Consider the following 55,704-nt stretch of genomic DNA (forward strand, 5'->3'; position numbering starts at 1 on the left):
TTCGTTTCTATCACCCGGTACCGGGACTAATCCCCGAAAGGGGAGGTTATGAGGATGGATAAATACAGCTCCCAGATTGTGAAGTTGCAGCCGAGAAAAACCGGCACCAATCCGAAGCCCTGGTACTCGCTGGGGCTTTTCACTTTCTAGTGGGTTAGATTTTGACCACCGGAGACAATCAACGAGACTCATCCCTGAGGGCTCGCTCTCAAATAAAGGGCGAAAAAAAACCTCTTTTGGGAAGAGGTTAAAGGCTTCTCTTGGATGATGCATTGGACATTGCCTGTCACTTTTTGAATATAAGCAGCTCATTGCTTTATCAGCATACTGTATTTATTGGATTTTAGAAATAAACAAAAAAATTTCCTGGCTATTCTGCTGATTGGTGCTATGGCTTGTTGCAAGAGAAAAAATCGCCCCGAGCCAGCAAGGGTACTCAGGGCGAAAGGTTAGGCTTCTTCCTAGTCTTCTGGATTTCTACCCAGTAAGTTAAGCCTAATTTATGTATGGTTATTTTGCTTTGTTATTTGTGCTAATGATAAATCACTTCAATTACAGGGCTGCGCTATCGCGTGGCCTTTCTCATATTTAGCGCCCAATGCCTCACTCAATGACATCTGTCGCCTCGCATTCGCGGCGCTAATCTTTTTCTTTCACCCGGTACCGGGAATAAACCCCGGAAGGGGGAGGTATGAAGATGGATAAATACAGCTCCCAGATTTCGTACTGGGTCGCTTCGCTGTTGGCCACCGCCGGCGCCATGACCCTGCAAGATTGGGCGGTGCTGGTGGGGATTTTAGTCGCCGTGTTTACTGCGGGAGTGAACTGGTATTACAAACGCAAACTGGTCAATAAGCTGACAGCCATCGGCTATGACAAAGAACGAGCTGAGGCCGCATACAGAGCCACGAGTGAGTGAAACCATGAACCCACAACTCAGAAATAAAATCATCGCAGCTATAACTGGCGGTGGTGGGGCGATTGCTATCGTCACTGCAATGTTAGGCGGACACGACGGGCTAGAAGGACGCCGCTATGTAGCGTACCGCGATGTTGTCGGCGTTCTGACCGTGTGCGATGGACACACCGGCGCCGACATCATTCAGGGCAAACGATACAGCGACGCAGAATGTGATGCGCTGTTGAAATCAGACCTGCAGAAAGTCGCCCGGGTTGTCGATCCCGCTATCAAGGTGAAAACCACTGAAACCCAGCGCGCCGCGATTTACTCGTTTTCATACAACGTCGGGCCATATGCGTTTATTGGCTCCACGATGCTAAAAAAATTGAATGCCGGCGACCCGGCCGGCGCTTGCAACGAGCTGAAGCGCTGGAAGTATGCCGGCGGAAAAGAGTGGAAAGGTCTTGTCACCCGTCGTGAGGTCGAAAACACCGTGTGTACTTGGGGGCAATCATGGCCGGGTGGCTGAGCAAATTAGCCGGCGGCGGCCTGGTGCTTCTGTTGCTGGTGGCTATCTGCCTTGGCGGTTACAGCTCGTTGCTATCGCATCGATTGGATCTGGCACGGAGGCAGTCGGCGGAGCAGCAGAAGACGCTGGCGCAGCAAGCTGGATGGATAGCCACCATGCAGGAACGTGACGCCCGTAACCGCAAGCTGATGGCAGGACAACAGAAGAAAAATCAGCAACTGCGCCAGCAGGGTGAAATCTATCAAAGGAAATATCGAGATGCAATCAAAGGCAATACCTGTGCTGCTGAGCGGATGCCTGATGCTGTTATTGAGCTCCTGCAGCAGAATGCCGCCCCCGACGCCAGAGCAGGTGATAAGCCTGCCTCCTGAAACAGTATTTACGCCCTGCGAGCAGCCAATGCTACAGGGTGACACCTGGGGCGATGCGGTCAGCTACACACTGTCACTTCAAACCTCACTGCAAATCTGCGCCGGTCAGATAACCACGCTCAACACCTGGCGAGAGACCATCAGGAGAGAATAATGACATGCAATCTGGTATGTGAAGCCAGGCCAGCGCTGCTGGGCAACTCCTGTGCTGGTTATCTCTTATTTAACAAAATGGGATTGGCTGATGATGAAGTGCATCAGCATGAAGGTAAAAACTGTTCCTGTAGAGGAATAGCATTACCGGTGGCCCTTGCGAGGGCCATCGATAATGCACGATAACAAAAACTATCGCCTCAGAACTAAGGCCTCAGGTATTGAGTGTAAGCCGTGCTCTTTACGAAGCAGTTCCCAATAGGTAAGGCAGAACTTAGTGATTTTGGCGGCTTTCATTGTCTTCGCTTTATCACCATTAATCGAATAAAGGGCATCGAGTAGAGGTGAAAGCACTGCTCCTGGTTCAATCGTATGATTCGTTTGTGCTCTGGCAATAACTGTTAACCCGCCAGAGTTCAATACGAGGGCATATGCGTAATCAGGGTTTTTTATTTTAATGCTATCAATTACATGCCATTGCATAAGCCACCTCAGTAAAAATCCTAAGTTGAGGGTAGTGCAATTTAGAGGATGTTCCATTAATACTTTGAAATATCTTGTCAATGGCATTCACTGAGTGCCACCCACGTTCTTGTGAGAGGGCTATCGCCTACTGTGCCTGCTGAGGTGTCGTAGTCTTCTTTGCCTTAAGTACATGGCAAAAGAAAACATCACCACGGCTGTCAATACGACGATGATCAAAAGAGCAAAAATCTCCATTGGGTCACCAAAGTAGCTGTGCGGAATTACCAATCTCTTATAAATTACCAAGTGAAGTCAATGAATTAAAAGTAAATCAGATTATTCTCATTTGTCTTATTGCCCATCACAGAGCATCTATCCAGGTGCTGCGTAATGCGCAAGCAAAGCCACAGGCGACACCCTCCGACCACTCTGGTCATGGTTGCCCGTGGCTTTTTTTATTCACGGAGAACGTTATGGCAAAACAGGACTGGGGAGCCATTCAAAAGCTGTTCCTCTCCGAATACGCCAAAACCAAAATTTCCCCGAAAGCGTGGTGCGAGGCGAACGGATATAACTACGCCACCGCGCGCCGGCACATAAAAATCCCTGCGCAAGGGAAAGAACCGAGTGCGCAGAAAAAAATGCGCAATGCGCAAAATAAAAAAACTGATAGGCCCCACCGGCTAAGGGAGGGCGGTGAGAATTGCGCAGAAAAGAAATGCGCAAATGTGCCAGATACGAAACGCGTTCACTACAACGCGCGCCCTGGAAACCAAAATGCATTGAAGCATGGAGGTTACGGCCGCCGGCTGCTTTACAGCGATGAGATTTCCGAGGATGCCCGATATCTGGCATTGGATGATGAGCTATTTCGCTTGCGTGCCGCGAATCTAACCGCTGCCGAAAACATTGGTCGTTTGATAACTCGCCTCGAGGACGCAACTGACGAGCAGAGGAAGGTGATCAAGGATGAGATCGCCGCCGCTGACAAAGCGATGATGCGCAATACGGTCCGCATTGAGTCGCTGGAATACACCAAGGCATCCATCCGAAAGCTTAATGCTGACACCGAATTTCGCATCGTGGCCACAGAGAAAGGTCATATCGAGGTGAAGCGGATGGGGGATCCGAAAGAGGATGGCAAGGACGGACAGATAATTATCAACCTAGTGAACTCTCCTGATGGCGACTGAACACACGATCACGTTCCTGCCGTTCCACGACGGGCAGAAGAAAATTTATCGCTCGCCGGCCAAAAGGAAAGTGATCCGCGCCGGGCGTCGCTTTGGTAAAACCACCATGCTGGAACAGGCCGGAGGCAACTGGGCGGCAAAACAGATGCGCGTGGGCTGGTTTGCGCCGTCCTATAAAATCCTGCTGCCCTCGTTTAAGGCTATTCGGGATTTGCTCAAGCCGATCACTACCAGTTCCAGCAAGACGGATTCGATAATTGAAGCGATCGGCGGTGGTCAGGTTGAATTCTGGACGCTGGATAACCCGGATGCTGGCCGCTCCCGTAAATATCACAAAGTCATCATTGACGAAGGCAGCCTGGTCAAAAAGGGTATGCGTGATATTTGGGAACAGGCGATAGAGCCGACGCTGCTCGACTTTGATGGTGACGCCATCATGGCCGGTACGCCGAAGGGCGTGGACGACGAGAACTTTTTCTATCAAGCCTGCAACGATAAGTCGATGGGGTGGGAAGAGCACCACGCGCCTACGTCGGCGAACCCAACTATTAACCCCGAGGCGCTGGCGCGAATAATCGCCGGCCGTCCGCCGATGGTGGTCCAGCAGGAATACAACGCGGAGTTCGTAGACTGGCGCGGCCAGAACTTTTTCAAGCTGGATTGGCTGCTGGAAAACAACGCTCCGGTCGATTACCCGTTTGCTTGCGATACGGTTTATGGCGTGGTCGACTGCGCGCAGAAAGGTCAGCTTCATAACGATGGTTCGGCGTGTATCTGGTTCGCCCTGAATACGCTGCCGACTCCGCACCTGGTGATTCTGGACTGGGACATTATCCAGATCGACGGTTATTTCCTGAAAGACGTGGTCCCGCAGTGGATCGGCAAAGCTAAATCGTTGAGCGAAATCTGCAATGCCCGCATGGGTACCACCGGCCTATTCATTGAGGACAAGGCCACCGGTATCACGCTATTGCAGCAAGGGGCTAACGAGGGCTGGAACGTTCACCCAATCGACAGCGATCTCACATCGCTACCGAAAGAGTCCCGCGCCATCAATATTTCCGGGTATGTGGCGTCGGGGAAAGTACGCATTTCGAAATATGCCTATGACAAGCTGGTGGAATACAAGCAGTCGAAGAAAAACCACCTTCTGACGCAAGTGCTCCAGTTCATCATCGGCGAAGAAAACCAGGACGACGATCTGTTTGATTGCTTCAACTACGGCGTCGCACTGGGCCTTGGTAATGGAGAGGGTTTCTGATGCAGGACACCGATGATATTTGCATGGGCAGCACTACTGGCGCCCTCAGTCAGATCCTTGAGGGCGACGGTATTGAGCCAGGTTCACAAGCCGGCTATGAGCTGTGCAAGCTGATTTATCTTTTCCACCCGCTGGGCGGAAAAATGGTGGACCGTCCGATAAAACTGGCCATGTCCGAATCGCGCGCCGTTCACGTCACGAGAGGGCCAGAAAAGCGGCTGCGCGAAGCGTTTGAGCGTGAATGGAGGGCAATCAACGCCGATCGTATTATTGCCAACGTGGCACGCCAATCACGCATTTATGGCGTTGGCGCCGTGGTGATGCTGATCGACGGCGAGCCTACCAACGAGGCGGCGAAATTCGACGAGCTTTATAAAAAGTCAGTCACGTTTAACGTTCTGGACCCGATGAATACCGCAGGCTCGGTGGTGCTTAATCAGGATCCCAACAGCGAGGATTTCCAGAAAGTTGGCGGCGTCACTGTTGCTGGCAAGCCCTACCACCAAAGCCGCTGCTGCGTGATGATGAATGAGGAGCCTATTTACCTGTCCTACACGCCGTCGTCGTTCGGTTTTGTTGGGCGCAGCGTCTACCAGCGCGCGCTCTATCCGCTGAAATCCTTTATCCAGTCTATGCGTGCGGATGACATGGTAACGATCAAAGCAGGGCTACTTGTGGCGTTTATTCAGCAAGCCAGTTCGATCGTCAACAACATGATGCAGAAAATGTCCGGCATTAAGCGCTGGATGTTGAAGCGCGGTGGCAATGGCGATGTGCTGCAGGTGGGACAGAACGACAAGATCGAATCGCTCGACATGCAGAACTTGGAAAAGCCGCTGGATACTGCGCGAAACCACATCCTGGCCAATATTGCCACCGCGGCGGATATGCCGGCCATCCTGCTGAACAGCGAGACGTTTACGCGTGGGTTTGGTGAGGGGACAGAGGATGCGAAAGCCGTTGCGCAGTACATCGATGACGTGCGCAAGGATCTGCAGCCGCTTTACGATTTCTTTGTGCGCATCGTTCAGTACCGCGCCTGGTCGCCGGAATTTTTCGACGCGCTGAAAAACGATGTCCCGGAATACAAAAATGTTACCTGGCAATCGGCATTCAGCTCGTGGGTGGGAAATTTCGATTATGTCTGGCCGTCCTCCCTGAAAGAGCCAGAAAGCGAAAAGGTCAAAGTCGATGAAATTCGATTCAAGGCGATCACTGAAATGCTGAACGTGCTTTTGCCGCAGCTTTCCAGCGATCCAGAAAACCGGGCAACGCTTATCAAGTGGGGATGTGAAAACGCCAACATGAATGAGCATTTATTTGCTGACCGCCTGGAGCTGGATTACGAACTGCTTGAACAGAATCCACCTAAGGTGATAACGCCACCAGACGGAGAAAATCCCGATGAGCCCATTTCTCAGAGCGCTGCGTGACGCCATCAAGGACTTTTTAGAACACGGCTACAGCAGCGAAGAACGCCTGCTGATGTGGACCGAGCGCCTGAGAAACGCCGCGGAGGAAAAAATAGGTGGGGAGGATTTTTACCGCTATGCAGCCCGCCGGCTAACGGCGGCTTACGATCTGGAAGTCGGCCGGGAAAGGGCGCTTAAACGGCATCCTGGCGTTGCCCGGTTCACGCTGAATTATGTCGAACCTAAGCTGCGAGCTGAGCTTGATAGGCGAATCGTGGCGTCTGCCGACCTGATAAAGCTGAACCGGGCGCAGGCGGTGAATCGTACTATTCAGCGATTTAGCGGCTGGGCAACCAGTATTCCACCTATTAACGCCATCAGTCCTGGGCTTTCGGCGTCAACACGTAGCGGTGTGATCGACACCAGCCAGCACATCGCTAAGTCAGCCAGGCAGATTGATTTTGAACAACGACGCGTGATGGTGGATCAGACGCACAAGCTGATCGCCAATATCGACAACATCATTGCCACCGAGGGCGGCGCGATTGCTGCCGTTTGGCACAGCCACTGGCGCCAGCCTAATTACGATTACCGGGAACCGCACAAAGACCGTGATCTGAAGGTGTACGCCATTCGTGGCAACTGGGCGCTGAAAAAAGGATTTATGCGTGCCGGCGCGGCGGGGTATCTCGATGAAGTCACCCAGCCCGGCGAAGAAGTTTTTTGCCGGTGCTATCTCACCTACATCTACAACGTGCGCAGCTTGCCTGACGAGATGAAAACCGATAAGTGGAAGAAATTTTCCTCAGGTGATCTCTCTGTTGGCCGGCGTGCGGCGAATTTTGAGGGCATACGCACAGGAGGGTAAGTGGAAACCTACGCGGCCGGGATTTTATTCAAATCCGCCGGAAAGGTATTTCTGGTTAAGCGTGGGGATGACGGTTCGTGGGCGGTACCGGGTGGGAAACTCGACGAGGGGGAACCCCCCGAGGCTGCCGCTAGACGTGAGGTGCTGGAGGAATGCGGCGTTGACTATGCTGCGCCTCTGACGCCGCACGCTCTGATTGATGGCTATGTCACTTATATTGCCGAAGGAGGAGAACAATTCGAGGCGGTTCTGAACGAGGAGAATCAGGCGTATGGCTGGTTTTCGCTGGATGAACTCCCTGAGCCGTTACATCCCGGCATGGTGGCGATGCTTGAGGCCGAGCCGCTTAACGAAATGGACGTCGCCGGGCTTATCTCCGGCGGTCAACTCACATCCCCGCAGTTTTTCAGAAATATGTATCTGTGGGCGCTGCGTATCACCGGCACGGGTGTTACGTGGCGCTCAAAATTCAGGCAGTACGCATATCGCTCCCCTGAAAATTATCTCACGGACGAATTTCTCGCCCGGTGCGCAGGCTTGCCGGTTATCTGGCGGCACCCTGAAAAAAACGTACTGAATAGCGAGGAATTTGCCGCGAGGACTATCGGGGCGATCGCCTTTGCCTGGATCCAGGGTGACGAGGTGTGGGGTATGGCCCGCATCTATGACACTGACGCCGCCGCCAACCTTTCCTCGCGGCAACTAAGCACATCCCCAACGGTGACGGGCGGTGACGACGTTTTGATCAACGTCGACGGCGAACCGCTACTGCTGGAAGGAAACCCGGTTTTACTGGACCACCTGGCTATTTGTGAGCAGGGCGTTTGGGACAAGCTGGGCGATCCTGCAGGGGTTAAATCCGACACATTGAACGAGGTCCAGAAAATGGATGAAGAAAAGGTATTAGCTCTCATTAATCAGGCGCTGGATGCTCGCGATGCCCGCGCCAAAGCAGATGCTGAGGAGAAAGCCAAGGCAGACGCTGAGGCAGAAGAAAAAGCCAAAGCAGATGCAGAGGAGGTCGAAGAGAAAGCGAAAGCCGATGCCGCCGAAACGGAAGAAAAAGCGAAGGCTGATGCGGCAGAAGCAGAAGAAAAGGCCAAGGCCGATTCGGAACTGGCCAAGATCCGCGCCGATATGGAAGAGCTGAAAAATCGTGTTCCCCAGGAGATCAGCGACGAGGAACGCAACGAAATCGCCGACACACAGTGCAAGGCCGACAGCGTGTTTGCGTCATTTGGCGAACGCGCGCCGCAGCCAATGGCCGGCGAACGTGCCATGCCATACCGCCGTCGCATCATGACGCGTCTGCAGAAATACTCCACCGATTATAAAGAGGTGGATCTGCATGCGATTGCTGACAGCCACCTGCTGACCCTCGCTGAGAAAAAAATCTATGCGGATGCGCAAGCATCGGCGGCATCCAGCCTGGAGCCCGGCGCCGGATTGCGCGAAGTGGTGCGTACCGATGCCACCGGCCGCCGTATCAGCAATTTTATCGGCGATCCATCCTCGTGCTGGGCGCCATTCCAGGCGGTTAGCCGCAAACTCGCTGGTATCAACCAGTAATCACTCGGAGAACATAAAACATGTCGAGCGTTTTGACAGTTAATCCCATGCAGACCACCAACGCCCGCGGAACGTTTTATACGAAGTCCGATGGTCTGATTCAGGGGGTGGCGCTGGATGATCCGGCGGCACGTTATGCGCTGGCCTCCGGTACGTTGGCAAATAGCGAAACCCGCCCACTGTGGGGCGGTGTGGCTGTTAATGAGTTGGTTCCCGGCGTCTCCTCGGCGCCACGCGGCACAACCATTAAGCGGGCGACATCGATCGCCGAACTGGTGGGGATCTCGGTGTTCAATCAGGCGCACAACGGCCTGACGACACCACAATCCCCGGTGCCGCTGTTCCTCAGCAACATGAGCGTGTCGTTCTATCGTTTCGGATCCGGCATGCGTGTTCCGGTGAAGGTATCCGATGCCGTTATTGCCCTGGGCAGTAACGCCGCGGGCATGTCGGTTAATCATCCACTGGTGTGGAATTTCGCGACTGACAGCCTCGATGTGTTCAGCACCGTCGGGGCGGATGTTGAAACCACGGAAATCACTTGGACGGCACCAACGGGAAATGCCGTCGGGTTTGCCACGGCGAAGGCGGGGAGCGCGCACAACCTGGCCGTTGGGGCTTACGTCACCATTACCGGGGCAGTCCCGGCAGCCTATAACGGCACGGTTCAGGTGCTTAGTGTGCCGAACGCAACCTCTTTCACTTATATCCCGGTATCGGTGCCGGCTGGCAACGCGACCACCCAGGGTATCGTCGGCGCCGCAAATCAATCCGCTGTCGCATTGCCGGTAAAAATCATTGAAATGCAGATGGGTAACAGCAAAACCGTGTCTTACGATCCTGATACGGGCTTTGCTACCTGGAACGACAGCGGAAACGCTGCAGTAATTCTGCTGTAACAGGAGAGGCCAAGAGATGCCAGCCATTACACCCGCGTACCAAATTGTAAACCCGTCCTACATCATGCCGGAAATGGTCCTGAGCTATCAGCAGGCATCCGGCGCCTTTTCGGTCATGGCCAGCGGTAACCCGCTAGTTCGCCTGTCGGAAGGTGATCAGTACGTATACATGAAGCGCCTGGATATTCGTACCCAGGTGACCAGTAGCCAATCCGGTAACGCCAACCAGCTCCCTTCGGTGGCGCTGGATACTCGGATGATTAGCACCCCGACGTATATGTTCCGCGCACGCGCTATTTACGATCATCACGACATGGCTGCCGCCGGCAACTGGGGGATTGCCCTGCCAGCAGCGCAGCGCCTCGGTACCCGTCAGGCGATTTTCCAGCAGCTGCGTAATGCCTTGCTCTATGGCATGAATCCAGCGGGTGGAGAGGGCGTGCTGAACACCAACGGCGCGACCACGATCAGCCTGCCGGCCGACAGCGGCGGCAACACTACCGTACTGACCTATGACCACGGGCAGATGGCGGTATTCCTGCTGGCGCAGATCCAGGCGATTCGCACACGCACCATGCAGATGGGGCGCCCATCGCGCATGGTTATTCTGGGGCCGCAGCGCACCCTTGGCACGATGGAGATGCAACAAATCGTGCAGTTGACCAGCTATCAGCGCCCTGGCGGTGGTACTTCAACGGTCAAGGGCACAGTGGCGAAAGTGGGTGATGAAGCCGATTGCGGTATTGACTGGGTATATGACGACACGCTGATCGGTGCCGGCGCCAACGGTACCGATGCGGTGATCATTGCGATGCCGGAAGTTGAACGGCCCGAGGTGAATGCGACGATCAACACCAACGAATTCGCCAAACTGAGCCCGTCACTGGAGGCCACGTCGCTGATGCTGTGCGACATGGCCGCGCCGCGTGAAATTCCGACCCCGATCGCCGGTGGCGCTATCGACGTGCTGTCGGAAATGCGCTCGACGCCGGGCTGGGTGCTCCGCCCTGAGGCGCTGACCATTATCTCAATGAAGTACAGCGACTAATTCCGCCGCGTCACTTTTCCTGCGCACCTTTTGGTGCGTAGGTTTTTTTATCCGGGAGTGAAGATGAAACTTTATATCGCCAATACCACCAAGCAACGCCATGACTTCGCCTATCGCCAGCCGGAAACGGGGCGGCTGATCTACAACCCGATCAATGCCGGCGCACAATCTGTCGTGATGGACGGTACCCGCGCGGAAATCGATCAGGTGATCCAACAGCATGCAGTTTATGGCCTGATCGACGCCACGAAAATTGACCAGAACCGCGTTTATATCGGCCTGTGCTACAGCGTCGACAAACCGGTGCAGTCGCGCATCATCGAAAAAGCGATGCGCGATAATGACGATCATTTGACCCGCGCCGCACATGAACGTCGTCAGGCGTCCGTGATCGCCACCAACAACGCGCTGAGCGAACAGGAAAGCGGTTACCGCGGCGAGCTGGAAATGAGCGCAGAGCAGCGGATGAACGCCAACGAGGACAGGGACGAAACCCAATTCGTTGACGAAACACTGGCCGTTAGCACGGGCAAAGGAAAGAAAAAATAAGCGGGGTGCGTCATGCCTGAACTGGCCGGTTTTATCCTGTTTATCCGAAACACTATGGGGGTGAACGCGGAAGAATTGCCCGATGACGCCCCGAGCATTACCACCGTTTATGCGTTGTCGATTGACTGGGTTAACCGGCAGATCGCCTGCATCAGCCCCGTTCTTTACGCGCAGGCGGTGTATAACCTTGCGGCGTCTTTTCTCATCAACTTCGGGCCAACAGATGTTTTCGGTGAGCTGCGCAATACCCTGGGTATCAATAACTTTAGCGCGGGGGTGATCAGTGCCTCGGCCGATGAGTCGACCAGTCAAACGCGGGTTGTCAGTGACGCTCTGAAAAATCTTTCTCTTGCCGACCTGCAGCAGCTTAAAGATCCGTATGGTCGCTGGTATCTGGCTATTGCGCAGCAGTACGGGGATTTGTGGGGGCTATCATGAAACTCCATCTTGGCGTCCTTGATCTTCCCTACGAGACAGAGGCCACGACCACCGGCGAGGTGGCCGACATTCTCGAAGGGAAATATCACATCATGCAGACGTTCTTCGATCGTTATGGCGAGGACATTGCGCGGATGATGAGTAATGACCTGGCCGCCGGGCTGGAAAATCTGCTGGCGGGCGTGCCGTTGTCTTCGGATCCGTTCGCGGAATCCATGTCGCAGGTGCATCACCTCTTTGTGGCGTTTCTGGACAATGCCGAAATGAACGGCACAGAAGGCGTACCCACGAAGCGCGCGCTGGACGGTATCAGCAAGCGTTTTAAAGGGAAAAAGGGGGAGGTGCGGCCTTCATTTATCGATACCGGTATGTTTCAGGCCTCGATGCGTGCCTGGATAAGCGGGGTGCTGAATGCCTTCCCTCAATGAATTATCCCAGGCGAAAACGGAGCTTAACGCGTCGTTGGTGCAGGGACTGGAGGATATCAGCCGATCGGCATCGGTGACGTTCACCAAATACGTCCGCAAGGTGCTTCCGCTGGATGGTTTCGTGTTTTGGGTAAAGGCGTCGATTATTGCCGATGATCCGGGCAGTGAACCGGATACCAGGGACGTAAAAGGCTACCTGCACCTGACGACGGAAAGCATTCAGGATGAGGAGCAACTCTACGACAAAAACGTGGTGACGTTTACCGCGCAGGCCGATATCGATCCCTTCAATGATATTGGCTCCGAGGTGCTCTACATCGGCGAATTCTACGGCATCCGGTTTGCGTTTTCTCGCCGTTCAGGGTTGAACGAACCCGCCAACATTTACCATTACACTGGGCACGCCATATACCCGCACATGATGTCGCAGATCATCAACTCGCCGGACGATATCGATCTGGCGGATGTGGTTGTCTCCAGTTCGCTGCCGATCTGGCTGTCATTGAATCAGTACATGCCGATGTTTCCGGCCATGCTGTCAATGCAGAACCTGGCGCCGCCGTATGCCACGGTGAAATGCAGCGGCCCGGTACCGGTCGCCGGCGCTTTTTATCTGGATGAAAAATCCAACCAGTACCAGTTGGTTTCCGAGGATGTGACGATCTCGGTAACCGGTCTGCGCAATGCATCCGTAGAGGACTTTCTCCGCTACGTCCAGCAATACACACTCAGTGATGATGCCGAGATGGGCGTGATGAATATTCCCGTGGTGCAGGATGAGCGCGTGACGCAAAACGAGCTCAACATCATCGCCATGCGGAAGAAGATCAAATTTCGCGTCAATTACTATCAGCAGCGGATGAGGAATGTCGCCCGCCAACTGATCACGTCCGCCATCCCGTCCATTTATGTGGAGAAATAATTAAATGGCCATTGTGAATATTAATGTATCGGTCACCAACCCACCGAAGCCGAGCCAGTTGCTGAAATCCGGCGCGCTGGTCTCTGTCGGGGGGACAACGTTGGCACCGGGCAGTTATGAGCTGCTGACGTCGAAAGACGACCTGAAAACGATTGTCGCGCCGGCGAAAACGATCACGGCGATCGCCTGGGCGAGGAATACCGTCACGGTGACGCTATCCGAAGCGCATGGCTGGGCCAACGGAGACAAAGTGCCGGTGGTGATTTCCGGTGTAGAGCCCGTGGGGTACAACGGCGCGCATACGGCAACGGTGACTGGCGACAAGGTGTTGACCTATACGTTAAGCAGCAATCCGGGTAACGCAACAAAGATGGGGACCGTGCTTTCCGTAGTAGCCGGTGAAATCCAGCAGATGAATACCACTTACTGGGCGCAGGGAACCAGCCGCGCGGTTTATGTGCTGGAGTTGGGTGAGTTAAGTGCAGCGGCAGCGATCACGGCGTTGAGCAAATTTATCGACGAAGATATTTCGCTGGGTAACACCTATCAAAAATTCTTCTCCTACCTGGTTCCCCGCGAGTGGGATGAAGAGGCATCGTTCAAGACGCTGGCGAACAACTACACCTCACCGGGATCGCTGGTTAAGTTTTTTGTCACCACCACCATTGCCACCTATGAAGCGTGGGCGTCGGGCAAATACCCGAATGTTTTCGCCGGCGTTGAGGCTCCGGGAATTGGCGCCACCGAATTTTCTATGGCGGCACCGTTCCAGTCGTCGCTGGCAAACGAGCCGAGCTCGTCAAACATGGTGCCGCCGATGGCGTACCGTTTCATGTATGGCGTGACGGATTATCCGCCTGCCGGGAACGGCAAACTGCTCAAAGCCTTACAGGACAGCAACATCAACTACATTGGCACGGCGGCAGAGGGGGGGTTAAGCAACAAGATGCTGGTCGCCGGCCATATGCTGGACGGTATGCCGTTCAACTACTGGTACGCAGTGGCCTGGTGCGCCATCAATCTGGAGATGGATCTGGCGAATGAGGTGATTAACGGCTCCAACACCACCGTTAACCCGCTCTACTACGAGCAGAACGGCATCGACCGCTTACAGCGCCGCGGATTAAAAACGCTGCGTTCTGGCATCAGCTATGGGCTGATCCTCGGCCAGGTGATCGACACGAAACTCAGCCAGGACGTCTTCAACGAAGAGTACGAGAAAGGCACCTATGCTGGCAGCGCGGTGATCAACGCCGTGCCGTTTGCCAACTACACCAGCCTGAATCCGTCCGATTACGCCGATGGGAAATATAGCGGCCTGAGTGCGGTTGTCACACCGAAGCGTGGTTTCGAGTCCATCACCTTCAACCTCAACGTAACCAATTTTGTGGGGGCGTAATAAATGCCAAATCCATTAGTTCCGCAGGGATTCCTTAACCGCGTCCGGGGGGCGGTGAGCATTACCGACAATCCGGTGTTAAACGTCACGGCGTCATTCCTGGGCAAAGAGGGGATCAGCATGCGGCCGGATACCGCCGCCACTGACATTATACCCACGATGACCGGCACCGTAGGCAGCCAGGCACCTTACCAGCAAGTGACCTTGACGGTGCATTTGCTGAAAACGCAGGGGCTGGCCGCCAGCTATCAACGGCAGTTTGCTGCTGATACCGCATTGGGGGAGGTGGTGGTTACGCCGGATGCGAGCACCTTCGGCAACTACACCATTCTGAACTGCTACCTGGTGAATTTTAACGAAATCACCCTCAACGGTACGGATGCCGGCTTTGTTGCGACAATCTCCGGCTACCTGACCACCAACGACAAAATGTGGGATTGATGGGTATGAAAATTGACAGAAAGCTGAATTTTGTCAGCACGATCACGCGAGAAGACGGCTCGCTGGTGTACCTGCACGTTGTGCCGTTCCCGTATGAAGTGGTGCAGGAGAACTGCGTGCTGTTGGGGAACATGTTCCACAACTTCTTCACATCGGTGGGGGCGACCGCCGCGCCGCGTGTGGCCGCGATGATGCTGAGAAATATTCTGAAAGCGCGGCAGGATATCGGGGATATTCCTGCGGGTACGCCGACGCTTGTTGATGATATTCAGCGCCTGACCACGGTGATCTTCAACGATAACGGCGTATGGCGGCCCGTACCGCTGGAGGTCGCATTCAAGCAGGAGATCATCGTGCCGGACGAATACCGCGAGGTCGAGGGCGAAGTGGTGTTTTTTATGGTCTCCTCTGCTATTCAGAAAGCCAGCCTGATTGCCCCGACGGTGGGAAAAACGCTCGAAATGTACAGTGGGCAACTCGTCTCATTGAACGCTACGGCGTTTCGCGATTCTTTACCGACGTCGAAGACGGCTACCGATACCCCGACCCCGCCAGCCCCGCAGGAACTGTCGTACATTCCCTCCTGACCTGGGCCTCCTGTGAGGGATTCAGGGAACTCTGCCGGGAACTGGATTGCGGCGACTACAAAAGCCCGCTCCATTTCCGGCAGCGGTTCATTCTGGAAGAAATAAGACAGAAGGGCTATTTCAATGGCAGCTAAATCCGTTGTTGAAATTGATGTTCAGGACGAGAAATTTCAGGCGTTCCTCGAAAAATTCAATGAATACCAGAAGGCGCTCGAAGAACTGCCGGAGCAGTGGCGAGGGGCGGCGCAGGGGATCGGTGATTCGGCCAAGCAGACGGAAAAGGTGCTGGGCAGCACGGAGGCGATAGCCCAGGCCTTCAACGAAGGGATCGCCGCAGTCGCGTCGATTAACGAGGGGCTCGACCGTCTGAATGGCAATCTCGAAAAGGCCAATAAAACGCAGTCCGAGTTCAACAAGAAAAGCAGCGGTGCGCGCAAATTCCTGAGTAAGGCCAGCAAGGACGCGAAGAGTCTGGCCGGCCACATGAAGGACGCCACGACGAGCCTGCTTTCATGGGGGGCCGTGCTGGGGCTGTTTTCTGGTCTGGCCGGTGCGGGTGGGCTGTGGGGTATCAACCGCCTGGCGGGTTCTGCTGCTGCGCAGCGGTTTACAGCGATGGGGCTGGGGACAACCGCCGGCGGCCTTAATGCCAGCGCGGTGAACTATCAGAAGGTGCTCGGTAACCCCGTCGGCACGTTGGGTGCCATTCGGGACAGCCAACTGGACCTGAGCAAGCGCTGGCAGTTTAAGGCGATGAGGATTGATAACCCCAATCAGGATCCGGCAACCCTGTTGCCGCAGATGATAAAAAGTGCGCGCGATATCTTCGTGCGTAACGGCAGCACACAGCAAGGCGCGGAAGCCTACGGCCTGACCAACTACTTTACCCTCGACGATCTCAATCGCTTCAAAAAAATGAGCGACGCTGAGATCGATGCGATGACCAAGCAGGCGCAGAAGGATACGCAGCGCCTGCAACTGACGGACCAGCAGTTGAAGCAGTGGCAGGATTTCAACATTCAGCTGGATCGAAGCAAGGTCGGCATCGAGAACACCTTCATCCGCGGATTGGCGCCACTGACGCCTGAGCTAGGGAAACTCTCCGATGCTTTCTCCGGCGCGGTGGATACCGTTCTTAAATCCCCTGAGTTGGGTAAATGGCTGGATGGTCTGGCAGACGGCATCCGGCGGTTCGGTAATTACCTGGCATCACCCGAGTTTAAAAGCGACGTTGAATCGTTCATGACCGGTGTTGAGCGGTTAGGGCGGCTGATCGGCAAGGTGATTGACTGGGTAACAGGAAAAACCGATATCACGCTGGACGATGTGAAGTCTCATTCTTCCATGCTCAGTGACGAGAAGCGGACGGATCCGCAGAGCGGTCAGACATACACGCCGGGTACTGACGACGATCCGCATGTCTGGGGATGGCTGAAAGGCGTTAAACACTTTTTCTCCAGTGGCAAAGTTGAGCCTGTCGATGCGCGTCCGGCGGACGTGAGCGCCAGGGGCAGAACCATTGCCGACCGCTTCAACAACCCAGCCAATCTGCGCGCGGCGGCCGGGTATCAAACGGCGAACACCAAGAGCGGAAAATTTGCGGTATTCCCCACGCTGGATGAGGGTGTGCTGGCGGCGGCCAAACAGCTCCAAATTTATGGCACCAGAGGCGTCGACAACATCCACGATATTGTCAGCAAATGGGCACCACCGAAGGAGAACAACACGCGGGCGTACATTGAGCATGTCACCAAGGCAACCGGCCGCACCGAGTTTGAAAAGCTGAACCTCAACGATCCAAAAGTGTTGGCCCAGTTGATTTCTTCAATGTCGGTCAAAGAGGGGATGGGGAATCGTCTCAGTGAGGAAAAAGTCACCCGGATAATCAATAACGCCGGTGGCGCGGTCGGCAGCGTGAAAGAGCAGTATGCGGCCGCTTATGGGGCGGAACGCCCCGGAACACGTCAAAACCTCCCCGCGCCAGCCCCTCAACAGGCATCGGGTAAAACCGATCAGATATTGCAACAGATCCTGGATAACCAGAGGCGAAACAGCAGCGGCGGCGTGGTGGTGTACAACAACACCGGCGGCAGCGCGATTGTCTCGAGCACGCAACTCGGAGGATTCGGTTAATGACATTTACGCGCGAGCTCTACAAATTGGGGTTTGAAATCTCTCCGGTGATCCTTTGCGACGGCGTGGCACAGAGCATCCCTGGGGGGATGTTGCCGATCGTGGCGCTGACGCAGAGCGCCAGTTATGTCAGCAACCTGCTGGGCGGTGCGGCGAATCTGACAGACCTGGATAAATATTTCTGCCACTGGCGCGCCGCGCAGGGGGCCAGCATGGTGGATTACGATATCGGTCGCTATCCCTTCGCTAATCAGGCGGTCGCCGCGAATGCGCTGCTGGCGCAGCCGCTGCGTATTCCCATGCTGATGGACGCGCCAGTGAATGATAACACCGGCGCACTGACAAAACTGGTCACGCTCAGCGCGTTGCAGGCCGTCCTGCAGGCGCACGCCAACCTTGGCGGCACGTTTGTTGTGGCCACTCCGTCGCTGATTTATAGCGGCTGCATCCTGCGCACCGTTCGGGACGTTACAGGCTCGAATGATCCGCTGCCGCAGCGTCAATGGTTGTGGGACTTTGAACAGCCGCTGATCACTGAAACCGGTGCTGAACAGGCAATCAACAGTTATTTGAGCAAGATTGATAACGGCGATAAAACCACGGAAAGCGCCTGGACCAATACGGTTTCCGCGCTCGGGAATACCTCTCTGGGCAGCAGTGTTTCGGATGCGGTGACCGGGCTTATCGGTAAATTAAGCGGAGCGTTTAATCTATGAGCACAACATTTTATCCGTTTTCCGGGAATGAGCAGAAAAGCATGATTTTTACGCCGATGCTCGATGGCGAGGTGTATAGCTGCCAGACAAAATGGAATATTGCTGCGCAGCGATGGTATCTCAATATTACTGACAACTCAGGAAATCGCCTGTTAACTACCCCCATAATCGACTCCCCGGCGGGTTACGACATTAATTTGCTTATCGGGGCATTCACGAATACGAAAATGGTGTGGCGATGTTCATCGGGGCAAATAGAGGTAATCAACTGATGAGGTATTACGATATTCAGATTTTTACCCCACCCGATAAGAACGGCAATCCCGGAAAACTCTTCAAGCAATATTCCAGCCTTAAAAATGGGGTTTTCAATCCCGGCAATTTAATGATTGAGTTTGATATTCAGCGATTTGGCGAATCTACACCCAAAGGGCAAAGCTGCATCACTATTTGGGGGATCGGCCCGAAAGATATGCAACAGGCCAGACAAAACATGTTTGGCATGACGATAAAAATGTGGGCGGGTATGTCGAAGGGGTTACCGTTGGCAAAACCTGCACAGCAAGGGCTGGTATTGGAGGGAACGGTGTGGCAGGTGCTGGGAAACTGGCAGGGCACCGAGCTACGGACTGATCTGATTGTAACGGCGGGGGCTGTCTCTGCGGTAAATCCCGCGCCGTTGGCACCGATCAATTTAACGCTGCCGTGGAATAAGGGAATAAAACTGTCTGTCGCGTTGACGCAATGTTTCCAGAACATGGGCGGTGATTATCGTTACTCGATAAGCATCAGCGATCGCCTGGTGAATAACTACGACAGCAACATGTTTTGCGGTAGCCTTTCCGAGCTGGCGGCGAAATTAAAAGCGCTGAGCAGAAATATTATCAAGGATGATAAATATTCTGGCGTAGAAATAACGGTAGTGAATGGTAAGGAGATCCGCGTCTTCGATAATGACTTTGACAACCATATCGACAAGGATTCGAAAAAAAGCGCCAGTTACCGCAACCAAAATCCAATCCAGATAGCGTTTACCGATTTGGTCGGTCAACCGACGTGGGTGCAATTTGGCACGGTCAGTATTCCCTGCGTCATGCGCAGCGACATTCAGGTGGGGGATTATATTCGGATGCCTGAAAAACTACGGCCGATGATACAAGCCTCATCCTATTCCCAATTCCGTGATGATGCCGCCTTTACCGGTGACTTTCTGGTTTCTTTTGTGCGGCTCCTTGGCAACAGTCGGCAGCCGGACGCTAACAGTTGGGTGACGGTGCTTGAGGCCCATCCGACAGGGGGAATGGCTGCAACATGAGTATTGAAAAAAAGCAGAGTTTCGCCGGAAACATGCATCGGTTCGCCGAACAAAAAATCGCGGACGCCATGCAGATGGCCGGCAAGGTGCTGCCGGCATCGGTGGTGAGCCGAGCGGGGAATATGGTCACGGTGTCCTTCCTGCTGCGCGATATTCCTTTCATGTTGCCACAGGTCACCGTCCCATTGTTTGGGCCGCAGTATATCCGCTATCCCATGCAGCCGGGGGATCGGGGGATCGTCATCCCGGCGAATACGTATCTGGGCGGTGCCAGCGGACAGGGCGGCGGTACTGCCGACCTCACGCCGCCGGCCAATCTCAGCGCGCTGGTGTTTTTACCGATCAGTTACACGGAATGGGAGAGCGTCGACGGCCAAGTTCTCACGTTGTATGGCCCGGAAGGCGTCACGATACGCGATGCCGGCAGCAAGACGACGTTTCTGCTGACACCGGAGAGCATCACGATTGCCACGCCTGAGCAGTTCAAGGTCACGGTGGGCAGTACCGTGTTGACGCTGACAAATGGCTCATGGTCGTTGACCGGCCAGAGCGGAACCCTGGCGGATGGGCAGGCCAGCACCAGCCCGGCCATTATGCATGAGGGCTGGCAGCAGTTGCTCGCATGGTTGAATTCCCATCAGCACAGTAACGGCAACGGTGGGCAAAACACCGGCGGGCCGATAACGAGTTTCGACGGGAGCATCACCGAATGAGAACGTACGGGCAAGACGAATCCGGCAAGTGGGTCACGATCGCCACTGACGCGAACGGCTTCAACGATGCCGTCTATCTCACCACGCTGGTGCAAAATCTCAAGCTGGCGCCGCAGGAGTCCCCTTTTTTCGCGAATCACGGCATTCCCGCCAACGGCTCGGTGATCCAGCAGATTATCCCCACCTTTTACGTGAACCGGCTGCAACAGCAATTCAGCGGCCATTTCTCTTCACTTCAGATTGCACTGACCGAAGTTGATCCGCCGGTGTACGACATCTCGGTGATCACCAACTCGGGTTCGAAAATAGTGAAGAAGGTGTATGTATGAGCGATTTACCCGTTATTTATGATATTACCGGCCCCGTCGCCAAAACGGCGGAAGAGTTGCGGCAGCAGGTTATAGAAACGGCGACGCGGCTTTCACCTGGGATCACGACCGATTTACCGGGTTCATTGATTGAGGACATGACCAGCACCAGCGTCGGCGCGTTGCTGGTTTGTGACCAGGCGCGCGTTGATCTGATCAATTCTTGCAGTCCTTACGGCGCGAACATTCACCTGCTGAAACAGCTGGGGGCCATCTACGGCGTGCAGCAAGGGGAAGGGACGAACACCTCGGTGTATGTCGTATTTTCGGGGCCGCCCGGCTTTGGTATTCCAAAGGGGTTTACCGTTGGGGACGGCACCTATTTGTATACCGTCAGACGGGACACGGTGATCCCGTCCAGCGGACAAACCGAGCCGGTGTATTGTCTGGCCACCACAACGGGAATATGGGCGGTGCCGGCAGGCACGGTTAACCAGGTGAAAACCTCCGTGCCGGAGTCGTACCAGGTGACCTGTACCAACCTGACGGCGGGTTTACCGGGGACGGACGAACAAAGCCCTGCGTCGTATCGTGCGCAGGTGATGCAGGCCGGGATGTTCGGCGTGCAAGGTACGCCGGATTGCTACCGCTCAGCGCTGAAAAAAGTGACCGGCGTACAGGAAAACCTGATTTCATTCCGCCAGGCGACGCTCGGAAAATGGGTGGCTGTCGTTGGTGGCGGTGATCCTTATGAGGTCGCCTATGCGATTTATAAAGCCGTGCCGGATATTTCCATTTTGACCAACGATGTATCGAATCCATCGGGGGCGGAGGTGGAAAAGAAAACCATACCGATCACGGTCTACCCCGACGTCTACCAGGTGCCTTTCGTGGTGCCCTCGTCGCAAAACGTGGTGGTGCTGATCACCTGGAACTCAGCGTCGACGACCTACATCGATCCGGCCGGCGTTGCAAAAGCGGTGCAGCAGAATATCGCCGATTACGTTAATGCTATCGCCGTTGGCCAGCCGATAAACATTTTCCAGATACAGGATATTTTCCTGAAATCGGTTGAGGGGCTCGTTGCCGCGTCGCTGCTGTCCATGATCCAGGTGCAAATCGGGATCAACGGCGCAATTAAACCACCGGCACCGGAGTCGAGTCTGGTTTATGGCGACACCTATGCCTATTTCTCCACCTCGGCGGCACAAATACAGGTGAAGCAATATGCAAGCTCTAATTGAGAAAATCATTCCTGCTTACCCGTATACGCAATATAACGCCGATCCCAACATCGTCGCGTTCTTCACTGCGTATAACGCATTGGCGCAGGGGTATCTTGACTATCTCAATGCGCTTAATTTGCCGTGCTGGACCTCTCCCTCCATCACGGGGGAACTGCTGGACTGGATAGCGCTCGGCATTTACGGGGAAAGGCGGCCATTACTGCAAATATCTGAGGATGCGATCGCCCGCGGTGCCTACAACACTATCGAGTACAACGCCATTCCTTATGCCGGACTGAAAAATTACGTACCGGGTTCGGTCTCATACGTGCCCGATGATTATTTTAAACGGATCCTGACCTGGAATTTTTATAAAGGTGACGGATCGCACTTTTGTATCGACTGGCTCAAGCGCCGCCTGGCGCGATTTATTCATGGTGCCAACGGAATCGATCCGCCGTTACAAAGCACCTTCGATATCAGCGTGACGGTCAATAACGGCGTGTTCACCATCACGATCCCCGATTATGGCGATGGCGTCGGCTATTTCCTGAAAGATGCGATCAGCCAGTCTCTGATCAAGCTCCCCTTTGTTTATACCTACTCTGTAACGGTGGTAGCGCAATGATTATTGGATTTGGAAACAACGTCGTGTCGTCGTTGGCAGCGGATATTACGGCGACCCAGACCACAATACAGGTTATGCCAGGCGCGGGCGCGCTGTTTGCAGGTCTGCTCACTTATGACTACGTCAACGACTCAAACCCCCTCAAGACCTACGCGAAAATTACGCTCACGGATGCGAAAGAAACCGTGTTCGAAGTTTGCCACCTTACCGCAGTCAACAACGATAGGCTGACGGTCGTGCGTGGTCAGGAGGGCACCGCAGCTAAAGGCTGGTCCCTGAACGATGTGATCGCCAACTTTGCGACGCGGGGGTCAGAAAATCAGTTCGTGCAGATCGAGCAATTGCAAAGCGGTCATTACACGTCGGCGGTGGCCGGCGGTACGGCGAACGGGTTAACGCTAGCGCTGCCGGCAACCTATTTCCTGAACGGTTCCACGGAATGGGCATTAAAAACGCCGATCCTTATTTACCCCACTCAGAGCAATACCGGCGCCAGTACGCTGCAGTTGACGATGGGGGGCCGTGTTATGGGAACTTACCCGCTGGTGAAGGGCAGCAACACCGAATTACGCGCGGGAGATATCGTTGCAAAAAATCCTTTTCTGGCGGTGTTCAATGCGGGACAGGGGCGATTCATCGTTCTGAACCCGACCACGGATGTTGGCTCCGTTCGGTCGGTTAACGCCATAGGGCCGGATGCCGGAGGTAACGTCGGATTACCGATGTACGGCCTAGGTATGGGGCCTCAGCACAAGGATGATGCGTTCAGCGATGTGGCGCAGATATACCGCATCAATAGTTCCAGCGCCAGCACTCCCGGCGGCAGTGTCTACGGAGTGATCTGTCTCCCGTGTGATGGTGCGCCTTCTGCGGTATATTTGGGCGCAGGCAGCAATGGTGAATTGCATGTTGGGCGCTCAACAACTGCATCTAAAGGCGTTTTATGGAACCGAGTATATACCACAGCCTATAGGCCAACAGCCGCTGATGTAAATGCCGCTGATGTGCGTAACAACTTCGCTGCCCGGATGGGAGTTGCCAGAGTGTTATCTGGGAGCAACCCGCCGACCAGCCCGGGAGTTTGGAGCGTTGAAAATTGCAGTTGGACGCCGGAGAAATGGGGTACGCTACTTTGCACGACGAATAAGGCGGTTCTCAGCACTGCGCGGGGCGAAGGCCAATTCCTGCACTATCTGTTCATCAGCCATAGTAGCAAGGTTTATGTCGCTACCAACGTTAATGGTAACGGCACCGGCTGGCAGCAACTGATAGGGCCGGCGGGTGGAAATCTTAGCGGCCCGGTGTCATCGAGTAGCTGGATATCCGCGGCGTCAATGACGGCTCAGTATCATACCGTACCCACGGGTATGCCTGAGGGGGCGGGAGCTTTTTCAGGCCAGCTGAACAGCAAGGCCCCGTTATACCAGTCAAATTGGCAATGGCCAGTTACTGCCGACGGTCTTTATGTGCCGATAGTTAAAGGTGTCTCTACCCGGCAAGGTCAAGGATACCCAACGGCAGTGAGCTTTGGCTATTTGATGGATGGAAGCGGCAGTTTTGCGCGCCCGTGCATTCATGCGCGAGGCGACAATAATGAGGATGCGGTCTGGCAGTTTAACCCCAATGACCTCATGCTTTATGCTCCGGGCGGTATTAAAGCTGGTGGCGCCACGCTGGCAACGGATGGCAATATCATGGGCAGCCGCTGGGGCAATAAGTGGCTATGGGATGCAATCATTGAGCAAGTAAATGGCCGCGTAGACTGGGGCGCGTACAATCGTGATGTGGGTGCTCGTGCTACTTACGATTATGTTAACCAAAACTTTATTCAAAACGTCAGATATACCGCGGAGACGCAACACGGTGCGATTGGCGTGTACACCTATCATGATAATACCGTGTTGACGGGGTTTAACAACAGAGATGGAGATTACTCAGCTGAGTCTTTATTCTGGAGTTATATCCAGATTTATAAGAACGGTCAATGGCTGACAATAGGGCGATAACAATGCAAATCTTTAAAAATTTCAAACTGGGTGAGCCGAAGACCCAAGAACACCTTAAATTGCGTAACCGTCATAATGTTATGTTCCTCTATGATGAGGATGGTAATGAATGGTATGGCTGTCAGAAAGCATTTTCTGACGACACAATTAAGATTGCTTTCGATAATAAAGGGATTATCCGAAGCATTGCAGCGAATAAGGATGTTTCAACGCTATGGCCGGTTGGCCTCAGTGTCGCAGAGGTTCGAGACACAACTGCGAATCGCCGAGCAGATATTTCTGGTAACTGGGTTTTTAACGGTGAAGGTATCGTCAAACGAGTCTACACCCCAGATGAGCACCAAGCGCAGGCCGAAGCAAAAAAAACAGCATTGATTGATTATGCCAATAAAAAAACGCAAGCCTGGCAAACGCAATTGATGCTGAATTTGATTAGTGAAGATGATAAGAATTCGTTGATTGAGTGGATGGTGTATGTTAAAAAAATACAGACCATTGATATAAGTTTAGCACCTAATATCACATGGCCTGAGTCGCCGTTGAGTGCTTAACCCCTTGTTTAAAACACTGGGATTAAGTACTTGCTGGGTCTGATGGTAGGTTAGAAAAATCTGTCGGACGTAAATTACCGTCTAATACGACAGCCTTACTTAAACATTTGACATTCTCAAAGTAATCGCAGTCGTATTTAATACGTTTATCCTTAATGCCAATCCACTGAGAAAATATTTTCATAAAGTCAAGACCACTACGGACCTCGTCTATTTCCTTGACGGAATCAGAATCATGATTAATCATTACAAAGGGAGGGGAGTAGTTTTCTTTATACTTGTCAGAGTGAGATAAATCACTTCTGTTATTGATATGCGAAAGCCCATGGTCAGCAAAATAAACAAGCGACCATGGGCCACCATGTTTGATTGCGATGTCTGCAACCTGCTTTAGTAATGCATCTGTATTTTTAATTGATTGCACATAGCAGGATATTTCTTCACTTTTTAACCTGACGTCATGCTTACCATTTGTCCGAGAACAAGTGTCGGGATGAGAGCCGATTAGATGCAATACAATTAACTTGTCACCAGGCTCCTTTATTGCACGCGAGTATTCTGGAATTAATGCTTCATCTGGATTGTAAGCACCATCATTTGAATCACCGTTTTTAATAAAGTAACTATAGTCGGCATCTTTACCTATCATTGCTACTGGGCTGTCATGGATCCCGAAAACCCCTTGGTTAGACAACCAATAAGTATGGAGGCCTGACAATTTTGCTAATCGCAAAATATTGTTATTGAATTGCAATGAACCGTCCTTGTTCAAAATGAAAGAGTGGGTAAGGGATGGCACCGTTGCAAAGCTTGATGAGACATAGTTATTGAAAAAAGTACCCTTAACTGTACTCAAAAAAGGGGTATTGTTGACAGGGTAGCCATAGAGCCCCATGTAGTCGCGACGGACACTTTCGCCCACAACCAAAATATAAGTTTTAAACTTTCTTTTAATGATGATTGGGGAAAAGTCGCTTGCAATTAAGCGATGCGAGTTAAATGACTCTTCATTTGATGAAATGATATCAAGCGATTTCTGAACATCAAAGATAGCTCTTATAGGGGGGTATTCTAACTCATCCAGGTAATCATTGGATTCACTGGCAAACAAAGGTTTATAAGTTATGATTAAGAGTGATATTGTGATTGCTGTAATTGCATATTGTTTTTGGGGGTTGATTTTCCTTATGTTCTTGAATGCTAAAATGCCAGTAGCAGTAATCAGAATTACTGATAAGATATCATGAAAGGATATGCTTTTTAAAAATTCTATAATCTCCATTGTGTTGGTGTATTTTATTGCAGCCATCATGTTGATGTTCGGACTTCCATATCTTGAAGTGGCAGGGGTTAGTAATACAGCAGAAAAGGTAAGCAATATAATGAAGCCTTTGGAAACAAATTTGGATATATGAATCAAACCATATAAAATAAGTAGCGTTGTGAAACAGTAAACAAACTTGTACCCATAACCAAAAGAATAAATGGTGAAGTAGGACCACAGTATAAACACTGATGCTATGGCAATAGTTTTTATTTTGTTATTCATAAAGGTAATCATCCGATGATAAAAAACCGTAATTACATGCTGCAAGTCTATTTTACGAAAGAGTGACGTAAGAATAAAATTTATTATCTCGCCAGGACACTAAACAAATATTCAACAAAAAATGAGTAATACAATTTTAAAGGGGCATTCAGCCCTTGGCTTTACGCTTTCGATCTGCCATTGACTGCTCCCCGGCCTGAAGGGCGGGGTTTTACGGCACGCCTGATAATCCTGAGATCTTGGCCGGGAGAAATTCCGGTCTTTTTGTGGTGATCGTTCATCAGAATGTGTTTGGGAATCCCCGTCCTCCAGGGCGGGGAGCAGTCAATGTATTTGGGCAGGGCTGACGCATGAAGGTTCGAAATTTATTCGAATTGCTCCGAGATTTTTGATAACTATTTGAATGCAAAGGACATTTAACGAAGGTGCCTTTGATGGTTTTATAATCAAAAATCGACCTATCTATTTGAAAATGTTAACTTTATTTGTTCTCATTCGATAAAAGGAATCGTATTCGGTCTTTTTTTGTGTGTTTGATTTATAAGGTAAAATTTTACCTACCCACGAAAATACACGAAATTTCCACGAAAACCTATATCCGGTCTTTTTAGACAAGTAGGTATTCCTTGCCTCTGGGATCGAGATATTTCTTCGTCATGATTGCTGATTTATGGCCCAGTAGGCGCTGTGCGAATTCTTCTCCTTTTTCCATGCTGTATAGCCGTGACGCGAGACTGCGAATCTCGTGAAATGTTGGTGGATTGTCACCAAGATCCAGCGTAGAGGCATTCCTGGCTTTCACAAATGCTTTGGTTAAAGCGTCAGGGTGTAACGATGTATCGCCTTTCTTAGAACGCCGTGTGGTGTTGATGATGTAGTTTGAAGAGTGCGAGGCTCGGCAGCGCTCTATTACATCCCCTAAGCGAAGATTTGCCGCTTCAAGATGTAGGCTTAAAGGGATGGCGATACGCATACCTGTTTTACCCTGTTCGACATGCAGTCGATCGTCGATGATGTCTGTAAAACGCATGAGAACAACATCCTCTCGCCTTTGGCCGGTGATAAGGGCCAGATCCATAGCAAATCCCACCCATTGAGGGTGCTCACTCGCTGCTAAGTATATTTTTGTGTACTCATCATAATTTAGACGTTCACGTTTAACTTTAATACGAGGGGCTCTGGTTGCTTCTACTGGGTTTGTTTTTATTCTACCTTCCACGATTGCCTCCCTGAATATATCCGACAAAACTGAACGCATTGCGGTTGACATCGAATTTTTCCCCTGAGTCATTAAATGACTCCAAATATTCAGCTATCTGGCGAGTGTCTATTTCTGGCAGCAAACAGTTTCCCATTAGTGACCTAATCATTTTTAACTGGTTAGTTCGAATTTTTATAGTGTTTGGTTTTAACTCTCTCCGGGTAAGTATTACCTCGTACCTATCTAGCCACGCATTAAGTGTTAAAACATCTTTATGGATTTTAAGGCGATCTATGAGAGCATTAGGCAGATAGTTTTGCTCAAGGTAGTTGTTCGCTTCGATTGCCTGTGCAATGGCATCCTTTCTTGCGATCTGCCCCAAGGGAAGCTCTCGCTGAGTGATAGGGTGGCGCCAGTAGAACGATTTATACTTCTTACGATAAGTGAGATTCTTAGGTAAGTTAGCGTCGTACTTTTCTGGTCTTTTCGCCATTGATTATTCTCTCTATCAGCGGTGGAACTTCTATTGCTCCGGTTTTCTGCAATGCCCTGGCAAGATTAAATGACTTGGGTTGTATATAAATCGCGTTCGGTTTCACTCTGTATTCGCGCCCATGCTTTTCCGGCACTGGGTAAATGTTCCCACTACGAGCCCAGCGGCGTAATGTTTTTATTGATGGTTGTTTACTCTCATAGGTTTTTTCACTCCATTCTTCTAGGGTGAGTAACTTTGTCATTATATTCTCCTCAAAAGAGAAGGGCGTAACACTGTTACGCCCTTATTATGGTTTATCTAATGTGATTAGGTAGGGGCTATGATCGTGCGTGGGCTATACTTTTCCTACTAAAACTGTGAGGTATTCATATGTGCGGTCGATTTGCTCAGGTACAGACACGGGCCGACTATCTCGATTATTTTGCATCAGAACTTGAGTACGCTGATGCTCTGAATACCGTGCCTATCGGACGGTATAACGTTGCGCCTGATTTCAGAATGCAAGGTCATGGCAGAGCCATGATTGAGGCTTTAAAGCAGATTTGCAAAGAGAGAAATGCTACAATTATAGACATATCCGTGAGGAGTACAGAGCAGGCGAGAAGCTTTTGGGAAGCATGCGGTGCATATTGCGAGGATCCAAACTCACAGCTTTGGTGCATCGAGATATGACTCAATTTAATTATTAGTCTTCCGCCATCATTATAAAAATTTCTGATGGCGACTAGATTGCTATTAAATTAAAGTCAAGAAATATCAAGTTTGTTTAATGAGTCGAGTTTGTTAATTATAAAAAATGCTCCTTTGTTTGATAAAGCGTATGCAATTGCGGTAAGTTTTATTACTCGGTGTTTTTTAGGATCAATGTTCACAGGCAGGTTGTGTAACAAAGCAACACTATCAACTCCCACATCAAATAATGTGTTAATTTTCTCATTGAAGTAATTATTAAAGTTGGCATCATCTTTTGAAATAGCGTTAACTTTATCTTTTAATTCGTCTATATCTACATCGGTCATTTGATACTCCAACCGGTGAGCGAATTTATTCCTTATGTTATTAAATGTCTTAAATGCATCAGCAATTGACACCGGCAATCCTAATGCTACACAGGTCTCTAATTTTGGTGCAAAGTATCTAGAGTCTTTTATATATTCTTCCGTTCCTATTTCGCGAACGTTTATAATATATGTTGATAGATAGTTTTCAAGAATTAATCCGAGTTTTAGAACGGCAAAAGATTCGTCGTTTTGATTTGCTATTGGCAAATACTTTTCCGGATTTAAGAAGTAACCAAAATCATGATTTATCTTTGTGTGCTTTTCCAATTTTTATCTCCTGAAAATGTTTTTAGGATTTATTTAGTGTATTTGACATCATAAGTGATGATATTAATGTTGTCTTTAGTGGTTTCAATTTTCGCATGTGAATTTTATATTGCAACTAATCTTTGCACATTTAATAAAACAGTTGTTTTTTGATTATATCTTAACAAAAATGATCCAGTGGGTTTTATCGTTCTTACCGGTGCGTTGCCAGATTGCTGGTTTCACGTCTGTTAGGACGATGATCTGACTAACTGGTATCTGTGTTTCGTTCCACTTGAAGATCAGCACGCCGTGTGGTCGTAGTACGCGGAAAGCTTCGGCGAAACCAGCACGCAGCTCATCGCGCCACGTATCGCGGTCGAGCTTTCCGTACTTCTTACCCTGCCAGCCATTTGGCCCGACGCGTTCCAAGTGTGGCGGATCAAAGACGACAACAGGGAAGGTGCAATCGGCAAACGGTAGAGCGGTGAAATCGGCGATCAGGTCTGGGGAGATCACCAGCTTTCGCCCATCACACAGAACGTGGTTTTCACTGCGCTTGTCGCTGAATAATGCTCGTTCGTCCTGTTTGTCGAACCAGAACATTCTTGAACCGCAGCACATGTCGAGAATGCTTTTTCCGTTGAGGCTGAGTTCATTTGCTGGCATCACTACCTCCACCGCACGCATCGTTGATCATCGCCATAATTTCTTCTGGTGTTTCTATTACTTGAATCTTTTCCCCGGATGTCATTTTTAAGTAGGTTAGGCCGCTCCATGAAAACGACTCGATATGATCAACAGCGATATAGATTGGCTCGTAAACCGTTCCAGGCTCCCATCCATATTTACCCTGGCACTCAACCGAACACTGCTGATTGAGCTTGACGATTGCGGCAACAGGTGCGCGACCATGCGCGGCATCTCGCCGCCCATAGTTGTGATGTCAATATCAGGCATATGGGGTCACAGATTGAGGGAATAAAAAAACCGACCTTGCTGTTAAGCATAGGTCGGCATCTTTGGGGAATTTAGCGCGTATCCGGCGATAACACAACCAGACAAGCATGCTAGCTTCTATAACTTGGACTTTTTGATAACTAGCTCTATATTTTTTCCTGATAGCTCGAATCCGAAAGATTGATAAAAACTTCGTAACCTATCGACATCGCCAACCATAACGCCATATATTCTTTCAATATTTAGCATTTTCACTTGTTCTATACCTGCATGCAGAAGTCTGGTGCCGACACCTAAGTTCCTATAGCCATCAAAGATAAATATATCGGCAAGGTATATACTTTCACCATCATTTCTCGTGAAATTCAAATACCCTAACTCCTGCCCATTCCTCATAACCTTCATACGCAAAAGCCGGTCATACATATTTACTGAGAATGACAAATCACCAATGCATTTTTTAGCATTATGTTTTTGGGGGTTAAAAAACCTCATCTTAAAAACAGATATATGTCGTAATATTTTTCTGAAGAACATGCGCACTCCATGCTTCGCTCAGGATCAGAGTTCTCGTCAAGATATAACCTGTCCATTTAATAGGCAAGCTTCTTAATATGAATGGAATCTGTTCAGAAGACAAAGGAGAGGAAAGCAACTTTATGTAGGGGTCAGTCGGGTTTTCATCGCATTCAGCCTTTCATAAATCATCGCCTTATCAGCGTCAGAAAGGATTTTTGGTATAAGCAACAACACCGCAATATCCCCCTGCCAGCCATGCGACAACGGATTGCCCGCTCCGCCCACAACCAGCCTCCGTGATTCAGGCGTCAGGAATGGCTTCGCAGCCTGGTTTGATAACTGCTGCAATGCACCATCATGCTCCCACCGATGATAAGTAGAGGATGCTTGAATGACAGCAGTGTGCCAAAGGTTATCTCGAAAGCCGGCAATCGCGGTATTAATTGGGTAGTTAGACGGATCGCTAACAGCAGTTCCGCCATGGTTGAGCCAAACAGCATCACTGAGATAGCTATCACTACCCAGGCGTGTAAGTATCCCAGCTTTAGTTCCACGCACTTTTTGAGATTTCCGGTTTCTCAGCCATCAGCCGGTACTCTTCCGGTGTCAGGTTATCCAGGGATTCATGGGGTCGCTCACTGTTGTATTCATTCAGCCAGCGTTCCGTAATTTCCCGTGCTTCTTTCAGCGTTCTGAACAGGTAAAAATCCAGTATTTCTGTCCGGTAAGTTCGGTTAAACCGTTCGATAAATGCGTTCTGCGTTGGCTTACCCGGCTTAATAAATTCCAGCATCACACCATGGTCTTCAGCCCATTGCGCCAAAGCCAGTGATATCAGTTCCGGCCCATTATCCATCCGCATTTTCAGCGGATATCCACGGTTTGCCACAATCCTGTCCAGCACCCGGACGACCCGCTGTGCAGGGATACTCAGGTCAATTTCGATGGCCAAAGCCTCGCGGTTAAAATCATCCACGACGTTGAAGGTTCGAAAACGTCGACCGCACACCAGCGCGTCGTGCATAAAATCGATAGACCAACTCTGATTGAGCGCTTCCGGCGTTGCCAGCGGAGCCGGATTACGCACCGGCAGACGTTGTTTACCCTTACGCCGAAAATTCAGTTTCAGCAGACAGTAAATCCGGTGCACCCGCTTGTGGTTCCAGACGTGACCCTGCCTGCGAAGCACCTGAAAAAGCTTCTTAAAGCCGTAGCGGGGATAGCGCTCGGCCACCTCGGCCAGCACCTGGATCACCGGTTCATCACGTCGCGTATCGGGTTGATAACGAAACACCGTCCTGCTCAGCGATAACGTCCTGCATGCCTGGCGTATGCTCATCGTAAACTGCGCGGTCAAATAGTTGACAAGCTCACGCTTTATCGCTGGTTTTAAAGCTTTTTTTCGATGACGTCTTTCAGTGCCCGACATTCCAGACTCAGATCGGCAAACATCTGTTTCAGGCGACGATTCTCGTCTTCAAGATCTTTGATCTTTTTGACATCAGCGGCTTCCATACCGCCATATTTCGCCTTCCAGTTGTAATAGCTGGCTTCGGAAATAGCGGCCTCACGGCACACATCTTTAACGGTGCGTCCGGCTTCGACAGACTTCAGAACGGCGATGATCTGGTGCTCGGTGAATCGGATTTTACGCATAGCGATCTCCTCGGGGACATAATCAGTATGTCGGAAGATCTCTAAAAGTGAACGGGACGTTTTGCAGGGATACTTACAACCAAACGGGTCGTGCGAATTTGCGGACGTGTCGGTGATTTGATGACAGGTCGTTAATGTATTTTTATGCCGAGTTTTTTTCGAATCGTTCCGAGAATACTGCTAACCAACTTTACCCCGCAATGGATCGCGGGGTTTAAAGATGGAGTAGCGGAATCTAATGACTATGGCTTATACTTCACTGATGACTTCGATATTTAGTAAAGATAATAATTCAGCTATAAATTTTTGCGGTGCCTCTAGCATTGGGCTATGTCCGCAATTTTTTATTACAGTCATACTAACGTTTTTTAATTTTTGCGATAGCGTAATCCATGGCTCTATAGGGGTTATCATATCATGTTCCCCCCAAATAAAGTGGGTGGGAGTGGCCATTTTATTAAGAGTGCCTGGGACATCATACTTTCTACTGAATGATAACCATCTTACGATGTTTTTATGAATCTGATCATCACTGAAAAGATGAGAAATTTCATCTATTCCACGTTGTGGCACTTTGCTTTTGTCAAAATAAACATTACTCATCAAAGAACGAGCATATTGAGTATCGCCCGTACGCAGTTCACTTAATGATACGCCGGCATCCGCTTCAATCTGGCCTGGCGCTCCACTCATAAAAAGGCCTTTAACCTGAGAGGGCGCTGCTGAGGTGTAGTGTAAAGCAATTAATGCACCCAGTGAGTTACCCACTAAATAAGGTGCTTCATTACAAGAGGCGATCACCTGATCCAGCGAGTCTTTCGCCTTTTTATAGCCACTACCAAAAGTTACAGGTATTGATTCATTGAATACTATAGGACTATATCCATGTTCAACCATGCCCTCAATAACTGAGTTCCATATCCAACCCCCGGCAAATAACCCAGGCAGAAAAATAATCGGATGACCAGAACCAGTCTTGGTATATAACATAATAATTGTTTCCTTTTGCGATTTTTTTAAGGTTTTTTTCCTAAGCGTGAAGGTGCCTACTACCGTTTAATAAAAGGTGACAATTATGATGATCTTGGCTTTCTATTTGATTCACTGATCTGTTTTTGATGATACATCGATATTAATAATCATACAATATTACTTTGCGAAAAACATTACTCTTCAATAGATATGATTATTACGATAACTGTATTTTTGATTTAATGTTTTTTTTGGTGATTTTTTCCGCTTGTGATTAATAGCCTGGTTTGTTTATTATTCATTTGGGCATTTTTATTTAGGCCTTTTGAAACTATCAATATTCATGTTCTTTTGAATTAAGATGTGTCACCAAGGGCACACTGCCAGTCATGCGATATTCCGCAAATAAGTTGATAAAGTCCGCTCGCTGTATATGGATACAGTGACAATGACAAAGGAACTAAAATGACAAATCTGATTATTGATGCGAATAACTGTGTGACGCTAACCCCGGAGCAGGCAAAAGCATTAACCAAAGTAGCGGTAGGGGGTGGGTTCGAAGGTGCCGTCCTTTTAAACAAGTACTTAGGCCGTTTACCGCTGCCGATTGATCCGGCGATTGTGTACGACGAAGTGCTGCATTCAGCCGCAGCCTACTACTTGGCTATCTCCCTGGAGGGGCGTTGCTTCTCTGGCGTGGGTGTGCCGGTTGTTGCTCAAGATGGCGTTAGTTGGGCATTTAAATACTCGTTTGATATGGAGGAAAGTTATGGCGAAGAAATAACGACCCAACACTTTACGGTATCCTCTCCAAGCTAAGCACTCAAAAAAGCCCTGGCAAATTTGCCAGGGCTTTCTCGTTGTAATGGGTAATATCCCCCCTCTATAAACCTCATTGACTCCTCTGCCGAACTTAAGCATTATCGAGTGATGAAATATACTTTGCTCACCTTCACCACAACCACGACAACCGCCTCTTTCTGGCGGGCCGTAAGGGTGTGCGTGAGCTAAAAACGCAGTTCCCCAAAGCCCCGCCAGCAATGGCCGGGGCGTCTTTATGCTCCGTCCTGGCTGGTAACGACGGAGATTCACATGCAACAACATCATCACCGTACCGCACTTTTGATCATTGATATGCAACTCGGCATGTACGAGGGCCCGGAGCCGCCTTATGAAGGCGAACGGGTTCTGGCTAATATCAACGCGCTGATTGGTAGGGCGCGCGATGCGGGCTGCCCCATATTCTTTGTGCGCCATGCCGGGCCAGAAGGGTCACCGATCGCAGCAGGCAGTCATTTTTGGCAACTGCATCCGCGTCTGGAAATCGATGCGGCAGTGGACAGGGTTATAGATAAAAACCGGCCCAGTTGTTTCTATCAAACGGGGCTGGCCGGGCAGTTGAAAGAAGGTGGCATCACCCGGTTGGCGATAATGGGAATGAAGACGCAATATTGCGTGGATACCGCCTGTCGGCAGGCGGGCGAGCAGGGGTTTCAGGTGCTACTGGTTACCGATGCGCACACCTGCAGCGATACGCCGGAGCTGAGCGCCGAGGCGATAATCAGGCATCATAATCTGACTCTCTCAGGTCCTTTTGCCCAGTTGATACAAACTGCGGACGTACAGTTCTGAAAAAACGGCGGGCCGAGGATTTCGGTTCGCCGATCAATTCGGAACACGCCGCTGGCCCCGGTAGCCGTAGCTTTGGTACTATCCCTCCCACCCAAACAGTCAATGGTGCATTACATTGAAAATCCAAGCGTTATTATTTGTTGCTGTCGCCGGTTTGGCAGGCTGCAGCCAAGAGGGAACCTCAGTGAATCAACCCAAGAAAAACAAGGGTGACCATACGGAAGTGTTACTGGTTAACAGTGCGCTGGTGGATTGCATGGGCGTCTCCCCAATGAAATGCATGCAGGTGCGCCATTCAATACAAGGGCAGTGGGAAATGTTTTATAGCCAGATTGAAGGCTTCAACTTTGAACCGGGCTACCGCTATCGTCTGAAGGTTAAGGTGACCCAGGCTGAAAACGTACCGGCCGATGCGTCCTCATTGCGCTATACGCTGGTTGAGCAGCTGGAAAAGAAAAAGGTCTGATAACGCCCCGGCAGGTCAGGGCCGAAAATCCTGACCTGGGGACTGCGCGATACCGAGCCCCCGTCCAGTGTGAGTTGCCCAAGCTGCCGCAAGGTTTTTTTTGACCTCATCCCCCAAGCCATCACGCTTTATGATCTCCCTTTGTGGCCGGAGTTTACCGGGCGAGACTGGTCTGCTCACTGGGCTTGTTGCGATTCTGCAATGCGCCTGTCTTAAGTATATTGCGAAAATCAGGTATATTGTCCTTCGGTTTTTAGCTACCAAGACAAAATTACTATGATTATCAAACCTAAAATTCGTGGTTTTATCTGCACCACCGCTCATCCGGCAGGCTGTGAAGCCAACGTCCGCGAGCAAATTGCTTACGTTAAATCCCGTGGCGAACTGAAAAGCGGGCCTAAAAAGGTGCTGGTGATTGGTGCCTCTACCGGTTACGGCCTGGCGTCACGTATCAATGCTGCGTTCGGCAGCGGTGCGGCCACCATCGGCGTATTTTTTGAAAAGCCGGGCAGTGAAGGCAAAACCGGTTCTGCCGGTTGGTACAACTCTGCCGGTTTTGATAAGGCAGCTAAAGAAGAAGGCCTGTACGCGAAAAGCATTAACGGCGACGCCTTCTCCAACGAATGCCGTCAAACCGTTATTGACCTGATCAAACAGGACCTGGGTCAGATCGACATGGTGGTTTACTCGCTGGCTTCTCCGGTGCGTAAAATGCCGGAAACCGGTGAAGTGGTGCGTTCGGCGTTGAAACCTATCGGCGAACCGTACAAATCCGTGGCGCTCGACACCAACAAAGACGTGCTGGTAGAAGCCGTGGTTGAACCTGCCAACGAGCAAGAAATTGCCGATACCGTCAAAGTGATGGGAGGCCAGGACTGGCAGCTGTGGATGGACGCGCTGGACGAAGCCGGCGTGCTGGCAGACAACGTACAGGCTGTAGCTTATTCCTACATCGGTACCGATCTGACCTGGCCAATCTACTGGCACGGTACGCTGGGCAAGGCAAAAGAAGATCTGGATCGCGCGGCTCAGGCCATCGATCAGAAGCTGAAGGCCAAAGGCGGCGCGGCTTACGTTGCGGTGCTGAAGTCGGTAGTGACTCAAGCTTCCTCTGCCATTCCGGTAATGCCGTTGTACATCTCCATCGTCTTCAAAATCATGAAGGCTCAGGGGATCCACGAAGGTTGCATCGAGCAAATCCAACGTCTGTTCGCCACCAAACTGTACAGCGGTACCGCACCGGACACCGACGAGAAGCATCGTCTGCGTCTGGACGACTGGGAACTGCGTGACGACGTGCAGAACACCTGCCGTGAAATCTGGTCGCAGATCAACGACAGCAACATCAATGAACTGACCGATTATCTGGGCTACAAGGCCGAGTTCCTGCGTCTGTTCGGCTTTGGTCTGCAGGGCGTTGATTACGATGCGGATCTCAGCGGTGAAGTGAAGTTCGACGTGGTCGAACTGGTCTAAACCTATCGAGCATTGAAAAAACCGGGTTATCCCGGTTTTTTTACGCCCATAGCTGCCTTAGTGGGTACACATTCATCGGTTCACTTGATCATTGACAGCAATAAGTTATCGTTTTACGATAACTTATTGCTGTTTTCCAAGGATGAACTTGTTATGGCTGCCGTGCCACGGATCCACCTTCCACTTTACGTACGTTGCTTGTGTTTGTTGATCATGGCGATGCTGATTATCAGCACCGGCGTGGAGATGTTTATGATTATCCAGGGCTGGGTGCAGGGTGAAGCGTTCAACAGCATCGTGGCCGCCTATCGCGACTACTACCCGGAGCTGAATACCTACGCCATCCCGCAGCAGCGCTGGGCGATTTTCGCCACCCTGTTGCTGGATATGTTCGCCTACGTGCCTTATTACAGCGCGCTGCTGTGCGGTGCCGGGCTGTTTTATCAGTTTTATCGCGGCAATGTCTGGCACCGCAACAATATGCTGTTGCTGCAGATCATCGGTATTTTACTGATTGTCGATGTACTGTTCCCTTCATTGGCCGGTATGTTGCAGGTGATGATACTGACCGCCAGTGAAAAAATGCTGTTAATAATTTATTATGGCGTCAACAGCGAGTCGGTACGCTCGTTGATCGTAGGCTGCGCAGTCCTGGTGTTTAGCCGGGTATTCCTGGAAGCGTTGCGGCTGAATGAAGAACAGCTTTCTTTCGTGTGAGAATAGAGTGGCGATAATAGTAAGTCTTGATGTCATGTTAGCCAAAAGGAAGATGCGATCGAAGGAGCTTGCGGAGCAGGTGGGGATCACGGAGCAAAATTTATCGTTGCTGAAGAACGGTAAGGTCAAAGGCGTCAGGTTGGAGACGTTAGACAAAATCTGCCGTATTCTCGATTGCCAACCGGGCGATCTGCTGGCCTGGAAGCCTGATAGCGAAGGTTGAAACGGCGGCGCATTTTGTGCGCCGCACTCTCTTTGCTAAATGTCATTGCCGCTGCGGTTGGCCGGTTTATTTGTTTGTTTTAAGTTAAATCACTCGCCACATTATTTAACAGTAATGCGTTTTGCCTTGATGTGGCCGCTGGGCACATTCTAATTAATAAACTAAAAAAAGTGATTTTTTTATTTACCGTTGCCGACGGTTAAGTCTATTTTAAGGAGAATATATGGCATTGCGTCATGGAATCCCTGCGCTGATAATATTGCTGAGTGGCTGTAGCGCTATTCATGCAGATTCATCTTATTCGGCCTGGGAGCCGTCAGTGCGGGCCACGAAGGAACAGAAACAACGCATCGGCAGCGGTGAATCGGCCTATTCCGTATTGAACGAAGGCTCTCCCAGTATCGGCGGAACCCTGGACTGGTCCCGTTTATGGGATCGTTAGTCAGCATAAATATATTATGCCTGCGAATTATAAGTCTCAATACTGACCATTTAATTAAGGTTTATTATTGTTCGGTTAATGTGTTTACTCTCGGTCAACGTTTATTTTAATGGCAAATAATGCCTCTCTTGATTTTATGGAAATGAGTGCCTGCATGGGGCTTATTACAGGAGTTTATTGTGGAAAAGGGCATTCCCGTTATTTTCATATTCTTATTGTTTCCCTGGAGCTACCCGGCCACCGCCGCCCGTTATGATCGGGAGCATGAAGGGGTCTCGCCTGTGTTGTTTCGCAAGAAACTGAAAGACGTGGCCCACGGTCTGTGGGACGAAATGGGCAATGAAAAACAGCGGTCGCTGGTGGCGACGCCAAGCGAAGACAATATGCTGGCCCGGCGTAAAGACTGCAAGACCCAGGGAAAAACTGCTTCTGCCACGGGCGAACCACATCCGTCGGCCTTGCCACGTGAAGAACAGCCGTTGCTTATCGACGGCTGCTAGCCCCAACGGCATTAATGGAGTTTATGCTTTTGAAATTGACCTCTGTGATTGCGGCAGCGTTCACCTTGCTGGCGTCTTGCTGTTGCTATTCATTTGTCGACCGGCACGCTCAGCACGCTGCTTCTGATGCGAAAGACGATGCCGTTGACTATCGGCAGCGGTTTAACGGGCTGTTGCAGCATCTCTGGTACGTAGAGCAAATCCGCTCGGAACAGGCTCAGCTTGCCGATTTGCGGGTACAGCGCAAAGCGCTGGAGGCCGCCATCCATCGATTGGAATCCGAGTTACCCACAGCGGAGCACCGCCAGTGCAAAGAACTGCTGTGCGGCTCGGCCTCTGTGGCGAACCCTTGCCTGCTGGTCAGGCGGTTGCCAATTCCAGTCATGGGGGCGCATCGCTTGTATGTTGGCATTTTTTGTCGCGCAGGGTTCAACTAAAGGCAGGTGCTGAGCCCTGTGCGGAGTAGGATAAATTTAATGTTGGGAGTGCATCGATGAAACGGATTTTTTTGGCCTGCGTGGCGCAGTGTTGTTCCTTCTCTTCACAAGCGCTGGTTGATTTGCAATACCATGCCGCACAACCGCTGGATAACAAAATTTCTGAGGATTACCAGCAAAAGCGCAGCGGGTTACAGCATAAAATATGGAGCGCCGAAGGCGTGGCGTTGGCCAATGAAAAGGCGCTTGAACGGGAACGGCAGCGGGGGGTGACCGAACAGGCTAACCGGCGGCGCAACAGCACGATGTTCGGTGAGCGTCGTTGCGGCAATAAATCCCAGCAGGACGGAACGTGTCGGCTACCGGGCCGCGATAGGGCTTTCCCGAATCTCAAGCGCCGTCACTGATCCCCAGCAACATCGCCGGCATCCGCTCCAATAAGGTGTCGATAGCTGTGCGGGTTTTGGCCGGAAGATAGCGAGTCTGTGGCCACACGGCATGAATATCGCTGGGCAGCAGTTGAATATCGCCGAGCACTGGCACCAGTTCGCCGCAGCGGAGGTAGCGCGCCAGCAGCCAGTTTGGCAGCCATACCAGCCCGGCACCGGCAATGGCGGCATCGGCCAGCGAATGCAGATCGTCGAGCCGCAGACGGATATCGATGTTCAGTTTACTCGCAGCGGCATCGGCCTGCAGTTGGCGCCACCCAACATCCTCGCCAAACCGATGATAGGCGATGCCGCTGTGGCCATCGAGCGCGGCAACGCTTTGCGGGTTACCATGCGCAGCCAGATAAGCAGGCGCTGCACACAGCGCAAGGTGTTGGCTGCCCAGCCGACGGGCGATGATGTTCGCGCTGTCATTCAGCGGGCCGATACGTATTGCCAGATCAAAACCTTCCTCAGCCAAATCCGCCACCCGATCATTGAAGGCGATATCGACCCGCAGATTAGGGTAGCGACCGACCAACGCCATCAGCACCGGGGTGATGCAGTGGCGGCCCAGCAGTTTCGGCGCGCTGACCCGCAAAGTGCCTTGTGGTTCTCGCCGCCCGCTGTCCAGTTCGGCGTCGGCGGCATCCAGTTCGCTTAACGCGCGCAGACAGCGGTCGTAATAGGCCTGGCCCTCGTGGGTCAGGCTCAGACCGCGGGCGTTGCGATGGAACAGCAAAACCCCTAGGCGCTGCTCAAGCCGGGCGATGCTTTTACCCACGGCAGAGCGGGTCAGGTGCAGGCGTTCGGCGGCCAGGGCAAAATTGCCGGCCTCGACCACCCGTACGAAGGTCGTAATGCCGGTGAGGCGATCGTTCATGGTCAAGATGGGGTTCCTGTCAGGCTACACAGCCGGTCATTTAAGGCGCTCGTCAGCCTTCTTTAATCCTATAGCATAGTGGATATCGGGTGCCGGGATCCTCATCCTCCCACACTCAAGGGCCATTGAGGTGACCATGAACAGCTTGTCTTTTATTATCGCCGGTGACGGCTGCAAGATTGCCTACAGGTTTGACGGTGCAGCCGATAAACCGGTTCTGGTGTTATCCAACTCGATTGGCACCTCAATGGCGATGTGGGACGACCAAATTGCGGCGTTATCCGCGCACTTTAGCCTGCTGCGCTACGACGGCAGAGGGCACGGCGTGTCAGACGCCCCGGCGGGAGCCTATTCGGTCGCCAGGCTGGGGCGTGACGTGATTGAACTGCTGGATGCGTTGCAGCTCGATAAGGTGTTCTTCTGCGGCCTGTCGCTGGGGGGCATGGTTGGGCAGTGGCTCGGCGTACACGCGCCGGAGAGGATCGAAAAGCTGGTTCTGGCCAACACCTCGTCTTATTTGGGGCCGGCAGGGCATTGGGATGCGCGGATTGCCGAACTGCGGCAGGCTGACATGCACGACGTCGCAGAAGGGTTTCTGGCCAACTGGTTTTCGGCAGCATACCGGCAACAACATGCGGCGACGGCGGCCCGATTTCGCACTATGCTGTTGGCCACTTCCTTACAGGGATTGGCCGGGTGTTTTGCCGCCGTTCGCGAGCTGGATATGCGCCGTACGGCGGCATTGATCCTGGCACCGACGCTGGTGATCGCCGGCAGGGATGACACCGTGACCACGCTGCCGCAGGGTGAATTGCTGGCCCGTACGGTGCCGGGCGCAGAGTTACTGGTGTTGCCGGTGGTGCATCTGTCCAACGTCGAATTGCCCGATGATTTTTTGGCGGCGCTGTTGGATTTTCTGACCGGCTAGGCCGGCCGGCAATACTCTTTCAGCATGGCAAGGGCATCCGGTTTCAGTTGGTAAAGATAGACCGGCCTGCCGGTAGTCCCGTACAGAATACGTGTGCCAAGGATGCCGCTTTCTGCGAGATAGATCAGATATTTGCGGCAGGAAACGCGCGAGATGCCGATAGCGTTGGCCAGATTGTCGGTGGAGAACTCGCCGTCATGCTGCTGCTCAATCCATTCGCTCACCGTACTTAGCGTGATAGTGGTGAGCCCCTTCGGCAGCTTCTTGCCTTCGCTGCTGCTGGGCTGGCGGCGCAGCAGGCTATCGACGTCGCTCTGCGAGAACTCGCGTTGCGCCAGGATTTGCGACTGCTGTTGGTAGTTGTTCAATGCCTCTTTGAAACGGGTGAACTGGAAAGGCTTGATCAGATAATCCACCACGCCGTAGTGCAGTGCGCGCTGCACCGTGTCCACGTCGCTGGCGGAAGAGATGATGATGACGTCGGTCTTTTCGCCCAGCTCGCGCAGGCCGGGTAGCAGATCCAGCCCGTTTTCCTGCTGCATATAGATGTCCAGCAGTACCAGATCGACCGGGACGTTGGCGTCGGCCAGCAACGCGCGCGCCTGCGCCAGCGTGGCGACCGTCGCCTGGCAGTGAAACCCGCTGACCTGGCTCAGATAGTATTTATTGAGCTCCGCGACCATCGGGTCGTCATCGATAATCAATACGTTAATCATGGGTTCAGTCCTTGGCCCGATAGGGGATATGCACAAAAAATTGGGTTAGTTCACCCGGTTCAGAGTCGAAATCAATACTGCCGCCAAGCTTCTCCAGGCTGCTGCGGATCAGCGCCAGCCCAATACCGCGCCCCGGTCCTTTAGTGGAAAAACCCTGTTCAAAAATACGCGCGCCGATAGCCGGATCGATACCGGGGCCGTCATCACTGACAATACAGTGTAAGTGATCCTCATTGTGATGGAAGCTCAGGTTGATCTCATGCCCTTCAACGCCGTCAATGGCGTCGATGGCGTTTTCAATCAGATTGCCCAGCACGCTGATCAGCACATGAGTGGTTTCTGCATCGTCGGTTTCCGGCAGCAGGCTGGCCTCATCAATGGTCAGTTCAATGCCGGCCTCATGGGCGCGGCTGATCTTGCCGATAAAGAAGCCCGCGACCTCCGGCGAGTGGATCTTGCGCAGCAGCGCGCCGATTTCTTCCTGATAGTTGCTGGCAGTATTGATGATGTAGTTTTCCAACTGCTGGTAAGCCTTCATATGCAACATGCCGAGGATCACGTGCAGCTTGTTCATAAACTCATGCGACTGCACGCGCAGCGCATCGGCGTAGTGCGCCATGCCGCTCAGGCGCTGCACCAACTGGCTGACTTCGGTTTTATCGCGGAAAGTGGCGATGGCGCCGATAACCTGGCCTTTGACGATTACCGGCACGGTATTGGTTAACAGTTCGCTGCCGTTAAAATTGATCTGCCGGTCGCGCAGCGGCTTGCCACTGGCCAGCACCTCCGCCAGATGCAACTGGGCCGGCCAATGTTTGCTGGCAGATTCCAGCAGCAAATTCTCAAGCGGCCCGCATTGACGCAGCAGCCGTTTGGCTTCGTCGTTGACGATGGTGATGCGAGACTGATTATCGACCGCAATCACGCCTTCTTTAATGGACTGCAGCATGGCGTTGCGTTGTTCGAACAGGTTGGAAATTTCGTAGGGTTCAAAGCCGAGCATGATGCGCTTCAGAGCCCTCACCAGGAAGAAGGTGCCGAGCGTGCCGACCAGCGCGGCGAAGGCAATGGTCCAGTAAATAATCCAGCGGCTTTCGCCGAGCACCCGGCGGACGGTATCCAGTGCGATGCCGAGCGACACCACGCCGATCTGCTGCCGCTGCGCGTCATAGACAGGAACAAAAACCCGTAATGATGGCCCCAGCGAGCCGCGAGTGATGGCGCTATTGGTTTTGCCGTGCAGCGCCGGCTCCAGATCCTCGCCGATAAAATGCTGGCCGATGCGCCAGGGTTTGGGGTGTGAGTAACGGATGCCTTTCATATCGACCACCACCACGAACAGCAGCTCGTTCTGCTTACGCACCTGCTCGGCAAAACGCTGGATTTCGCCGCTGCGATCCTGACGTTCAAGACCCTCGACCACGGTAGAAGAGAGCGCCAGCGTATTGGCAATCGCCATGGCTTTTTGCTGTAACTGATCCTGCCCCTCTTGGTTCATCTGCACAAAAAACAGTGCGAACACCACCAGCAGCACCGAAGCGATAATGGCGGACACCATCAGCGTGAGTGTGGTGCTGAGCTTCAGTGGGATCCGTTGTTTGGGCATGGCGGTTCTCCGAATGGCGATATCAACGATTCTTGCGGGGAATAGGCTGCAGGGCAGTGACCGGCAGCAGGTTATAACATGCTGCCGCCGGGCGAGGGATTATTTTAGTTACAAAAGCCGTATTCAGGGCTGGTGGTAGATTTCCAGCGCCTGCTGGCCGCTGGCACCCTGGTGGATGATCGCCATTAGCGCACTGACCACTTTTGACGGGTTGCTGTGCTGATAAACGTTACGGCCATACACCATGCCGGATGCGCCCTGCGCCATCAGTGCGGCGGATTTCTCCAGCACCGCGCCCAGTTCGCCTTTGCCGCCGCCGCGCACCAGCGTCGGGCAGCGAGCCGCTTCCACGATGCGGTGAAAATCTTCCACTCGCTCGGTCGGATCGGCCTTGATGATGTCGGCGCCCAGTTCACGTGCCAGCCGTACCAGAGGCACCATTTTTTCCACATCGCCCAGCGAGCCGTAAGCGGCGCCCTGGCCGGGCGGGGCCATCACCAGCGGTTCGATCATCAGCGGCATGGCGTAGCGATCGCAGGCATGGCGCAGCCGGCCGATGTTTTCCACGCACTGGCGGAAAATGCCCGGCTCATCGGGGATCAGGTACAGGTTAACCACCACCGCTGCGGCATCCATTTGCAGCGCGGCGAGGATCGGTGCGTCCGGGTTGTGCAGTACCGCCCACATTTCGCGGTGGCGGGCAGCGTTATAGGCATTGCCGACGTCGGTGCGCATTACCAGCGCCGGTTTGTCGCGCTGCGGCGAGCGTTGCAGCAAATCCGCCTGGCCGTAGTTAACCTGAATGGCATCCGGCCGGGCGGCGATCAAGCTGCCCATGACCCGTTCGATATCCTCCAGGCCGATTAAAAAATCCGGTTCATTGGCGATGCCGTGGTCGATCGCCACATCGAGGCATTTGCCGTTATTAAACAGCCGGTTCATCCGTACCTTACTGCTGAGCTGCATGTCAGATCCTCCTGAAAATAGGGATATATCCAGTATCGCTGAGTAAGCATGAGCATGAAATGGGGAAACCGCAAACTGCGCGCTCGCTCGCACATTTGCTGAGAAACCTCCGTGCCATTTTTCATTGTTGCGGCCGTTAACTCCGGCAGAGCGCAGTAAAGGACGTGGTCGGTTGATGGCTTTTGCGTCATTTGTTAGATCCGTGTCATGTTTTTGTTACTTGGTCATTCCAAAACGCATGTTTCGCTTGTTTGAGTTAAAAAGTTTCAATAATCTCAATTATGAAATAAACATTTGATAATGGCGTGGCGACTTGAATGTACCGCCAAGGTGTATATTTCAATCTGTTGTTTTTATTCTATTTTGAGATATCGATCAAAATTTCACACACCGCCTGAATACGTAGAAAAAGCGGTAAATCTGCCGTATCAAAGGGATAACATCGACCGGATTGTTGTTTGAATGTAAAAAATATTTTTCATTATCTGTCAAATCAACAGGTATCTTCATTCTAACGATTAAAGGGTACAGAACATGAAGCTGAAGAAACTGATCGTCACCTCGGTACTGATGTGCATGTTGCCGGCCAGCGTGTTGGCAAAAGACATCAAGATCGGCGTTTCAATGGCTTATTTCGATGACAACTTCCTCACCATCCTGCGACAGTCAATGCAGAACAAAATGAAGGCGGACGGCAACGTCAGCGGTCAGTTTGAAGATGCCAAAGGGGATATTGCCCAGCAAATTCAACAGGTCGAAAACTTTGTCAGTCAGGGTGTCGACGCCATCATCCTCAACCCGGTCGATACCCAGGGCGTGAAACCGATGATCAAACTGGCGGAAAGCGCCAAGATCCCATTGGTGTTCGTTAACCGTCGCCCGGAAGTCACGCTGCCGGCGGGCATGGCCTACGTGGGCTCAGACTCCAAACTGGCCGGCAAACTGCAGATGGAAGAGTTGGCCAAGCTGATGAACGGCAAGGGCAACGTGATGATCCTGATGGGGGAACTGTCCAATGAAGCGACCCGCGACCGTACTCGCGGTGTGGAAGAGGTGGCGGCCAAATACCCCGACATCAAAATCCTCGACAAACAAACCGCCAAGTGGGGGCGTAAAGAAGCCGTCGACATTACCACCGACTGGGTGCTGACCGGTCAGAAGATTGATGCCATTGCCTCCAACAACGACGAAATGGCCATCGGCGCAATCCTGGCGCTGAAGCAGGCGAAGAAAACCGGCGTGCTGGTGGCCGGCGTTGACGGCACTCCGGACGCGCTGGAATTCATCAAGAAGGGCGATCTGGCGCTGAGCGTATTCCAGGACGCCAAAGGCCAGGGTGAGGGCGCGGTGCAAACCGCCATTCAACTGGTGAAAGGCGAGAAGGTGGAAAGCAGTGTGCTGATCCCTTACCAACTGATCACCAAGGCCAATTATCAGGAATTTGCCGACAAGAACAGAAAATAAGCGTTAAAGCAGCGCGGTTATATCCTTTGCCGTATTTACCTGGTGCACGGCGGTAAATACGGCAGGGATGCATTGACGAACGGCGGAGGTTATCAGTATGTATCCTTATGTTCTTGAGGCTGAAGGCATCAGTAAGCAGTTTCCCGGCGTGAAGGCGCTGGACAAGGTCTCAATTAAAATCAAACCAGGCAGCGTACACGCGTTAATGGGGGAGAACGGCGCAGGTAAATCGACGCTGATGAAATGTTTAATCGGCATTTATCACCCCGATGAAGGCACCATTAAAATAAAAGGCGAGCCGGTGATCTTCAGCGACACGCTGCAGGCGCTGCATTCGGGTATTTCCATGATTCACCAGGAGCTTAACCTGGTGCCTTACATGACGGTGGCGGAAAACATCTGGCTGGGGCGTGAACCGGTGCGGCTTGGCTTCGTCAATCATGACGAGCTGAACAGGAAAACCCGCGATCTGCTGGCGCGGCTGAACATCAAGTTAAAACCGGAGACCCTGGTCGGCGAACTTAGCATCGCCAGTCAGCAAATGGTGGAGATCGCCAAGGCGGTTTCCTATAACGCAGACATTCTGATTATGGACGAGCCCACCTCGGCGCTGACCGAGAGCGAGGTGGGGCACCTTTTCGCCATCATTCGCGAGCTGCGCGAACAGGGCAAAGGTATTATTTATATCAGCCACAAGATGGACGAGATTTTTGCCATCACCGATGAAGTGAGTATTTTCCGCGACGGCACCTTTATCGCCTGCGATAAAACCGAAAACCTGACCAAGCAGTCGCTGATCACCATGATGGTGGGGCGCGAGCTGACCCAAATGTTTCCCAAGTTCAACAACAATATCGGCGAGGAAGTGTTGCGGGTCGAAGGGCTGCGGCGTTCGGACTGGTTCCACGATGTTTCGTTCAGCGTTAAACGCGGCGAGATCCTCGGCGTTGCCGGGCTGGTGGGCGCAGGCCGCAGCGAGGTGATGGAAAGCTTGTTCGGCATGCACCCGGCGGACGGTGGCAACATCTTTATCGAGGGTAAGGCGGCAAAGGTTGATTCCCCCTCAAAGGCCATCGAGCTGGGGCTGGCTTTTCTTACCGAAGATCGCAAAAAGTCCGGGTTGTTTCTGGTGCTGTCGGTGGTCGAGAACATGAGTATCGTCAACCTGTCGGAATACATCGGCAAGAACGGGTTTGTCAGCCATGTGCAAATGGCTAAAGACTGCATGGAGCAGATCAAAAAGCTCAACATCAAAACCCCGACCATGGATCAAATCATCAATAACCTGAGCGGCGGTAATCAGCAGAAGGTGCTTATCGCCCGTTGGCTGCTGGCGCAGCCGAAAATATTGATTCTCGACGAGCCCACGCGCGGTATCGACGTGGGGGCGAAAGCGGAAATTTATCGCCTGATCAGCGAGCTGGCGAACCGTGGTGTCGCCATTATTTTGGTGTCCTCGGAATTGCCGGAGATCCTCGGCATGAGCGACCGAGTGATGGTCATGCACGGCGGCCGTATTACCGGCATTTTGGATAAAGAAGAAGCGGATCAGGAAAAAATCCTGGCGCTGGCCTCTGAATAACGCAAAGGTGAACCACCATGAGTAATGTAAAAATCGAGAAGCCGCTTGCGGGTAAAGCGCCACTGTTCTCTGGCCTGAGCGGCAAAATGCCGAAAGATACCGGCATCTTTATCGTGATGCTCGGTATCGCGCTGATATTCGAAATTCTCGGCTGGTATATCCGCGATCAGTCATTCCTGATGAACCCCAACCGGCTGTTGCTGATCGTGCTGCAGGTGGCGATTATCGGCATCATCGCCGTCGGCGTTACCCAGGTCATTATCACCACCGGCATCGATCTTTCATCCGGTTCGCTGATTGCGCTGACGGCGGTGGTGGCGGCCAGCCTGGCGCAAACTTCCGACAGCATTTCACCGATGTACCCGGCACTGCTCGATTTACCTGCGGCGATCCCGATCGGCGCGGGGATAGGGGTGGGCATCGTTTGCGGTTTCATCAACGGTTTTCTGATTACTCGCACCGGCATTCCGCCTTTTATCGCCACTCTGGGCATGATGGTGTCGGCGCGCGGCCTGGCGCAGTATTACACCCAGGGTAACCCGGTCAGCTTCCTGTCCGACGGCTTTACCTCGATCGGCCAGGGTGCGATGCCGGTGATCATCTTCCTGGTGATTGCGGTGATCTTCCATATCGCGCTGAAACATACCCGCTACGGCAAATATATCTACGCCATCGGCGGCAACATGACCTCGGCTCGGGTATCCGGCATCAACGTCAATAAATACCTGGTGACGGTGTATACCATCGCCGGCGGTCTGGCGGGGTTGGCGGGCGTGGTACTGGCGGCACGCGTCAGCAGCGGCCAGTCGAGCATGGGGATGTCTTACGAACTGGACGCCATCGCCGCGGCGGTGATTGGCGGCAGCAGCCTGATGGGCGGCGTCGGGCGCATTACCGGCACGCTGATCGGCGCGGTGATCCTCGGGCTGATTAAAAGCGGCTTCACCTTTATCGGTGTGGACTCCTACATTCAGGACATTATCAAAGGCGTGATTATCGTCGCTGCCGTGTCGATCGACATGCACCGTAACCGCAAGAAACACTGATTGCCGTGAATTTCCGCCGGAGCAGCCTGGCCGGCGGTATTTTTTTTATCTCTGGGGAATCACCATGAAATACTTAAAAAAAATCGTGCTGGTGGCTGCGCTCAGCTGTTCCACCTCGGCACTGGCGGAAACCCTCGGCGTGTCGATGGCCTATTTTGACCAGAACTTCCTGACCATTATCCGCCACTCGATAGACAAAGAAGCCAAGGCACGCGGTATCACCGTGCAGTTCGAAGACGCACGCGGCGACGTTGGCCGCCAGACCGATCAGGTGCAGAGCTTTATCAGTGCCGGCGTGGACGCGATTATTGTCGATCCGGTTAATTCGGCGGGTACGCCGGCCATCACCAAACTGGTGACGAAGGCAGGCATTCCGTTGGTGTACGTGAACCGCACACCGGGCGACAGCAAGTTGCCTTCCGGCGTGGTGTTTGTCGGTTCCGACGAGAAAGAGTCCGGCACCCTGCAAATGGAAGAGTTGGCGCGCCTGGCGAACTACAAGGGCAATGTCGCGATCATGATCGGTAACCTGACCGATGCCGGTGCGCTGCAACGCACCAAAGACGTGGAGCAGGTGGTCGCGAAGTACCCGAATATGAAGGTCGTGCAAAAGCAAAGTGCCAACTACTCGCGCAGCGAAGGCATGGATTTGATGATGAACTGGGTCACTAACGGCGAACCTATCGATATTGTCGCCGCCAACAACGACGAGATGGCGATTGGCGCGATCATGGCATTGCAGCAGGCCGGCAAGCGTGACAGCAAGGTGCTGATCGGCGGCATCGACGCCACCCCGGACGGCCTGAAGGCGTTGTCTTCCGGCAAGATGCAGGTGACGGTATTCCAGGACGCCGTTGGCCAGGGCAAAGCCTCGGTCGACGTAGCGCAGCGGATGATCAAAGGCGAAAAGCTGGAGCCGTATTATTGGATCCCGTTTGAACTGGTGACGCCGGCCACTATGCAAAAGTACATCGCCAAACAGTAACTCCGGCTGGTTGAGGATAGGGCGCTGCTAATGCAGCGCCCTGGTTGGCTTTGGCGTTATAAAGGGCGTTACCAGCCTTTCACTGCGTCACCCTTGTAGATGTCGGCCGCGCTGGCGGCCACTTCATCGGTCTGGTAGGCCTTGACCAACTCCTTCACGTTTTCGTTGTCTTTGTTATCGATGCGGGTGGCGAAGATATTGACGTAAGGCGAGTTTTTATCTTCGACAAACAGACCGTCCCTGGCCGGTGACAGGCCGATCTGGCTGGCGTAGTTGGTATTGATAATCGCCAGCGCTACCTGTTTATCGTCCAGCGCGCGCGGCAACTGTGGCGCTTCGATTTCGACGATTTTCAATTTCTTCGGGTTACCGACGATATCCAACGCGGTAGGCAGCAAGCCGACGCCGTCCTTCAGAACGATCAGCCCCTGTTTTTGCAACAGCAGCAGCGAGCGGCCGAGATTGGTGGGATCGTTCGGCACGGCGATCTGCGCGCCGTCCGGCAGTTGGCTGAGCGAGGTGATTTTTTTCGAGTAACCGGCAATCGGGTAAACGAAGGTGTTGCCCACCGCGACCAGTTTGTAGCCGCGCTCCTGAATTTGTTTGTCCAGGTAAGGCCGGTGCTGGAAGGCATTAATATCCAGGTCGCCGTTGTTCAATGCCTCATTGGGCAGTACGTAATCATTGAACGTCACCACTTCCACATCCAGGTTGTACTTCTGTTTGGCGACCTTCTGTACCACTGCCCACATCGATTGATCGATACCGGAACTGATGCCGACCTTAATATGGTGGCTGTCTTGAGCCGCGGGTCCGCAGGCGGTGAGCAGCAGGGTGCCGGCTACCGCCAACGTTGCGGCGAGCTTTTTTAGCGTAAATGTCATTTTCCCAGAGTCCTTTTAAAATAGCCTGCTGGTTATTGCAGGATAAGCAGTGATGATGACTCTAAGTAAACGTCAGGATAAAACAAAAGACGGATTCACTATGATTAATAGCGTTTTGCTATGAGCAAGCTCAGATGTCGCCGGTCGTGAAATAACGGTTATAGGATTGCTCTGTTTGTGCCCCTGTTCTTCGGTTTGTTTTGACTGCGGATCCACCGGGTTATTATGATGTTCGCAGGCCCGGCAGGGGCAGAATTCACGAAAGGAAAATACAATGCGATTTAACATCTGGAGCAAGGCGCTGCTGCCGCTGGTGGTGTTGGCCTGCATATCGACGGTGCAGGTACAAGCGGCGGATCAGAGCCAGCAGGCGACAGTCGAACCCATCCCCAAAACGTTGTTGGGCAACTGGCATGTCAGCAAGATTTTGCCGACGCAAACCGTGGGCTGCTGGGATGAAAAGCAGGCAAACAGCCTGGTCGGCGGCAAAATCAGTTATAAGGCCGACGGCTTCAACTGGAACGGTACCATGCTGAAAAATCAGGGCGCTACCCTCAGCACGGTCGAAGCGCAGGAATTTGTCGAGGACAATTCCGGCAGCAGTTCCTACATTGATTTCCCGATGCTGGGCATCAGCACGCCTTCGGTTGAGCGGGTGACAATCCAGCACGCCGACACCGAGATTAAAGGCATCACCGATCAAGGCACCGAAGGCGTACCCGGCGACAACGTGCTGGTGAAAGACGCCAACACGCTGATTCTGTCGGTTTGCAATGTGTGGTTTGAAGTGCAGCGCGTGCGCTGATCCCCTCAGGCCCCGGCAGTGGGGCCATTCCCGCCAATATCCCCGTCCGATCGCTGTGTTTCTGAACTAAAATTAACCATAACGATATAGCCCTGATGGGATATCGGAGCCTCGGCTCTCTACCGAGTCCATGACAGGAGGCGCTATGTGTTATCAACATATTTTAATTACCACCGATCTGAGCGATGACGGTAAACGGCTGGTTGAAAAAGGCGCGTTGCTGGCCGCTGCGCTGAAGGCCAAACTCTCCCTGATCTACGTGGACGTTCATTACGATACCTATCACGCAGCGATTGGTTTCTCGGAGAGAAGCTACGACGGCGTGTCTTTCGCCGACAAGATCAAGAAAGAGATGGAACCGATGACCCAAAATGTGAATTACCCGATCCACGAGGTGATTATCGGGCGCGGGGATTTTATTGAACAATTGCAGAACGCGGTAGTGGATAAAGGGATAGATCTGGCGATCTTCGGCCATCATCACGACCTGTGGAACAATCTGTTTTCATCGACCCGCCATGCCATCAATCAGCTGAACGTCGACGTGCTGGTGATCCCGATTAAACAGTAATGCATAAACAAACCGCGCGGCTGCGCGGTTTGTCGCCTTCAGACGACCAAACCTCTCAGGATAAATGCGTGAAAGGTCTCTTTCTGCCGTCAAGCGGAACAAAGGGCGTTCGTCTCAAAACGATAAAAATTAGGTAACCCAACACAAGTTAGCTTTTGAGAGGAATGCGGTTACCCGTTTGTTTTTACGAGATTATTGTAAGAATAAAATGCTTCATCATACCTAATGGTTATTTTTGACTGAGTTAAACGCCAATAGCAGATTTTATGATGTGACGTAAATCGCAAAAATCACGCTGAAACCTTATTCATCGGTATTACGATCGTCTTCCCAAATTCGATGGGAATATATAAAAGCCGCTTTACTGAATGCTAAGGCCGTTATAAAACAAACGCATGTTTAAAAACAAACAAGTGTCCAATATGACCAGCAGAGAAAAACAGATATTGCAGCTTCTGAGACGCGATCCTTTGATCCCACAGCAGGAAATTGCCGATGTTTTAGGTATTAGCCGCTCTGGTGTTGCAGGACATATTATGAATTTAATGAATAAAGGATATATAAAAGGAAAGGGCTACATATTATCGGAGCACAGCTACGTGGTTACCGTAGGTTCAACCAATATGGATGTCTGCGGTTATTCCTCGTCAAAATTAGTGTATGAAGACTCTAACCCCGGAAAAATAAAATGTACCCCCGGCGGTGTCGGCAGAAATATTGCGCAGAATGTCGCCTTGCTAGGCCGTGAATGTCACCTTATTTCCGTCGTCGGCGACGATTTTTATGGTGAAACGCTCTTGGAGCAGGCAAAGCTGGCGGGGGTGCATATCGACAGTTTCCACAAGCTGCATGGTGAAAATACGTCGACCTATATCTCGTTGCTCGATGCCGGCGGTGAAATGCTGGTGGCCATTAATGATATGCGGATCCTTGAGAAGCTGACGCCGGCATTATTAGCGACGTCCAAAGACCTTATTCAGCATGCGGGCGTGTTGGTGGTTGACTGCAACCTCACCGAGGAGGCGCTGGCCTGGTTATTCGGCCATTGCGGCAGCGTACCGATCTTTGTCGATACCGTCTCGGCGTTTAAAGCGCCAAAAATCCGCAGTTGGCTCTCGCATATTCATACCTTAAAACCCAATCGACTCGAGGCCGAAATCCTCAGCGGCATGACGATTGGCGGGCCGCAGGATGCGCAACCGGTCGCCCAATGGTTCCATCAGCAGGGCGTACAGCGGCTGGCGCTCAGTATGGGGGCTGAAGGCGTTTATTACAGCGAGATCGACGGGCAAAACGGCTGGTCACGGCCGCTGATGGTCGACGTGGTTAATGTGACCGGTGCCGGCGATGCCATGATGGCGGGGCTGGCCCACTGTTGGCTGGAAGACATGACGCTGGCGGACAGCGTCCGCTTCGCTCAGGGCTGCTCTGCGTTAACGCTTTTATCTGAATTTACCAATAACCCTAATCTGTCGAATGGCAGTGTCCAAAAACTGTTGGAGCTTCAATCATGAAAACGACCCTTATCACCCATGACTACCTGGATATTTCAGCGGAAGTGGCCGAAGCCCTGGCCAATAAGCGCCCGGTTGTCGCTCTGGAATCCACCATTATCTCCCACGGCATGCCGTATCCGCAGAACGCGCAAACTGCGTTGGAGGTTGAGCAAAAAATCCGCGATAACGGCGCCGTGCCCGCCACGATCGCCATTATAAATGGCCGCATGAAAGCGGGATTAACGCGTGCTGAAATTGAGCTGCTGGGCAAAGAAGGCCATAACGTGGCGAAGGTGAGCCGCCGCGATCTGCCGTTTATCGTCGCCGCCGGCAAGCACGGCGCCACGACCGTGGCCTCCACCATGATTATCGCCGAGATGGCGGGGATCCACGTATTTGCCACCGGCGGTATCGGCGGGGTTCACCGCGGCGCCGAACAGACTTTTGATATCTCAGCGGATCTGCAGGAACTGGCGCGAACCAATGTCGCGGTGATCTGCGCCGGCGCCAAGTCTATTTTGGATTTAGGGCTGACTACCGAATATCTCGAGACGCACGGCGTGCCGCTGATTGGCTACCGGACGCAAACGCTGCCGGCATTCTTTTGCCGCACCAGCCCTTTCTCGGTGAGCATCCGGTTGGATGAACCTGCGGAAATCGCGCGAGCAATGGCGACCAAATGGCAGACTGGCCTGGGCGGCGGCATGGTTATCGCCAACCCTATTCCGGCGCAGTATGCGGTGCCGGAAGACAAAATTAATGCCGCCATTGAGCAGGCGGTGCAAGAATCCGTTGAGCAGGGCGTACATGGCAAAGACAGCACGCCATTTTTACTGGCGCGTGTAGCCGAGTTGACCGGCGGCGATAGCCTGAACGCCAATATTCAATTGGTGTTCAATAACGCCAAACTGGCGGCGCAGATCGCCTGCTGCTACCAGCAGGCTGCGGCATAATAGCTCGCCGTTTCTTAAGTTTTATCCGGTAAATAAATCAATAAAAAAGCCAGCCTGAAAGGTGGCGGGGCAAGCTTTGTCTCGCACTCCTTTCAGGTATCGACCTGTTTATACCCTTTGACCTTCAAGTTGTCGCCAATAACGCTGCAGTTTGAATGACGAGGGGTAAATTAAGGATGGATTTATGGACTTATTACGCAGCTTGTTGGGTATCTGTATTCTTCTCCTTATCGCTTTTATTTTTTCCAATAACCGAAAGAAAATAAGTTTAAGAACGGTGGGCGCGGCGTTACTTCTGCAGATAGTGCTTGGTGCCATTATGCTTTATATCCCGGCGGGGAAATGGCTGGTTAATACGATAGCCAGCGGCGTTAATAAAGTGATTTCTTACAGTGATGCAGGCAGTACCTTTATTTTTGGCGGATTAGTGGGGCCAAAAATGAACGTTTTATTCGATGGCGCCGGGTTTGTTTTCGCCTTCCATGTGCTTCCTGCCATCATATTTATTACCTCACTGATCTCGATTCTTTATTACCTCGGCGTGATGGGGTGGGTGATCAACCTATTGGGCTATGTTTTTCAGAAAATGCTGCGGGTCAGCAAGGTGGAGGCTTTTGCCGCCGTAACCACCATCTTTCTGGGGCAAAACGAACTGCCGGCGGTGTTAAAGCCTTTCATCAACAAGATGAACCGCAACGAGCTATTCACGGTGATTTGCAGCGGAATGGCATCGATAGCCGGCTCGATGTTGGTCGGCTATGCCGGGCTGGGCGTGCCCATCGAATATTTGCTGGCGGCTTCGTTGATGG

General features: G+C 52.1%; 62 protein-coding genes and 2 pseudogenes (1 of these 64 cut by a window edge). 49 read left to right on the plus strand and 15 right to left on the minus strand.

Translation table 11 applies throughout. The features are described from left to right. The first annotated feature begins 691 nt into the window (after positions 1–691). Genes JEM67_RS11125 through JEM67_RS11145 form a run of 5 tightly spaced genes read left to right on the plus strand, consistent with a single transcriptional unit; the run spans position 692 to position 2,140 of the window. Positions 692–919, plus strand: a complete 228-nt coding sequence (locus tag JEM67_RS11125) for an HP1 family phage holin (RefSeq protein ID WP_199637391.1) — start codon at positions 692–694, stop codon at positions 917–919. 4 nt (positions 920–923) lie between these two features. Further along, positions 924–1,430 carry a lysozyme gene (locus JEM67_RS11130; protein ID WP_199637393.1) on the plus strand — a complete coding sequence of 169 codons (507 nt, stop codon included), beginning with the start codon at positions 924–926 and terminating at the stop codon, positions 1,428–1,430. After that, positions 1,415–1,801: a DUF2570 family protein gene (locus tag JEM67_RS11135; RefSeq protein ID WP_199637396.1), complete on the plus strand. Its 387-nt coding sequence runs from the start codon at positions 1,415–1,417 to the stop codon at positions 1,799–1,801. Before JEM67_RS11130 ends, JEM67_RS11135 begins: the two co-directional genes overlap by 16 nt. Beyond that, positions 1,758–1,955 carry an Rz1-like lysis system protein LysC gene (gene lysC / locus JEM67_RS11140; protein WP_426406353.1) on the plus strand — a complete coding sequence of 66 codons (198 nt, stop codon included), beginning with the start codon at positions 1,758–1,760 and terminating at the stop codon, positions 1,953–1,955. The genes JEM67_RS11135 and lysC overlap by 44 nt, the downstream gene beginning before the upstream one ends. Next, positions 1,955–2,140 (plus strand): hypothetical protein, encoded by a 186-nt coding sequence (locus tag JEM67_RS11145; protein WP_199637410.1) that lies wholly within the window; start codon positions 1,955–1,957, stop codon positions 2,138–2,140. The genes lysC and JEM67_RS11145 overlap by 1 nt, the downstream gene beginning before the upstream one ends. A gap of 6 nt (positions 2,141–2,146) precedes the next feature. On the opposite strand, the gene JEM67_RS11150 is transcribed toward JEM67_RS11145, so the two are convergent. Then, positions 2,147–2,524: a hypothetical protein gene (locus JEM67_RS11150; protein ID WP_370576171.1), complete on the minus strand. Its 378-nt coding sequence runs from the start codon at positions 2,522–2,524 to the stop codon at positions 2,147–2,149. A 368-nt stretch (positions 2,525–2,892) separates the two neighbouring features. Here JEM67_RS11150 and JEM67_RS11155 point away from each other — a divergent pair, with 368 nt between their 5' ends. From JEM67_RS11155 to JEM67_RS11270, 24 genes and pseudogenes are all read left to right on the plus strand, one after another. Continuing rightward, complete coding sequence (locus JEM67_RS11155; protein ID WP_199637415.1) at positions 2,893–3,612, plus strand: hypothetical protein; 720 nt, start codon at positions 2,893–2,895, stop codon at positions 3,610–3,612. Then, positions 3,602–4,873: a hypothetical protein gene (locus JEM67_RS11160; protein ID WP_199637417.1), complete on the plus strand. Its 1,272-nt coding sequence runs from the start codon at positions 3,602–3,604 to the stop codon at positions 4,871–4,873. The genes JEM67_RS11155 and JEM67_RS11160 overlap by 11 nt, the downstream gene beginning before the upstream one ends. After that, a complete protein-coding gene (locus JEM67_RS11165) occupies positions 4,873–6,306 on the plus strand; it encodes an anti-CBASS protein Acb1 family protein (RefSeq protein ID WP_199637420.1) in 1,434 nt (477 codons plus the stop codon). Before JEM67_RS11160 ends, JEM67_RS11165 begins: the two co-directional genes overlap by 1 nt. Next, positions 6,278–7,153: a hypothetical protein gene (locus tag JEM67_RS11170; protein ID WP_199637422.1), complete on the plus strand. Its 876-nt coding sequence runs from the start codon at positions 6,278–6,280 to the stop codon at positions 7,151–7,153. Before JEM67_RS11165 ends, JEM67_RS11170 begins: the two co-directional genes overlap by 29 nt. Then, positions 7,154–8,722: an NUDIX hydrolase gene (locus tag JEM67_RS11175; RefSeq protein WP_199637425.1), complete on the plus strand. Its 1,569-nt coding sequence runs from the start codon at positions 7,154–7,156 to the stop codon at positions 8,720–8,722. Positions 8,723–8,742: 20 nt separating this feature from the next. Further along, positions 8,743–9,621, plus strand: a complete 879-nt coding sequence (locus JEM67_RS11180) for a hypothetical protein (protein ID WP_233527781.1) — start codon at positions 8,743–8,745, stop codon at positions 9,619–9,621. A 16-nt stretch (positions 9,622–9,637) separates the two neighbouring features. Further along, positions 9,638–10,669 carry a major capsid family protein gene (locus JEM67_RS11185; RefSeq protein ID WP_199637427.1) on the plus strand — a complete coding sequence of 344 codons (1,032 nt, stop codon included), beginning with the start codon at positions 9,638–9,640 and terminating at the stop codon, positions 10,667–10,669. Between the two features lie 63 nt (positions 10,670–10,732). Further along, positions 10,733–11,218: a hypothetical protein gene (locus JEM67_RS11190; RefSeq protein WP_199637429.1), complete on the plus strand. Its 486-nt coding sequence runs from the start codon at positions 10,733–10,735 to the stop codon at positions 11,216–11,218. Between the two features lie 12 nt (positions 11,219–11,230). Next, positions 11,231–11,656, plus strand: a complete 426-nt coding sequence (locus tag JEM67_RS11195; RefSeq protein ID WP_199637431.1) for a hypothetical protein — start codon at positions 11,231–11,233, stop codon at positions 11,654–11,656. Beyond that, positions 11,653–12,084: a hypothetical protein gene (locus tag JEM67_RS11200; RefSeq protein ID WP_199637440.1), complete on the plus strand. Its 432-nt coding sequence runs from the start codon at positions 11,653–11,655 to the stop codon at positions 12,082–12,084. The genes JEM67_RS11195 and JEM67_RS11200 overlap by 4 nt, the downstream gene beginning before the upstream one ends. Next, positions 12,068–13,006 carry a hypothetical protein gene (locus JEM67_RS11205; RefSeq protein WP_199637442.1) on the plus strand — a complete coding sequence of 313 codons (939 nt, stop codon included), beginning with the start codon at positions 12,068–12,070 and terminating at the stop codon, positions 13,004–13,006. Before JEM67_RS11200 ends, JEM67_RS11205 begins: the two co-directional genes overlap by 17 nt. 4 nt (positions 13,007–13,010) lie before the next feature. Continuing rightward, a complete protein-coding gene (locus JEM67_RS11210; RefSeq protein ID WP_199637444.1) occupies positions 13,011–14,405 on the plus strand; it encodes a hypothetical protein in 1,395 nt (464 codons plus the stop codon). Between the two features lie 3 nt (positions 14,406–14,408). Then, positions 14,409–14,846, plus strand: a complete 438-nt coding sequence (locus tag JEM67_RS11215; protein ID WP_199637446.1) for a hypothetical protein — start codon at positions 14,409–14,411, stop codon at positions 14,844–14,846. Continuing rightward, positions 14,846–15,433, plus strand: coding sequence for a hypothetical protein (locus tag JEM67_RS11220; RefSeq protein ID WP_199637448.1), 588 nt, complete (start codon positions 14,846–14,848; stop codon positions 15,431–15,433). Before JEM67_RS11215 ends, JEM67_RS11220 begins: the two co-directional genes overlap by 1 nt. Before the next feature lie 123 nt (positions 15,434–15,556). Then, on the plus strand, positions 15,557–17,566 hold the full coding sequence (locus JEM67_RS11225) for a hypothetical protein (RefSeq protein ID WP_199637451.1): 2,010 nt from the start codon (positions 15,557–15,559) through the stop codon (positions 17,564–17,566). After that, positions 17,566–18,282: a hypothetical protein gene (locus JEM67_RS11230; protein WP_199637453.1), complete on the plus strand. Its 717-nt coding sequence runs from the start codon at positions 17,566–17,568 to the stop codon at positions 18,280–18,282. Before JEM67_RS11225 ends, JEM67_RS11230 begins: the two co-directional genes overlap by 1 nt. Then, a complete protein-coding gene (locus JEM67_RS11235) occupies positions 18,279–18,554 on the plus strand; it encodes a hypothetical protein (protein WP_199637456.1) in 276 nt (91 codons plus the stop codon). The genes JEM67_RS11230 and JEM67_RS11235 overlap by 4 nt, the downstream gene beginning before the upstream one ends. After that, the gene (locus JEM67_RS11240) at positions 18,554–19,597 is read left to right on the plus strand and encodes a hypothetical protein (RefSeq protein WP_199637458.1); all 1,044 of its coding nucleotides are present in this window, start codon (positions 18,554–18,556) and stop codon (positions 19,595–19,597) included. Before JEM67_RS11235 ends, JEM67_RS11240 begins: the two co-directional genes overlap by 1 nt. After that, entirely contained in the window at positions 19,594–20,310 is a 717-nt protein-coding gene (locus tag JEM67_RS11245) for a hypothetical protein (protein ID WP_199637460.1), read from the plus strand. Before JEM67_RS11240 ends, JEM67_RS11245 begins: the two co-directional genes overlap by 4 nt. Then, positions 20,307–20,639, plus strand: a complete 333-nt coding sequence (locus JEM67_RS11250; RefSeq protein WP_199637467.1) for a hypothetical protein — start codon at positions 20,307–20,309, stop codon at positions 20,637–20,639. Before JEM67_RS11245 ends, JEM67_RS11250 begins: the two co-directional genes overlap by 4 nt. Continuing rightward, entirely contained in the window at positions 20,636–21,862 is a 1,227-nt protein-coding gene (locus tag JEM67_RS11255; protein ID WP_199637469.1) for a baseplate J/gp47 family protein, read from the plus strand. The genes JEM67_RS11250 and JEM67_RS11255 overlap by 4 nt, the downstream gene beginning before the upstream one ends. Continuing rightward, on the plus strand, positions 21,846–22,472 hold the full coding sequence (locus JEM67_RS11260) for a hypothetical protein (RefSeq protein WP_199637472.1): 627 nt from the start codon (positions 21,846–21,848) through the stop codon (positions 22,470–22,472). The genes JEM67_RS11255 and JEM67_RS11260 overlap by 17 nt, the downstream gene beginning before the upstream one ends. Beyond that, positions 22,469–23,122: pseudogene (locus tag JEM67_RS11265) on the plus strand (phage tail protein); the annotation flags it as partial. The gene JEM67_RS11260 and the pseudogene JEM67_RS11265, both read left to right, overlap by 4 nt. 1,358 nt (positions 23,123–24,480) lie before the next feature. Then, positions 24,481–25,029: a tail fiber assembly protein gene (locus JEM67_RS11270; RefSeq protein WP_199637476.1), complete on the plus strand. Its 549-nt coding sequence runs from the start codon at positions 24,481–24,483 to the stop codon at positions 25,027–25,029. 22 nt (positions 25,030–25,051) lie between these two features. Here the strand turns inward: JEM67_RS11270 and JEM67_RS11275 are convergent, their stop codons facing one another. From JEM67_RS11275 to JEM67_RS11285, 3 genes and pseudogenes are all read right to left on the minus strand, one after another. Continuing rightward, complete coding sequence (locus JEM67_RS11275; protein ID WP_199637478.1) at positions 25,052–26,578, minus strand: phosphoethanolamine transferase; 1,527 nt, start codon at positions 26,576–26,578, stop codon at positions 25,052–25,054. A gap of 607 nt (positions 26,579–27,185) precedes the next feature. Continuing rightward, positions 27,186–28,272: pseudogene (locus JEM67_RS11280) on the minus strand (tyrosine-type recombinase/integrase). Beyond that, on the minus strand, positions 28,241–28,516 hold the full coding sequence (locus JEM67_RS11285) for an excisionase (RefSeq protein WP_199637480.1): 276 nt from the start codon (positions 28,514–28,516) through the stop codon (positions 28,241–28,243). Before JEM67_RS11285 ends, JEM67_RS11280 begins: the two are co-directional and overlap by 32 nt. A 257-nt stretch (positions 28,517–28,773) precedes the next feature. Here JEM67_RS11285 and JEM67_RS11290 point away from each other — a divergent pair, with 257 nt between their 5' ends. Next, positions 28,774–28,947, plus strand: a complete 174-nt coding sequence (locus JEM67_RS11290) for a GNAT family N-acetyltransferase (RefSeq protein ID WP_426406366.1) — start codon at positions 28,774–28,776, stop codon at positions 28,945–28,947. A gap of 74 nt (positions 28,948–29,021) precedes the next feature. Here the strand turns inward: JEM67_RS11290 and JEM67_RS11295 are convergent, their stop codons facing one another. The 6 genes from JEM67_RS11295 to JEM67_RS11320 all read right to left on the minus strand — a co-directional run bounded on the left by JEM67_RS11295 (position 29,022) and on the right by JEM67_RS11320 (position 33,707). After that, positions 29,022–29,603 (minus strand): hypothetical protein, encoded by a 582-nt coding sequence (locus JEM67_RS11295; RefSeq protein WP_199637491.1) that lies wholly within the window; start codon positions 29,601–29,603, stop codon positions 29,022–29,024. A 153-nt stretch (positions 29,604–29,756) separates the two neighbouring features. Continuing rightward, on the minus strand, positions 29,757–30,251 hold the full coding sequence (locus tag JEM67_RS11300) for a class I SAM-dependent methyltransferase (RefSeq protein ID WP_199637493.1): 495 nt from the start codon (positions 30,249–30,251) through the stop codon (positions 29,757–29,759). 408 nt (positions 30,252–30,659) lie between these two features. Continuing rightward, the gene (locus JEM67_RS11305) at positions 30,660–31,079 is read right to left on the minus strand and encodes a GNAT family N-acetyltransferase (protein ID WP_199637495.1); all 420 of its coding nucleotides are present in this window, start codon (positions 31,077–31,079) and stop codon (positions 30,660–30,662) included. Between the two features lie 120 nt (positions 31,080–31,199). Next, entirely contained in the window at positions 31,200–31,619 is a 420-nt protein-coding gene (locus tag JEM67_RS11310; RefSeq protein ID WP_426406354.1) for a hypothetical protein, read from the minus strand. Further along, a protein-coding gene (locus JEM67_RS11315) for an IS3 family transposase (protein ID WP_426406355.1) occupies positions 31,606–32,717 on the minus strand; the annotation gives its coding sequence in 2 pieces (ribosomal slippage) (positions 31,606–32,456 and positions 32,456–32,717; 1,113 coding nt in all). Before JEM67_RS11315 ends, JEM67_RS11310 begins: the two co-directional genes overlap by 14 nt. Positions 32,718–32,966: 249 nt before the next feature. Beyond that, positions 32,967–33,707 carry an alpha/beta fold hydrolase gene (locus JEM67_RS11320; RefSeq protein ID WP_199638818.1) on the minus strand — a complete coding sequence of 247 codons (741 nt, stop codon included), beginning with the start codon at positions 33,705–33,707 and terminating at the stop codon, positions 32,967–32,969. A gap of 447 nt (positions 33,708–34,154) precedes the next feature. On the opposite strand from JEM67_RS11320, the gene JEM67_RS11325 reads away from it, so the two are divergent. The 9 genes from JEM67_RS11325 to JEM67_RS11365 all read left to right on the plus strand — a co-directional run bounded on the left by JEM67_RS11325 (position 34,155) and on the right by JEM67_RS11365 (position 39,989). Beyond that, positions 34,155–34,508: a hypothetical protein gene (locus JEM67_RS11325; RefSeq protein ID WP_013812471.1), complete on the plus strand. Its 354-nt coding sequence runs from the start codon at positions 34,155–34,157 to the stop codon at positions 34,506–34,508. A 273-nt stretch (positions 34,509–34,781) separates the two neighbouring features. After that, on the plus strand, positions 34,782–35,321 hold the full coding sequence (locus JEM67_RS11330; protein WP_199638820.1) for a cysteine hydrolase family protein: 540 nt from the start codon (positions 34,782–34,784) through the stop codon (positions 35,319–35,321). A gap of 115 nt (positions 35,322–35,436) precedes the next feature. Then, positions 35,437–35,787, plus strand: a complete 351-nt coding sequence (locus JEM67_RS11335) for a DUF4377 domain-containing protein (RefSeq protein ID WP_020438857.1) — start codon at positions 35,437–35,439, stop codon at positions 35,785–35,787. A 276-nt stretch (positions 35,788–36,063) separates the two neighbouring features. Further along, positions 36,064–37,263 carry an enoyl-ACP reductase FabV gene (gene fabV, locus JEM67_RS11340; RefSeq protein WP_199638822.1) on the plus strand — a complete coding sequence of 400 codons (1,200 nt, stop codon included), beginning with the start codon at positions 36,064–36,066 and terminating at the stop codon, positions 37,261–37,263. 153 nt (positions 37,264–37,416) lie between these two features. After that, positions 37,417–37,980: a DUF2975 domain-containing protein gene (locus tag JEM67_RS11345; protein ID WP_199638824.1), complete on the plus strand. Its 564-nt coding sequence runs from the start codon at positions 37,417–37,419 to the stop codon at positions 37,978–37,980. 7 nt (positions 37,981–37,987) lie between these two features. Then, positions 37,988–38,203, plus strand: coding sequence for a helix-turn-helix domain-containing protein (locus JEM67_RS11350; protein ID WP_013812478.1), 216 nt, complete (start codon positions 37,988–37,990; stop codon positions 38,201–38,203). A gap of 621 nt (positions 38,204–38,824) precedes the next feature. Further along, positions 38,825–39,145 carry a hypothetical protein gene (locus JEM67_RS11355; protein WP_199638828.1) on the plus strand — a complete coding sequence of 107 codons (321 nt, stop codon included), beginning with the start codon at positions 38,825–38,827 and terminating at the stop codon, positions 39,143–39,145. A 23-nt stretch (positions 39,146–39,168) separates the two neighbouring features. Then, a complete protein-coding gene (locus tag JEM67_RS11360; protein WP_233527856.1) occupies positions 39,169–39,582 on the plus strand; it encodes a hypothetical protein in 414 nt (137 codons plus the stop codon). 56 nt (positions 39,583–39,638) lie between these two features. Continuing rightward, positions 39,639–39,989: a hypothetical protein gene (locus tag JEM67_RS11365; RefSeq protein WP_199638830.1), complete on the plus strand. Its 351-nt coding sequence runs from the start codon at positions 39,639–39,641 to the stop codon at positions 39,987–39,989. On the opposite strand, the gene JEM67_RS11370 is transcribed toward JEM67_RS11365, so the two are convergent. Further along, a complete protein-coding gene (locus JEM67_RS11370) occupies positions 39,973–40,893 on the minus strand; it encodes a LysR family transcriptional regulator (RefSeq protein ID WP_199638927.1) in 921 nt (306 codons plus the stop codon). The two genes, JEM67_RS11365 and JEM67_RS11370, sit on opposite strands and share 17 nt — an antisense overlap. A 136-nt stretch (positions 40,894–41,029) precedes the next feature. On the opposite strand from JEM67_RS11370, the gene pcaD reads away from it, so the two are divergent. Beyond that, positions 41,030–41,821: a 3-oxoadipate enol-lactonase gene (pcaD, locus tag JEM67_RS11375; protein WP_199638832.1), complete on the plus strand. Its 792-nt coding sequence runs from the start codon at positions 41,030–41,032 to the stop codon at positions 41,819–41,821. On the opposite strand, the gene dcuR is transcribed toward pcaD, so the two are convergent. The 3 genes from dcuR to JEM67_RS11390 form a co-directional block, all read right to left on the minus strand. Beyond that, the gene (gene dcuR / locus JEM67_RS11380) at positions 41,818–42,537 is read right to left on the minus strand and encodes a two-component system response regulator DcuR (RefSeq protein WP_199638834.1); all 720 of its coding nucleotides are present in this window, start codon (positions 42,535–42,537) and stop codon (positions 41,818–41,820) included. The genes pcaD and dcuR overlap by 4 nt on opposite strands. Before the next feature lie 4 nt (positions 42,538–42,541). Beyond that, positions 42,542–44,143, minus strand: a complete 1,602-nt coding sequence (locus tag JEM67_RS11385; protein WP_013812485.1) for a sensor histidine kinase — start codon at positions 44,141–44,143, stop codon at positions 42,542–42,544. Between the two features lie 123 nt (positions 44,144–44,266). Then, a complete protein-coding gene (locus JEM67_RS11390; protein ID WP_013812486.1) occupies positions 44,267–45,109 on the minus strand; it encodes a class I fructose-bisphosphate aldolase in 843 nt (280 codons plus the stop codon). Between the two features lie 534 nt (positions 45,110–45,643). On the opposite strand from JEM67_RS11390, the gene JEM67_RS11395 reads away from it, so the two are divergent. From JEM67_RS11395 to JEM67_RS11410, 4 genes are all read left to right on the plus strand, one after another. Next, positions 45,644–46,573 (plus strand): sugar ABC transporter substrate-binding protein, encoded by a 930-nt coding sequence (locus JEM67_RS11395; protein WP_013812487.1) that lies wholly within the window; start codon positions 45,644–45,646, stop codon positions 46,571–46,573. Between the two features lie 97 nt (positions 46,574–46,670). Further along, on the plus strand, positions 46,671–48,155 hold the full coding sequence (locus JEM67_RS11400; RefSeq protein WP_013812488.1) for a sugar ABC transporter ATP-binding protein: 1,485 nt from the start codon (positions 46,671–46,673) through the stop codon (positions 48,153–48,155). A gap of 17 nt (positions 48,156–48,172) precedes the next feature. Continuing rightward, positions 48,173–49,201: an ABC transporter permease gene (locus JEM67_RS11405; RefSeq protein WP_013812489.1), complete on the plus strand. Its 1,029-nt coding sequence runs from the start codon at positions 48,173–48,175 to the stop codon at positions 49,199–49,201. A 64-nt stretch (positions 49,202–49,265) separates the two neighbouring features. Then, positions 49,266–50,186, plus strand: a complete 921-nt coding sequence (locus tag JEM67_RS11410) for a sugar ABC transporter substrate-binding protein (protein ID WP_199638836.1) — start codon at positions 49,266–49,268, stop codon at positions 50,184–50,186. A 68-nt stretch (positions 50,187–50,254) separates the two neighbouring features. Here JEM67_RS11410 and JEM67_RS11415 read toward each other — a convergent pair whose 3' ends face one another. After that, positions 50,255–51,070: a MetQ/NlpA family lipoprotein gene (locus JEM67_RS11415; protein WP_199638838.1), complete on the minus strand. Its 816-nt coding sequence runs from the start codon at positions 51,068–51,070 to the stop codon at positions 50,255–50,257. 274 nt (positions 51,071–51,344) lie between these two features. On the opposite strand from JEM67_RS11415, the gene JEM67_RS11420 reads away from it, so the two are divergent. The 5 genes from JEM67_RS11420 to JEM67_RS11440 form a co-directional block, all read left to right on the plus strand. After that, the gene (locus JEM67_RS11420) at positions 51,345–51,875 is read left to right on the plus strand and encodes a hypothetical protein (RefSeq protein ID WP_199638840.1); all 531 of its coding nucleotides are present in this window, start codon (positions 51,345–51,347) and stop codon (positions 51,873–51,875) included. A gap of 145 nt (positions 51,876–52,020) precedes the next feature. After that, the gene (locus tag JEM67_RS11425; protein ID WP_013812494.1) at positions 52,021–52,446 is read left to right on the plus strand and encodes a universal stress protein; all 426 of its coding nucleotides are present in this window, start codon (positions 52,021–52,023) and stop codon (positions 52,444–52,446) included. Between the two features lie 395 nt (positions 52,447–52,841). Next, on the plus strand, positions 52,842–53,960 hold the full coding sequence (locus tag JEM67_RS11430) for a PfkB family carbohydrate kinase (RefSeq protein WP_199638842.1): 1,119 nt from the start codon (positions 52,842–52,844) through the stop codon (positions 53,958–53,960). Further along, positions 53,957–54,895 (plus strand): pseudouridine-5'-phosphate glycosidase, encoded by a 939-nt coding sequence (locus JEM67_RS11435; RefSeq protein ID WP_004943178.1) that lies wholly within the window; start codon positions 53,957–53,959, stop codon positions 54,893–54,895. The genes JEM67_RS11430 and JEM67_RS11435 overlap by 4 nt, the downstream gene beginning before the upstream one ends. 184 nt (positions 54,896–55,079) lie before the next feature. Next, positions 55,080–55,704, plus strand: partial view of a NupC/NupG family nucleoside CNT transporter gene (locus JEM67_RS11440; protein WP_199638844.1) — the start only. 647 nt of this gene lie beyond the right edge of the window; only the first 625 of its 1,272 coding nucleotides appear in the window; the start codon lies at positions 55,080–55,082; its stop codon lies beyond the right edge, outside the window.

The sequence above is a fragment of the Serratia sp. PAMC26656 genome, assembly GCF_016469055.2.
GTDB classification, from domain to species: Bacteria; Pseudomonadota; Gammaproteobacteria; order Enterobacterales; family Enterobacteriaceae; genus Serratia; species Serratia plymuthica.

Bases quoted from the DNA above. Each gene is read 5' to 3' on its own strand.
- JEM67_RS11125 (WP_199637391.1), top strand. From the start codon at position 692: ATGAAGATGGATAAATACAGCTCCCAGATTTCGTACTGGGTCGCTTCG.
- JEM67_RS11130 (WP_199637393.1), top strand. From the start codon at position 924: ATGAACCCACAACTCAGAAATAAAATCATCGCAGCTATAACTGGCGGT.
- JEM67_RS11135 (WP_199637396.1), top strand. From the start codon at position 1,415: ATGGCCGGGTGGCTGAGCAAATTAGCCGGCGGCGGCCTGGTGCTTCTG.
- lysC (WP_426406353.1), top strand. From the start codon at position 1,758: ATGCCGCCCCCGACGCCAGAGCAGGTGATAAGCCTGCCTCCTGAAACA.
- JEM67_RS11145 (WP_199637410.1), top strand. From the start codon at position 1,955: ATGACATGCAATCTGGTATGTGAAGCCAGGCCAGCGCTGCTGGGCAAC.
- JEM67_RS11150 (WP_370576171.1), bottom strand. From the start codon at position 2,524: ATGCCATTGACAAGATATTTCAAAGTATTAATGGAACATCCTCTAAAT.
- JEM67_RS11155 (WP_199637415.1), top strand. From the start codon at position 2,893: ATGGCAAAACAGGACTGGGGAGCCATTCAAAAGCTGTTCCTCTCCGAA.
- JEM67_RS11160 (WP_199637417.1), top strand. From the start codon at position 3,602: ATGGCGACTGAACACACGATCACGTTCCTGCCGTTCCACGACGGGCAG.
- JEM67_RS11165 (WP_199637420.1), top strand. From the start codon at position 4,873: ATGCAGGACACCGATGATATTTGCATGGGCAGCACTACTGGCGCCCTC.
- JEM67_RS11170 (WP_199637422.1), top strand. From the start codon at position 6,278: ATGAGCCCATTTCTCAGAGCGCTGCGTGACGCCATCAAGGACTTTTTA.
- JEM67_RS11180 (WP_233527781.1), top strand. From the start codon at position 8,743: ATGTCGAGCGTTTTGACAGTTAATCCCATGCAGACCACCAACGCCCGC.
- JEM67_RS11185 (WP_199637427.1), top strand. From the start codon at position 9,638: ATGCCAGCCATTACACCCGCGTACCAAATTGTAAACCCGTCCTACATC.
- JEM67_RS11190 (WP_199637429.1), top strand. From the start codon at position 10,733: ATGAAACTTTATATCGCCAATACCACCAAGCAACGCCATGACTTCGCC.
- JEM67_RS11195 (WP_199637431.1), top strand. From the start codon at position 11,231: ATGCCTGAACTGGCCGGTTTTATCCTGTTTATCCGAAACACTATGGGG.
- JEM67_RS11200 (WP_199637440.1), top strand. From the start codon at position 11,653: ATGAAACTCCATCTTGGCGTCCTTGATCTTCCCTACGAGACAGAGGCC.
- JEM67_RS11205 (WP_199637442.1), top strand. From the start codon at position 12,068: ATGCCTTCCCTCAATGAATTATCCCAGGCGAAAACGGAGCTTAACGCG.
- JEM67_RS11210 (WP_199637444.1), top strand. From the start codon at position 13,011: ATGGCCATTGTGAATATTAATGTATCGGTCACCAACCCACCGAAGCCG.
- JEM67_RS11215 (WP_199637446.1), top strand. From the start codon at position 14,409: ATGCCAAATCCATTAGTTCCGCAGGGATTCCTTAACCGCGTCCGGGGG.
- JEM67_RS11220 (WP_199637448.1), top strand. From the start codon at position 14,846: ATGGGTATGAAAATTGACAGAAAGCTGAATTTTGTCAGCACGATCACG.
- JEM67_RS11225 (WP_199637451.1), top strand. From the start codon at position 15,557: ATGGCAGCTAAATCCGTTGTTGAAATTGATGTTCAGGACGAGAAATTT.
- JEM67_RS11230 (WP_199637453.1), top strand. From the start codon at position 17,566: ATGACATTTACGCGCGAGCTCTACAAATTGGGGTTTGAAATCTCTCCG.
- JEM67_RS11235 (WP_199637456.1), top strand. From the start codon at position 18,279: ATGAGCACAACATTTTATCCGTTTTCCGGGAATGAGCAGAAAAGCATG.
- JEM67_RS11240 (WP_199637458.1), top strand. From the start codon at position 18,554: ATGAGGTATTACGATATTCAGATTTTTACCCCACCCGATAAGAACGGC.
- JEM67_RS11245 (WP_199637460.1), top strand. From the start codon at position 19,594: ATGAGTATTGAAAAAAAGCAGAGTTTCGCCGGAAACATGCATCGGTTC.
- JEM67_RS11250 (WP_199637467.1), top strand. From the start codon at position 20,307: ATGAGAACGTACGGGCAAGACGAATCCGGCAAGTGGGTCACGATCGCC.
- JEM67_RS11255 (WP_199637469.1), top strand. From the start codon at position 20,636: ATGAGCGATTTACCCGTTATTTATGATATTACCGGCCCCGTCGCCAAA.
- JEM67_RS11260 (WP_199637472.1), top strand. From the start codon at position 21,846: ATGCAAGCTCTAATTGAGAAAATCATTCCTGCTTACCCGTATACGCAA.
- JEM67_RS11270 (WP_199637476.1), top strand. From the start codon at position 24,481: ATGCAAATCTTTAAAAATTTCAAACTGGGTGAGCCGAAGACCCAAGAA.
- JEM67_RS11275 (WP_199637478.1), bottom strand. From the start codon at position 26,578: ATGAATAACAAAATAAAAACTATTGCCATAGCATCAGTGTTTATACTG.
- JEM67_RS11285 (WP_199637480.1), bottom strand. From the start codon at position 28,516: ATGACAAAGTTACTCACCCTAGAAGAATGGAGTGAAAAAACCTATGAG.
- JEM67_RS11290 (WP_426406366.1), top strand. From the start codon at position 28,774: ATGCAAGGTCATGGCAGAGCCATGATTGAGGCTTTAAAGCAGATTTGC.
- JEM67_RS11300 (WP_199637493.1), bottom strand. From the start codon at position 30,251: ATGCCAGCAAATGAACTCAGCCTCAACGGAAAAAGCATTCTCGACATG.
- JEM67_RS11305 (WP_199637495.1), bottom strand. From the start codon at position 31,079: ATGTTCTTCAGAAAAATATTACGACATATATCTGTTTTTAAGATGAGG.
- JEM67_RS11320 (WP_199638818.1), bottom strand. From the start codon at position 33,707: ATGTTATATACCAAGACTGGTTCTGGTCATCCGATTATTTTTCTGCCT.
- JEM67_RS11325 (WP_013812471.1), top strand. From the start codon at position 34,155: ATGACAAATCTGATTATTGATGCGAATAACTGTGTGACGCTAACCCCG.
- JEM67_RS11330 (WP_199638820.1), top strand. From the start codon at position 34,782: ATGCAACAACATCATCACCGTACCGCACTTTTGATCATTGATATGCAA.
- fabV (WP_199638822.1), top strand. From the start codon at position 36,064: ATGATTATCAAACCTAAAATTCGTGGTTTTATCTGCACCACCGCTCAT.
- JEM67_RS11345 (WP_199638824.1), top strand. From the start codon at position 37,417: ATGGCTGCCGTGCCACGGATCCACCTTCCACTTTACGTACGTTGCTTG.
- JEM67_RS11360 (WP_233527856.1), top strand. From the start codon at position 39,169: ATGCTTTTGAAATTGACCTCTGTGATTGCGGCAGCGTTCACCTTGCTG.
- JEM67_RS11365 (WP_199638830.1), top strand. From the start codon at position 39,639: ATGAAACGGATTTTTTTGGCCTGCGTGGCGCAGTGTTGTTCCTTCTCT.
- JEM67_RS11370 (WP_199638927.1), bottom strand. From the start codon at position 40,893: ATGAACGATCGCCTCACCGGCATTACGACCTTCGTACGGGTGGTCGAG.
- pcaD (WP_199638832.1), top strand. From the start codon at position 41,030: ATGAACAGCTTGTCTTTTATTATCGCCGGTGACGGCTGCAAGATTGCC.
- dcuR (WP_199638834.1), bottom strand. From the start codon at position 42,537: ATGATTAACGTATTGATTATCGATGACGACCCGATGGTCGCGGAGCTC.
- JEM67_RS11385 (WP_013812485.1), bottom strand. From the start codon at position 44,143: ATGCCCAAACAACGGATCCCACTGAAGCTCAGCACCACACTCACGCTG.
- JEM67_RS11390 (WP_013812486.1), bottom strand. From the start codon at position 45,109: ATGCAGCTCAGCAGTAAGGTACGGATGAACCGGCTGTTTAATAACGGC.
- JEM67_RS11395 (WP_013812487.1), top strand. From the start codon at position 45,644: ATGAAGCTGAAGAAACTGATCGTCACCTCGGTACTGATGTGCATGTTG.
- JEM67_RS11400 (WP_013812488.1), top strand. From the start codon at position 46,671: ATGTATCCTTATGTTCTTGAGGCTGAAGGCATCAGTAAGCAGTTTCCC.
- JEM67_RS11405 (WP_013812489.1), top strand. From the start codon at position 48,173: ATGAGTAATGTAAAAATCGAGAAGCCGCTTGCGGGTAAAGCGCCACTG.
- JEM67_RS11410 (WP_199638836.1), top strand. From the start codon at position 49,266: ATGAAATACTTAAAAAAAATCGTGCTGGTGGCTGCGCTCAGCTGTTCC.
- JEM67_RS11415 (WP_199638838.1), bottom strand. From the start codon at position 51,070: ATGACATTTACGCTAAAAAAGCTCGCCGCAACGTTGGCGGTAGCCGGC.
- JEM67_RS11420 (WP_199638840.1), top strand. From the start codon at position 51,345: ATGCGATTTAACATCTGGAGCAAGGCGCTGCTGCCGCTGGTGGTGTTG.
- JEM67_RS11425 (WP_013812494.1), top strand. From the start codon at position 52,021: ATGTGTTATCAACATATTTTAATTACCACCGATCTGAGCGATGACGGT.
- JEM67_RS11430 (WP_199638842.1), top strand. From the start codon at position 52,842: ATGTTTAAAAACAAACAAGTGTCCAATATGACCAGCAGAGAAAAACAG.
- JEM67_RS11435 (WP_004943178.1), top strand. From the start codon at position 53,957: ATGAAAACGACCCTTATCACCCATGACTACCTGGATATTTCAGCGGAA.